Annotated in this window: 57 protein-coding genes and 1 pseudogene (1 of these 58 running past the window's edge); 33 read left to right on the forward strand and 25 right to left on the reverse strand. The window is 42.7% G+C overall.

Going from position 1 to position 57671, the window contains the following annotated elements; all coding sequences use genetic code 11:
• The first annotated feature begins 542 nt into the window (after nt 1–542).
• Nucleotides 543–1469 carry a transporter substrate-binding domain-containing protein gene (locus MSG37_RS17665; RefSeq protein WP_248471995.1) on the forward strand — a complete coding sequence of 309 codons (927 nt, stop codon included), beginning with the start codon at nt 543–545 and terminating at the stop codon, nt 1467–1469.
• Nucleotide 1470: 1 nt separating this feature from the next.
• The gene (locus tag MSG37_RS17670; protein ID WP_248471996.1) at nt 1471–3822 is read left to right on the forward strand and encodes a GGDEF domain-containing phosphodiesterase; all 2352 of its coding nucleotides are present in this window, start codon (nt 1471–1473) and stop codon (nt 3820–3822) included.
• 75 nt (nt 3823–3897) lie between these two features.
• Here MSG37_RS17670 and MSG37_RS17675 read toward each other — a convergent pair whose 3' ends face one another.
• Nucleotides 3898–5313: an aminotransferase class V-fold PLP-dependent enzyme gene (locus MSG37_RS17675; RefSeq protein WP_248471997.1), complete on the reverse strand. Its 1416-nt coding sequence runs from the start codon at nt 5311–5313 to the stop codon at nt 3898–3900.
• Between the two features lie 493 nt (nt 5314–5806).
• Between MSG37_RS17675 and MSG37_RS17680 the strand changes: the two genes are divergently transcribed.
• Entirely contained in the window at nt 5807–6301 is a 495-nt protein-coding gene (locus MSG37_RS17680; protein WP_248471998.1) for a peptidylprolyl isomerase, read from the forward strand.
• A 74-nt stretch (nt 6302–6375) separates the two neighbouring features.
• Here the strand turns inward: MSG37_RS17680 and MSG37_RS17685 are convergent, their stop codons facing one another.
• A complete protein-coding gene (locus MSG37_RS17685; RefSeq protein ID WP_248471999.1) occupies nt 6376–7053 on the reverse strand; it encodes a YoaK family protein in 678 nt (225 codons plus the stop codon).
• 421 nt (nt 7054–7474) lie between these two features.
• On the opposite strand from MSG37_RS17685, the gene MSG37_RS17690 reads away from it, so the two are divergent.
• From MSG37_RS17690 to MSG37_RS17700, 3 genes are all read left to right on the forward strand, one after another.
• Nucleotides 7475–7765: a DUF134 domain-containing protein gene (locus MSG37_RS17690; protein ID WP_248472000.1), complete on the forward strand. Its 291-nt coding sequence runs from the start codon at nt 7475–7477 to the stop codon at nt 7763–7765.
• Between the two features lie 2 nt (nt 7766–7767).
• On the forward strand, nt 7768–8301 hold the full coding sequence (locus MSG37_RS17695) for a NifB/NifX family molybdenum-iron cluster-binding protein (protein WP_248472001.1): 534 nt from the start codon (nt 7768–7770) through the stop codon (nt 8299–8301).
• A 122-nt stretch (nt 8302–8423) separates the two neighbouring features.
• Nucleotides 8424–8744: a hypothetical protein gene (locus MSG37_RS17700; RefSeq protein ID WP_248472002.1), complete on the forward strand. Its 321-nt coding sequence runs from the start codon at nt 8424–8426 to the stop codon at nt 8742–8744.
• An 85-nt stretch (nt 8745–8829) separates the two neighbouring features.
• Here MSG37_RS17700 and MSG37_RS17705 read toward each other — a convergent pair whose 3' ends face one another.
• The 4 genes from MSG37_RS17705 to MSG37_RS17720 all read right to left on the reverse strand — a co-directional run bounded on the left by MSG37_RS17705 (nt 8830) and on the right by MSG37_RS17720 (nt 13293).
• Nucleotides 8830–9039, reverse strand: coding sequence for a molybdopterin-binding protein (locus MSG37_RS17705; RefSeq protein ID WP_012278778.1), 210 nt, complete (start codon nt 9037–9039; stop codon nt 8830–8832).
• A 328-nt stretch (nt 9040–9367) separates the two neighbouring features.
• Nucleotides 9368–10501 carry a 23S rRNA (uracil(747)-C(5))-methyltransferase RlmC gene (gene rlmC / locus MSG37_RS17710; RefSeq protein ID WP_348984464.1) on the reverse strand — a complete coding sequence of 378 codons (1134 nt, stop codon included), beginning with the start codon at nt 10499–10501 and terminating at the stop codon, nt 9368–9370.
• Between the two features lie 227 nt (nt 10502–10728).
• A complete protein-coding gene (locus MSG37_RS17715; protein ID WP_248472003.1) occupies nt 10729–11898 on the reverse strand; it encodes an MFS transporter in 1170 nt (389 codons plus the stop codon).
• 357 nt (nt 11899–12255) lie between these two features.
• Nucleotides 12256–13293, reverse strand: coding sequence for a class I SAM-dependent methyltransferase (locus MSG37_RS17720; RefSeq protein ID WP_248472004.1), 1038 nt, complete (start codon nt 13291–13293; stop codon nt 12256–12258).
• 165 nt (nt 13294–13458) lie between these two features.
• Here MSG37_RS17720 and MSG37_RS17725 point away from each other — a divergent pair, with 165 nt between their 5' ends.
• Nucleotides 13459–14034, forward strand: a complete 576-nt coding sequence (locus MSG37_RS17725) for an alpha/beta fold hydrolase (RefSeq protein WP_248472005.1) — start codon at nt 13459–13461, stop codon at nt 14032–14034.
• A gap of 112 nt (nt 14035–14146) precedes the next feature.
• Here the strand turns inward: MSG37_RS17725 and MSG37_RS17730 are convergent, their stop codons facing one another.
• The 3 genes from MSG37_RS17730 to MSG37_RS17740 form a co-directional block, all read right to left on the reverse strand.
• A complete protein-coding gene (locus tag MSG37_RS17730) occupies nt 14147–14731 on the reverse strand; it encodes a GAF domain-containing protein (RefSeq protein WP_248472006.1) in 585 nt (194 codons plus the stop codon).
• A 172-nt stretch (nt 14732–14903) separates the two neighbouring features.
• Complete coding sequence (locus MSG37_RS17735; protein WP_248472007.1) at nt 14904–16268, reverse strand: HAMP domain-containing sensor histidine kinase; 1365 nt, start codon at nt 16266–16268, stop codon at nt 14904–14906.
• Complete coding sequence (locus MSG37_RS17740) at nt 16262–16951, reverse strand: response regulator transcription factor (protein ID WP_248472008.1); 690 nt, start codon at nt 16949–16951, stop codon at nt 16262–16264. Before MSG37_RS17740 ends, MSG37_RS17735 begins: the two co-directional genes overlap by 7 nt.
• A gap of 127 nt (nt 16952–17078) precedes the next feature.
• On the opposite strand from MSG37_RS17740, the gene MSG37_RS17745 reads away from it, so the two are divergent.
• From MSG37_RS17745 to MSG37_RS17760, 4 genes are all read left to right on the forward strand, one after another.
• Nucleotides 17079–18134: a glycosyltransferase family 2 protein gene (locus MSG37_RS17745; RefSeq protein ID WP_248472009.1), complete on the forward strand. Its 1056-nt coding sequence runs from the start codon at nt 17079–17081 to the stop codon at nt 18132–18134.
• Nucleotides 18134–19531, forward strand: coding sequence for a glycosyltransferase family 39 protein (locus MSG37_RS17750; RefSeq protein ID WP_248472010.1), 1398 nt, complete (start codon nt 18134–18136; stop codon nt 19529–19531). Before MSG37_RS17745 ends, MSG37_RS17750 begins: the two co-directional genes overlap by 1 nt.
• Entirely contained in the window at nt 19516–20064 is a 549-nt protein-coding gene (locus tag MSG37_RS17755) for a GtrA family protein (protein WP_248472011.1), read from the forward strand. Before MSG37_RS17750 ends, MSG37_RS17755 begins: the two co-directional genes overlap by 16 nt.
• 213 nt (nt 20065–20277) lie before the next feature.
• Nucleotides 20278–21798 carry a VCBS repeat-containing protein gene (locus MSG37_RS17760; RefSeq protein ID WP_248472012.1) on the forward strand — a complete coding sequence of 507 codons (1521 nt, stop codon included), beginning with the start codon at nt 20278–20280 and terminating at the stop codon, nt 21796–21798.
• Nucleotides 21799–21929: 131 nt separating this feature from the next.
• Here MSG37_RS17760 and MSG37_RS17765 read toward each other — a convergent pair whose 3' ends face one another.
• Nucleotides 21930–22235 (reverse strand): hypothetical protein, encoded by a 306-nt coding sequence (locus tag MSG37_RS17765; protein WP_248472013.1) that lies wholly within the window; start codon nt 22233–22235, stop codon nt 21930–21932.
• Between the two features lie 339 nt (nt 22236–22574).
• On the opposite strand from MSG37_RS17765, the gene MSG37_RS17770 reads away from it, so the two are divergent.
• Nucleotides 22575–23249 carry an OmpA family protein gene (locus MSG37_RS17770; RefSeq protein WP_248472014.1) on the forward strand — a complete coding sequence of 225 codons (675 nt, stop codon included), beginning with the start codon at nt 22575–22577 and terminating at the stop codon, nt 23247–23249.
• Between the two features lie 274 nt (nt 23250–23523).
• A complete protein-coding gene (locus tag MSG37_RS17775) occupies nt 23524–24315 on the forward strand; it encodes a molybdate ABC transporter substrate-binding protein (protein WP_248472015.1) in 792 nt (263 codons plus the stop codon).
• Nucleotides 24316–24379: 64 nt separating this feature from the next.
• Here the strand turns inward: MSG37_RS17775 and mgtE are convergent, their stop codons facing one another.
• The 12 genes from mgtE to MSG37_RS17835 all read right to left on the reverse strand — a co-directional run bounded on the left by mgtE (nt 24380) and on the right by MSG37_RS17835 (nt 33919).
• On the reverse strand, nt 24380–25744 hold the full coding sequence (gene mgtE / locus MSG37_RS17780) for a magnesium transporter (RefSeq protein WP_248472016.1): 1365 nt from the start codon (nt 25742–25744) through the stop codon (nt 24380–24382).
• A gap of 91 nt (nt 25745–25835) precedes the next feature.
• The gene (locus MSG37_RS17785) at nt 25836–26111 is read right to left on the reverse strand and encodes an HPr family phosphocarrier protein (RefSeq protein WP_248472017.1); all 276 of its coding nucleotides are present in this window, start codon (nt 26109–26111) and stop codon (nt 25836–25838) included.
• A complete protein-coding gene (rapZ, locus tag MSG37_RS17790; RefSeq protein ID WP_248472018.1) occupies nt 26098–26952 on the reverse strand; it encodes an RNase adapter RapZ in 855 nt (284 codons plus the stop codon). Before rapZ ends, MSG37_RS17785 begins: the two co-directional genes overlap by 14 nt.
• 192 nt (nt 26953–27144) lie before the next feature.
• Nucleotides 27145–27588, reverse strand: a complete 444-nt coding sequence (ptsN, locus tag MSG37_RS17795; RefSeq protein ID WP_248472019.1) for a PTS IIA-like nitrogen regulatory protein PtsN — start codon at nt 27586–27588, stop codon at nt 27145–27147.
• A 2-nt stretch (nt 27589–27590) separates the two neighbouring features.
• Nucleotides 27591–27878 (reverse strand): ribosome hibernation promoting factor, encoded by a 288-nt coding sequence (gene hpf, locus MSG37_RS17800; RefSeq protein WP_248472020.1) that lies wholly within the window; start codon nt 27876–27878, stop codon nt 27591–27593.
• 30 nt (nt 27879–27908) lie between these two features.
• Nucleotides 27909–29366, reverse strand: coding sequence for an RNA polymerase factor sigma-54 (locus tag MSG37_RS17805; RefSeq protein ID WP_248472021.1), 1458 nt, complete (start codon nt 29364–29366; stop codon nt 27909–27911).
• A 136-nt stretch (nt 29367–29502) separates the two neighbouring features.
• Nucleotides 29503–30234, reverse strand: a complete 732-nt coding sequence (gene lptB, locus MSG37_RS17810; RefSeq protein WP_248472022.1) for an LPS export ABC transporter ATP-binding protein — start codon at nt 30232–30234, stop codon at nt 29503–29505.
• A complete protein-coding gene (gene lptA / locus MSG37_RS17815) occupies nt 30234–30767 on the reverse strand; it encodes a lipopolysaccharide transport periplasmic protein LptA (RefSeq protein ID WP_248472023.1) in 534 nt (177 codons plus the stop codon). The genes lptB and lptA overlap by 1 nt, the downstream gene beginning before the upstream one ends.
• Before the next feature lie 65 nt (nt 30768–30832).
• Nucleotides 30833–31390, reverse strand: coding sequence for an LPS export ABC transporter periplasmic protein LptC (lptC, locus tag MSG37_RS17820; RefSeq protein WP_248472024.1), 558 nt, complete (start codon nt 31388–31390; stop codon nt 30833–30835).
• Entirely contained in the window at nt 31387–31938 is a 552-nt protein-coding gene (gene kdsC / locus MSG37_RS17825) for a 3-deoxy-manno-octulosonate-8-phosphatase KdsC (RefSeq protein ID WP_248472025.1), read from the reverse strand. The genes lptC and kdsC overlap by 4 nt, the downstream gene beginning before the upstream one ends.
• 1 nt (nt 31939) lies before the next feature.
• Nucleotides 31940–32917: a KpsF/GutQ family sugar-phosphate isomerase gene (locus MSG37_RS17830; RefSeq protein WP_248472026.1), complete on the reverse strand. Its 978-nt coding sequence runs from the start codon at nt 32915–32917 to the stop codon at nt 31940–31942.
• 42 nt (nt 32918–32959) lie between these two features.
• Nucleotides 32960–33919, reverse strand: coding sequence for a calcium/sodium antiporter (locus MSG37_RS17835; RefSeq protein WP_248472027.1), 960 nt, complete (start codon nt 33917–33919; stop codon nt 32960–32962).
• Between the two features lie 178 nt (nt 33920–34097).
• On the opposite strand from MSG37_RS17835, the gene MSG37_RS17840 reads away from it, so the two are divergent.
• The 11 genes from MSG37_RS17840 to MSG37_RS17890 all read left to right on the forward strand — a co-directional run bounded on the left by MSG37_RS17840 (nt 34098) and on the right by MSG37_RS17890 (nt 43148).
• Complete coding sequence (locus tag MSG37_RS17840; protein WP_248472028.1) at nt 34098–34910, forward strand: ATP-binding cassette domain-containing protein; 813 nt, start codon at nt 34098–34100, stop codon at nt 34908–34910.
• A complete protein-coding gene (mlaE, locus tag MSG37_RS17845) occupies nt 34897–35682 on the forward strand; it encodes a lipid asymmetry maintenance ABC transporter permease subunit MlaE (protein WP_248472029.1) in 786 nt (261 codons plus the stop codon). Before MSG37_RS17840 ends, mlaE begins: the two co-directional genes overlap by 14 nt.
• A 73-nt stretch (nt 35683–35755) precedes the next feature.
• Entirely contained in the window at nt 35756–36226 is a 471-nt protein-coding gene (mlaD, locus tag MSG37_RS17850; RefSeq protein WP_248472030.1) for an outer membrane lipid asymmetry maintenance protein MlaD, read from the forward strand.
• A gap of 32 nt (nt 36227–36258) precedes the next feature.
• Nucleotides 36259–36909, forward strand: coding sequence for an ABC transporter substrate-binding protein (locus MSG37_RS17855; RefSeq protein WP_248472031.1), 651 nt, complete (start codon nt 36259–36261; stop codon nt 36907–36909).
• 5 nt (nt 36910–36914) lie between these two features.
• The gene (locus tag MSG37_RS17860) at nt 36915–37208 is read left to right on the forward strand and encodes an STAS domain-containing protein (RefSeq protein ID WP_248472032.1); all 294 of its coding nucleotides are present in this window, start codon (nt 36915–36917) and stop codon (nt 37206–37208) included.
• Nucleotides 37209–37221: 13 nt separating this feature from the next.
• Nucleotides 37222–37473 (forward strand): BolA family protein, encoded by a 252-nt coding sequence (locus tag MSG37_RS17865; protein WP_248472033.1) that lies wholly within the window; start codon nt 37222–37224, stop codon nt 37471–37473.
• A gap of 21 nt (nt 37474–37494) precedes the next feature.
• A complete protein-coding gene (gene murA, locus MSG37_RS17870; protein ID WP_248472034.1) occupies nt 37495–38757 on the forward strand; it encodes a UDP-N-acetylglucosamine 1-carboxyvinyltransferase in 1263 nt (420 codons plus the stop codon).
• A 228-nt stretch (nt 38758–38985) separates the two neighbouring features.
• Nucleotides 38986–40308: a HAMP domain-containing sensor histidine kinase gene (locus tag MSG37_RS17875; protein WP_248472035.1), complete on the forward strand. Its 1323-nt coding sequence runs from the start codon at nt 38986–38988 to the stop codon at nt 40306–40308.
• A complete protein-coding gene (locus MSG37_RS17880; RefSeq protein ID WP_248472036.1) occupies nt 40308–40946 on the forward strand; it encodes a response regulator in 639 nt (212 codons plus the stop codon). Before MSG37_RS17875 ends, MSG37_RS17880 begins: the two co-directional genes overlap by 1 nt.
• 190 nt (nt 40947–41136) lie before the next feature.
• Nucleotides 41137–42804, forward strand: coding sequence for a cadherin-like domain-containing protein (locus tag MSG37_RS17885; protein ID WP_248472037.1), 1668 nt, complete (start codon nt 41137–41139; stop codon nt 42802–42804).
• Nucleotides 42805–42983: 179 nt separating this feature from the next.
• On the forward strand, nt 42984–43148 hold the full coding sequence (locus tag MSG37_RS17890) for a hypothetical protein (protein ID WP_248472038.1): 165 nt from the start codon (nt 42984–42986) through the stop codon (nt 43146–43148).
• Nucleotides 43149–43267: 119 nt separating this feature from the next.
• Here the strand turns inward: MSG37_RS17890 and degS are convergent, their stop codons facing one another.
• The 3 genes from degS to MSG37_RS17905 form a co-directional block, all read right to left on the reverse strand.
• Entirely contained in the window at nt 43268–44350 is a 1083-nt protein-coding gene (gene degS, locus MSG37_RS17895) for an outer membrane-stress sensor serine endopeptidase DegS (protein ID WP_248472039.1), read from the reverse strand.
• Nucleotides 44351–44563: 213 nt separating this feature from the next.
• Nucleotides 44564–45916, reverse strand: a complete 1353-nt coding sequence (locus tag MSG37_RS17900) for a DegQ family serine endoprotease (protein WP_248472040.1) — start codon at nt 45914–45916, stop codon at nt 44564–44566.
• Nucleotides 45917–46080: 164 nt separating this feature from the next.
• Nucleotides 46081–46461, reverse strand: a complete 381-nt coding sequence (locus MSG37_RS17905) for a DUF1043 family protein (protein WP_248472041.1) — start codon at nt 46459–46461, stop codon at nt 46081–46083.
• A gap of 396 nt (nt 46462–46857) precedes the next feature.
• On the opposite strand from MSG37_RS17905, the gene zapE reads away from it, so the two are divergent.
• From zapE to MSG37_RS17950, 9 genes and pseudogenes are all read left to right on the forward strand, one after another.
• Nucleotides 46858–47967 (forward strand): cell division protein ZapE, encoded by a 1110-nt coding sequence (zapE, locus tag MSG37_RS17910; protein WP_248472042.1) that lies wholly within the window; start codon nt 46858–46860, stop codon nt 47965–47967.
• Nucleotides 47968–48330: 363 nt separating this feature from the next.
• Nucleotides 48331–48762: a 50S ribosomal protein L13 gene (rplM, locus tag MSG37_RS17915; RefSeq protein WP_220779019.1), complete on the forward strand. Its 432-nt coding sequence runs from the start codon at nt 48331–48333 to the stop codon at nt 48760–48762.
• Nucleotides 48763–48776: 14 nt separating this feature from the next.
• Nucleotides 48777–49169: a 30S ribosomal protein S9 gene (gene rpsI, locus MSG37_RS17920; protein WP_012156791.1), complete on the forward strand. Its 393-nt coding sequence runs from the start codon at nt 48777–48779 to the stop codon at nt 49167–49169.
• 995 nt (nt 49170–50164) lie between these two features.
• A pseudogene (locus MSG37_RS17925) lies at nt 50165–50353 on the forward strand (DUF2065 domain-containing protein).
• A 66-nt stretch (nt 50354–50419) separates the two neighbouring features.
• Nucleotides 50420–51715 carry an adenylosuccinate synthase gene (locus MSG37_RS17930; protein WP_248472043.1) on the forward strand — a complete coding sequence of 432 codons (1296 nt, stop codon included), beginning with the start codon at nt 50420–50422 and terminating at the stop codon, nt 51713–51715.
• A gap of 175 nt (nt 51716–51890) precedes the next feature.
• The gene (locus tag MSG37_RS17935; RefSeq protein WP_248472044.1) at nt 51891–52514 is read left to right on the forward strand and encodes a flagellar protein MotX; all 624 of its coding nucleotides are present in this window, start codon (nt 51891–51893) and stop codon (nt 52512–52514) included.
• 40 nt (nt 52515–52554) lie between these two features.
• Nucleotides 52555–55050 (forward strand): ribonuclease R, encoded by a 2496-nt coding sequence (rnr, locus tag MSG37_RS17940; RefSeq protein WP_248472045.1) that lies wholly within the window; start codon nt 52555–52557, stop codon nt 55048–55050.
• Nucleotides 55051–55791 (forward strand): 23S rRNA (guanosine(2251)-2'-O)-methyltransferase RlmB, encoded by a 741-nt coding sequence (gene rlmB / locus MSG37_RS17945; protein ID WP_248472046.1) that lies wholly within the window; start codon nt 55051–55053, stop codon nt 55789–55791.
• Between the two features lie 217 nt (nt 55792–56008).
• Nucleotides 56009–57671 carry the 5' portion of a prolyl oligopeptidase family serine peptidase gene (locus MSG37_RS17950; protein ID WP_248472047.1) on the forward strand. 425 nt of this gene lie beyond the right edge of the window, so only the first 1663 of its 2088 coding nucleotides appear in the window; its start codon is at nt 56009–56011; the stop codon falls past the right edge of the window.

Below are 57671 nucleotides of genomic sequence, written 5' to 3' on the forward strand. Positions count from 1 at the left end.
TTGTTAACGCACGGTAGGAAAGCTCCCTTTTAGGGAGTTATATCAAAGCCACCTTCTTCAGAAGGTGGATCTTTTACATGTTTAACTTTCAAGTGCTAATTCCGTCTTTCGTGGAGTCAATTTCCGGTTAACGACTGCTTATACCAATCACTATAAGCAGTTGCTCTACCTAGGCCGATCAAATTTTGATACTAATTGGTATTATTATCTGATTAGTGATGGTGATTAAAGAAAGGGTTATTACTACAGATCCAACATCGCAAAATATGCTCTTATTTTTAGTGATGCGTTTGTTGACATTAGCCATTTTATTGACTGTTTCTGGCATCTTTTTTGTAAAGATTTAGTTGGTTTTTGGTTTGTATATTACTGTTTTCTATATGCTTATTTGTTCTTAATCATGATCCATGTTGAAATCTTATCATGATTATTCAAAGTGCTGCCTAGGTCGCGGATTTTGCAATGGCTGTGGTTATACTTCTCGACCTAAAATCCTACCTAGAACGATGTTTAAATCGTCGGGCTCTATCAAGAGGCTTCCTGTGAAATTAAAGCGAATATTCCTGCTTGCGATATTTTTGATCTGTAGTTCATCATCTATTCAGGTGATGGCAAGAGATCTTGCAGAGATTAAAGCCGAAGGCGTACTGCGTCATTTAGGCGTGCCTTATGCGAATTTCGTGTCTCAATATGTTGAGGGAAATAAAGTTAACCACAGCGGGCTTGATATCGAATTGATGCAGAATTTCGCCGAGCATCTTGGCGTTAAGTATGAGTTTGTTCCGGCGCAGTGGACAAGCGTATTCGGCATGCTGACAGGAAGAAATGGTCAGTTTGTTGATAATAAAGTTGTTTATTCGAAGCCTGAACCTATCGTTGGCGATATTATTGCTAACGGTTTGACTATTTTAGATTGGCGAAGTGAGTTGGTTGATTTTTCTGACGATTACTTTCCTTCAGCCGTCTGGCTGGTTGCTCGCACTCAATCAAGTCTTACTCCAATAAAGCCAAGTGACTCATTGCTTGATGATATAAAAATGGTCAGAGGGTTATTAAAAGATCGCGATATTCTGGCAATGAAACAATCTTGCTTAGATCCGGATCTTTATGATCTTGAAGGTGCGCAAGCCAATGTTATTTTACCTACTAAGCAGCTACAGCTGAATGAGATGGTGCCATTTTTACTCAATATTGAAGCGGAAGCGACTTTACTCGATGTCGCCGACTCGCTGATTGCTATAGAGAAATGGCCGAATAAAATCAAAGTCATTGGTCCGATTTCTGAGGATCAGAGAATGGCGGTTGGCTTTAGAAAAAACTCACCGGAGTTACGTGCAGCTTTCAATCAATACCTAAAGCAGATCCGTGCTGATGGTAGTTATAACCAATTAGTCAGAAAGTACTACCCTACCGTTTTCCATTATTACCAAGACTACTTTGAAACGGCGGCAGTTGGTATTCAGAATTAATATGAAACACTTAAAATGGTTTAACAGTAAAACAGCAATCATCATTGCTGGGGTGTTACTTAGCGCCTATTTAATTTTGATCTTAACCGTGACCAATTTAGGCCAAAGCAGTTTAAGAGAGTCACAAAACAGTGCGCTTAATCTCAGGGTAACCAATTACACCGAAAACTTGAGCTTCTTTTTTGCTGCAAGTGAGAAAAATGTCGCTAATCTAAGCCAGCAGCGAGATGTAAATACTTATTTTTCAAATTTAGCGGCGGGGATGTCGCTGCGATATGGCTTAAGTTCGAGCTTGTTTAGCCTAACTCAGACTATTGATCAGTTTAGCTTATCGAACAAAATGGATAATCAGCTAATTTATTCTCGAGTGCTGATTGTTGGGCTTGGAGAAAGCATAATTGTTGACTCCCAGCCTGAACTTAACTTTGATATTCGTCAGTTGCCGATAAAGCAGATGGAAACCCTTGGCCAAAAAATACATTTGGCTAGCGGCGCTAATGGCATTGAAGTTCAGTTATTACAAACCATTTATCACCAAAATAAACCGGTTGCAGTATTGGTTGCTAGTTTAAATACAGCAGTGATCATCAATATGTTATCGACTCAGGAGCATATTGATAGCGGTAGCTATTTGACATTGGAATCAGCCGTTGGCGATATTTTGGTGTGGAACTCATTACCTGAAAGCTTACTAAGTATTGAGCAGGGCAGTGTTAACTTTTCTAAGGCGAGTCAAAAAACGATCTACTTTAAAACAGATGTTTTGGGCACTCCATTTACTTTAAAAAGCTGGTTTGAACCTGTAAGCGAAGAAGATATTTTTACTTCAACTTGGTTTATCGCGGCAATTTCGTTACTGGCTTTGCCTGTGTTCTTAGGTCTGATTTATTTACTGCGAGTCAACAATAAGAACCTGATTTTACAAACCCAAGTTGCCCTATCTTCTGAGCAGCAACAAAAGTTAGCTAAGCAAAATAGCTTATTGCATGAAGAGATCTCAAAACGTAAGGCGTCAGAGAGTAAGTTGGCTTATCAGGCGACCCACGATGAGTTAACCAACTTAGCAAATCGTACCCATGGTATGACGCAACTACAGGCGGCGATAAGAAATGCCCATGCTAAAAATACCCAAATTCTATTATTGTTTATCGATTTAGATAACTTCAAACAAATCAACGACACCATTGGTCATCACGCGGGTGATGAACTGTTACAACTAACAAGTGCTCGACTCATTAAATCTGTGCGCAGTACAGATATTGTAGCCCGTCTTGGTGGTGATGAGTTTTTGGTTATTGTGCCTGATATTCAACATCAAGATGCAGCAACGCTCGTCGCTAGCAGTGTCTTGTCGCTATTTGAGCAGCCATTCCATATTGAGCAACAAGAGTTTTTTGTCTCGACCAGTATCGGCATGTCTATGTATCCAAAGGATGGTAATAACGCGGCGACATTGCTGAAAAGAGCTGATACTGCTTTATATCGAGTAAAGGATATGGGGCGTAATGGTTTTGGCTTTTACGACTCAAGCATGAACTTAGATGTGGAGCGCAATTTAATGCTAAATATGCGCTTACATCAGGCGATTCAGCAGGGGGATATAGAGGTTTATTACCAGCCTATTCTAGATTTAAAAAGCCGCAAGATCGTTGCCGCCGAGGCGTTAATGCGCTGGTTTGACCCTGAACTAGGGTTTGTATCACCTGAAGATTTTATTCCGTTAGCAGAGAAGAACGGCTTGATTCATAAGCTAGGTGTAATGGTATTGCTCGAGGCCTGTACGCAAGCCGCCAGTTGGCAACAGATTAGCCCAATAACGGTAGCGGTTAATTTCTCCAGCGTGCAGTTTAGGTATTGTGAGCAGCTACAGGAAACCATTGTCGACATATTGCTTAAAACGGGTTTGCCTGCATCTCAACTAGATATGGAAGTGACTGAAAGTTTATTGATCGATCAAGGTCATAGCTTGATGAAAATGCTGTCTTATTTGAAACAGCTTGGCGTGGGACTGTCTATTGATGATTTTGGTACTGGTTATTCAGCGTTGAGTTATCTGCAAAAATTCCCATTTTCTAAGCTTAAAATTGATCGGGCTTTTATCAATAAGATGAGCACTAGTTCATCAGATGAATCTTTAGTGTCGGCGATATTAGCAATGGCGAAGTCATTGAAGCTAAAGGTTGTTGCTGAGGGGATTGAGAATGAGCAGCAAGCCAGCTTTTTACGCGAGCACAATTGTGAATTTGGTCAGGGGTATTTATTTAGCCGACCAGTCCCTGCAGCCGAGTTCACTAAGTTGTTATTAGAGGAGCAAGGTGATCAAGAGTCTTTAGCGCTTAAGCAACCAGCCTAAATGCCGAGATTGAATGACTTACTTTGAGATAAATGAAAAGGCCGCCCTTTATAGGGCGGCCTAGTAAGATGGATATTATCTCATGTCACGATAAAGCTGCTTCATGGCTTTAACTAAGCCTTTTACATCTTCATCATCGTGGAATAGATGAGTTGAGATCCGTAATGAATAGGTTTTAACGCTATCGTTAGGATCAAGATAGAAAGACGTAGTACGCACAATGTAGCCATACTCTTCATCTAGACGATCGCGAAACTCAGTTAATAAGGCGCTATCAGTTAAATCGTCAAATGGGTTGAAGGTGGTTAAACCGCTGGATAGCTTACGAACATTAGGGGCGAAGATCATCGCATTAGGGAATTTCTTCGCAAGCTCTTCTTTACACAAAGCACTTAAATCAAGAATCCGCTTTTCGATTGCATCTCGACCAATCTCGTCCCACATTTCACAGGCTTTAGCGAGTGCACGTTTAGCAGGGTAGTTATCTTGGCCAACAGATTGCAATTTAGTTTGTACTTCAACCGATGAAGATGAGGTATTGATAAACCATAGTGGTGTTTCACGGTCGCTCCAGAACTCAAATAAGCGACTAGCGTTATCACGTACATATAAAAAGCCAGTTGCACCAGGGCCACACTGCCATTTATGACCCGCGCCAGAGTAGAAGTCACAATCAATATCATGAAAGTCTAGATTGAACATGCCTGGCGTATGCGCGCCATCAACTAAAGTGACGATGCCATTTGGAATCGCGACTTTCTTACAGATCTGTTTAGCTGGTAGTGTTGTACCTGTAGTGAATGTGACATGAGAGAACACCATTAAGCGTACGCGGTTGCCATATAGGCTTACGGCATCGGCAAATACTTGTACAAAATCGTCAACACTGACATCGTTACCTGGAGTGTATACAGGTAATGCTAATTCAATGACTTCGGCGCCATAGCGCTCAGCTACATGCTTTAGCGGCGTAGTTACACCATGGTGTTCATGGTTGGTTGTTAGAATGATATCGCCATATTCAAACTGTAAGCCGTTAATGATGGTACATAGACCATCAGTAGTATTACGACATAGCACAAGCTCATGTGGGGCGGCACCAAAACTTGGCGCAATTTGCTTGGCGTAATCTAGTGTAGGAATATTGCTATTCCATGGATTAATCGAAATTTGTTCATTGGCATGGTTATAGTCTTTTAATACACGTTTAGGCATAGTGCCTGCAGTGCCAATGTTCATATAGGTATTGCGTTTGTTTAGGATGAACTCTTTACGCACCTTGTTCCAAAAACGCTGGTCTGTATGGTGACCATGGAATGTTTCACTAAAATCATCTGTAGAGGCATGGGCGCTAGCAGGTAAAAGACTGGCACCAGCAGCTGTGATAGCTAGGCCTGTAGTGGTTTTTAAAAATCGACGACGCTCGTTATTTTGTAATTGTTCGTTTTGTAATTGATTGCTGTCTAATAAGTTATTTTGTTGATTAGTCATGATTGATTCTCAAGGAAAAGTTACTTTTTTGCTTTATCTTTATAAATCTCATTAAGCCTTGTTATTCTATTGGTTAACCTGCTATTTAAACGTGATTTATACCGCATAAGTTTATGGCGTGTAGTGACATAAAAACTTTAAAATCAATAGTTAAGTCATTTAATTGACGTTTATTGTTATCAGTAAGTTTTATTGTGTTTGGCGTGGTGTAATACCGAGTTTGAGTTGCGTATATCGGGTTATTTTTCAATGTTTGCTTAATTTCGTCGATATTTGCAACAGCAAATAGATCGTTGGGATTGAGCGCTAGTGTTAGTAGATAGCTCGCTGTAAATTCGAAGTTATTGCTGCTAATAGACTAAAATATTTGAGATCTGGCTTGAGCCCACACATCAATATGCGTCAGGTTTTTCGATCTGTTTAAGTAATTTTTACAGTCAGCAAGGCGTAAAAATGCTACCTTCGCGGCAAATTTTGAGTAAGGGGACACCCAATGATTATATTTACGACTAATCTTGGCGATATTGAGATAACGCTGGATTTTGACAAAGCACCTGTTAGTGCTAAAAACTTTTTAAAATACTGCCAAGATGGTTTTTTTGAAGGCACTATTTTTCATAGAATTATCAAAGGTTTTATGATCCAGGGCGGCGGCTTTACTGTGGATATGGATGAGAAGCCGACTCGTGCAGCCATCGTTAATGAAGCTAATCGTGGATTAAAGAATATTCGTGGCAGTATCGCAATGGCACGTACTGATGCACCGCATTCGGCGACAGGTCAGTTTTTTATCAATTTAGCCGATAACAGCTTCTTAGATCATACTGCTACTACCAACGCAGGTTGGGGTTACGCGGTATTTGGTCAAGTGACTAATGGTATGGATGTTGTGACCAAAATTGGCCGCGCTAAAACTACCTCTAAAGGCGATCATGATGATGTGCCGAGAGAGGCGATTATCATTGAGAAAGTGACGATTAATCTATAATGCGGTAGTCAAAATAGATAAGTGATTTAATCACTTATCTATTTGTTGAGTCAGTTATCTATATATCAAATCACTTATTTTAGGTTCTCTTTTTGGCGTGTGTGGATTTTGTAGAAGCGATAGCTTATGGCGAGCGCGATACAAATAGCCGCAGGTGCTAATAGCGCGAAAAACGCCAGTTTGGCAAAGAGAACGGCGCCTAAGGCACCGCCAGAGATAAAGCCGGCAATGATAAGCATAAATAAAATCGCTTTGCGCTTATCAAACTTCTCCCCTTTTAGTGTGCCACCTAGCATTATGCCTAAGTCGGTAAAAATCCCTGTTACATGAGTTGTACGAACAATTGCGCCACTATAAGTCGTCGCCAGCGCATTTTGTAAGCCACAAGCCGCAGAGGCCATGTAATGGCCGTAATAAGTACCGTCTTGCAGTAAGTATATTGCCAGTAGTAAAAAGCCTGCTTCAATTAACAATAACGTGTCGTAATGGCGGCCAAGCTTAACGCTACTCCCCGACAAAAATGCCCCTGAAAGGGTCGCGCCAAACATAAAGCTAATTAAAATGCCAAGCAGATGAAACAGTACCGTTGGAGAGGAGCTGAGTAACTGAGTCCCTACAAGGGTGGCAGTCCCTGATAGGTGAGAGACAGATTGATGCTCAAATCCGAGTAGTCCAATCGCATTAACACTACCAGCAGTGAAAGCCAGAATGAAAGCGCCGTATTCCACCCATTTGGGAAGTTTAGAGATCACTGTATAGCCTTAGTTTTTAGTGTTCGTTAGAAAACAAGCCGATTTAGATTTTTGTAAAATGGCTTAGTCACTGAACTTTTAGAAAGATGAGGTATGTTGCGCTTAATAAGCGCTACATATTGTGCCAACTCTCAACATACTAAACTCTAGTGTTGATCGCAAAAGCGCTGTGAGTGAAGCCATTTTATGGCATATCTAACAAGTCTTAATTAATCCTTATTGCTACAGATAAAGTTGTGCGTTCAATTGCTATTTCCACGTTTGCTGATTTAACTTTTGGTAATATTTTTTAGTGTGACTTAAGCCACTGTTTAACTAGCTTGCTAATAATATAGTTTGTGGCGTACGCCAATAACTTGCTAGCAGCCTAATCGTTGCAAGTGCTTGTTGATACACCATTAAGTAACTAAGGGCTATTAACATGTCTAGACCTAAAAAGTGTCGCCATTTATCCAGCTGTGTGCCGTGCAGCTTATTCAAACCTAATGGCATTCCATCGCATCAGTTAGAAAAGATCCAGTTAGATGCGGATGAATTTGAAGCGTTAAATTTAGGTGATGTCAAAAAAATGAGTCAGTTGGATGCGGCGGCATCAATGGGGATTTCAAGGCAAACTTTTGGTTACTTATTAGCGAGCGCCCGTAAAAAAGTGGCCACTGCGGTGACCCAAGGCCAGGCACTTTTGCTACCTCAGAATATGAATAAGGAATGATCATGATTATTGCTATCCCTATGAGCCGTGACCGTTTGGCGACTCACTTTACCAAGGCTCCTGAAATTGCGTTTTATGATGAGCATCAACAGTTAATCAGTCGAGTCGCTAATCCTGCTTTGAGCGGTGGCTGCAGCGCTAAAAAAGCGATGTTAAACCTGATTACCGATCATAAGGCCGATATCGTAATCGTGCAGTTTATTGGTGAGCGCATGCTTGGCAAGTTACTCGATGCTGGTGTCAGTGTTAGTCAAGCTGATAACTCACTGAGTATTGCTGAGTTAATGACAAATGCGAAAGATTTAAGCTGTCGTTTAGTGGAAGCGAGCCAAGGGCGCAGATCGATTAACCATGAGAAAAAGGGCGGCTGTTGTGGTGGTTCGAGTGGCGGCTGTGGTTGCAGCGGCTCCAAAACCCCGTCTAGCATTTTAGAGCCAAGATTACTGCATGTGCCTCAACATGTATCAGTTGCCACTGATGCGAGTGGCAAAGCGATTTCTCCTGTTATGTATGCGGGCTTTAGGAGCGTTAAATAGCGATTAACACCGACATTGGCTTACGATCTATAGGTTACTGACTTTACATTTTTCACTAAATATTTCATGTTAGTGCTAAGTAGGTGAACGATTAATGTTCAATTTCGTCAGTGGAGGACGTTATGGCAGTGCTAGTGATTGGTGCGGGATTTATTTTTCTTGGCCTGATCTTGATGGATTTGCCAGATCTTAACCGAGCGTTAAAACAACATGATATAGAGTGTTGGCGAACGTTAACAAAGCAAGAGCGATTTATATTATCGTCTGAGCGCATGAATTTGTTTGCGTGGACATTAAGCCGCGGTTTTGAAAACGCTGAACATATTGATGTTCAATACGCTGGATTATTGGCGTATAGGCGTGCCACTAAGGTGAAATATATAATTTTATTTGGTATTTCATTAATTATTGTTGGCTCGGTTATGGCGATTGTTAGTCAATAGACTCCACTGCTAGGCAGATTGAAATTTTGATACAAAAAAGCCGCAAGCACATAAGTGTTTGCGGCTTTTCTTTTTAAGCAATCGCTTAGTCTACAGCAACCATTACGTTGCTTGCTTTGATGATCGCGTAAGCTTGACCACCAACAACTAGACCTAGTTGCTCGCAAGATTTCTTAGTTACAACAGAAGTGATTTCAACACCTGGTGCTAGTTCGATAACAACTTCGTTGTTTACTGAACCTTCGTCGATTGACTTGATAGTACCGTTTAGTGTGTTGCGTGCGCTGATTTTCATAAGTATGTCCTTAATGGTTAAGTCATTATTATAATTGGCTTATTTATATAATGATATCCACGAAAGGACAATATGTCGCATTATCTTGGTTGTGATCACATTTGCTGGTTTCAAAGCGATGTTTTTGTGATTTTAATCATCTTTTGCTGGTTAGTTGTTCATATGTTGCTAATTTAATGGAGGTTAATAATGGTGGGTTTTATAACGTTGTGACGGGAAATCAAGCAAGTGGATAGCAATTGGAGGGTAGAAAGGCACTTAAACAGAAAGATGAAAATGTGCAGGCTTAGCTCAGTGTAAGCCCGCGACAATGATTATATTTGGCTGATTATTGCTTAATTAGCATCACTAGCACTTCAAAATGATCGGTATGTGGGAACATATCAAATAGTTGTACTTTTTGGATGCGGTAACCATTAATGTTAGCCAGATCTTTAGCCAGAGTGTGCGGATTACAACTGGAGTAAAGGATGGCATTGGGTGCGAAAGCACAGAGCGATTCGCATAAAGACTGGCCTATGCCTCGTCTTGGTGGGTTAACGATTACAATATCTGGTTTATCGGCAGCATCACGGCCATTGGCAAAGTCTGTTGAGTCTAAAGCAGTAAAATCAACCTTAGCTAATCCCATCTCTGTTGCAGATATCTTGGCACATGCAATGGCTTCAGCAGAGATCTCAATGCCGGTTAGCGCGATCTCTTTTGATGCGCAATGCAAACCGAAGCCACCGACACCACAAAACAGATCCCACAGTGAATTGGGTTTGAGTTCACCGACCCATTCTCTTGCGGTTTGATAAAGTTTAGCGGCGATCTCAGGATGCGTCTGAAAGAAGCTTTTTGGGCGTATAAATAAAGGTACGTCATTGAATTGCTCAGCTAGGCGAGTTTCTTCAGTCAGAAATATCTCTTCTTCACCCTCTAAAATCGCCATATGAGTTGGCTGGAGGTTTACTGAAACCACTTTAATTTGCGGAAATTCAGTTAATAGCTTCGGTAGTTCGCGCTCAATCCGCTCAATGGACTTGTGAGATTTAAGCACAAAGCGTAATAGGTATTCACCTTTAATTTGGCTGCGAGTCAGCAGGATAAATTTAAGCTCGCCTTTCATTTTTTCTACATTATAAGGCGGTATACCGGCTTGACGAACAAACAGTTCGAGCCTGTGCAGCAGTTGTTGCATATCCTCTGGATACAGGCTGCAATCACATAAACTGACAGGCGTCCCATTTGGGCTAACAATACCGAGAATAGGTTGATGAGCTGCGCCAAGAACAACCATTTTAGCTTTGTTGCGAAAACCACTGTCTGGGCCAAATACCGGCTTGTGCCATTGCTCAACATTAAACTCACTCAGTAGCTGACTTAATACTTGCGACTTAGCCTCAACTTGCTCAGGCATAGCCTGCTGAATATGGACACAAGAAAGACATTGCTGTTGATCAAAGTAGGCACATTTCACGGATTGGGTTCTCTAAAGCGTTAGCTGAACAATATTGGACAACGATTTTAGCTACTGTATATGTTAGATATGGGCTCATTAGCGGCTTAGGCTAAATATTAGGGCATATTTTAGTGGTTTTTTTCGAAAAAATCGCCCCTAGTGGAGCTGAAGCTAGGGTTATTTTATTGGAGAAACTAAAAGCGCAGCTATTGCTGCGCTTTTAAGAATGCTAAGTTTAGCACGACTTAACCAATTGCTGGCGTATGACCACTGCGGGTGTTTTGTACGCTTTTGATCAGCATATAAATTGATGTGGTTAGCAACACCACAGCTAAGTATGTGATTAAAGAGTGCGCAGATGTACTGCTGTGCTCTGCAATCACAGGCCCAAACACAGAGCCAACACTGTAGCTCAAAAGCATAAGTTCAGTAGCTGCAACAATTTTTTCAATAGCCATGGTTTCACAGGCTAGTGAGATTGCAATCGGGTAAAGTGCAAAGCAGCTAGCACCCAATAAAAAGTAGCTTACTGTAATAAAGGCAATAGAGCTGCCATCTGCGATGCCAACAATACCAATGGTACCTAGTAAGCAAAATAACGCCATTAATAAACTTTTGCCTACTCTAGTCGACAAGTAGCTCACAAATGGCTGCACTAACATGCCACCTAAAATAATCACAGCCATTAAAAATGCAGTGCGTTCAGTACTATCAAATTGACCATTGATATAGCTAGGCATTAAGCCGTAGATTGGGCCAAGTAACATGCCTGATACTAAACAACCGATCACCGCAGGTAAGCTGATCTTTCTGACTTCACGCAAACTGATTTTCTTATGCTCTAGGCTTTCAGGCTGACCTCTTTTAACTAAAAGAGGTGGCAAGATCGCTAGCATTAGCAGACCAATAACCCACAGGAATGGGGTAACACCATCAACTCCTAACGGTCCGATAGCAAGTTGACCAAGAGCACTGCCACCATATAGCGATGTCATATAAAGGCCCAAGCGTTTTGCTCTTTGCTTGGCGCTGTCGGCCATTAATAGCCAAGACTCAACAACGACAAATACACCAGCAACAGCAAAACCTGCAACAAAGCGTGCGGCTAACCAAACTTTAGCTGTAGGCATAACTAACATGGCTACTATGGTTAAAGTCAGTAAGGTTAAAAATAACATTAACGAAAAACGGTGACCAACTTTAGCCACAATCGTTTGAATACAAGTCGTACCAACTAGAATGCCCAAATAGAAGATGCTAGCCAACCAGGCCACGAGTGAGCTATCCATGCCAAATGAAGCGAGTGACAATGGAATTAGACTCATTAAGAAGCCAGATGCGATAGCAAAAAACGATAAACCAGCAACAGGTACGAACGTACTGTTTTTGTGTGGTTTGCAGGCAGAAATGTCCACCTTTATCTCCTATAGATTGATACTTTTGAAAGTTTGAGGGTTGGTCTGATTTTGCGGATTTTATGCTTTTAAAATGGAAAGTAAAGCTTAATTTATGTACTAGTGAATAAAAAATATTTTTTCAGGTTTTTATTGCTCTATCTGCATGATTTTTAAGCTGTAAATATTTTTGTTTCACTTTTTATTTTAGACGGGTTTGCTATGTTTAGTGAGAGGGTTTCTTTTGATGAAGGGGAGATGCATTTAAAATCAATGTTTTGTGTTGTTTGGTGATTATTAGTGTTTGAGTGTTGATATGGTTGGCAATGGTTAAAATGTTGTGTTTACTTTGATTGAAACCATTGCCTTTGGCATTTATTAACTGAGTTTTAACGCGACAATTTTTAATGGGTGGTTACCATCAAATGAAGGGAAATCATTATGGCAATCTAACCAAGTATGTTGGGTTACTTGGCGGCCTTGTTTTTCAACGCAACGTACAAGACTTGCAAACCACTCGTCACGGTCAACTTTGGCTACGTTATTACAACAAACTATCGTGCCGCCGGCCTTTGTCGTTAACAATGCAGGTTTAAACAAGCTTTGATAGTCGTTAATTAAGTCGACAATGCCAAATGCGCTTTTAGCGTATCTAGGTGGGTCGAGAAACACTAGGTCAAATTGCGTGGCTGGTAGCTTTGGGTAAGCAGGTAGCTTTTGATTACGTCGGCCGCCCACTTTTAAACCTGCTAGCTGTCTAAGTGCTGGAAAGGCATCGCTTTGAATAAACTCACATACATTTTCAGCTTGGTTCAGGGCAGCATTTTTACGTCCTGCAGCCAAAGCAAATGAAGAGAAGTCTACGTTAACCACACGTGTCGCGCCGCCAACAGCCGCTGCAGTGCCAATACCACAGGTGTAAGAGAATAGGTTTAGTACGCTTTTGCCTTCGCTATTAGCTGCGACATATTCGCGGCCAATGCGCATATCTAAAAACAGTAATGGGTCTTGACCTTCATGGCGCAGCTTACTGGTGAACTTGATGCCATTTTCCTGCATCTGCTGTTCACTTGTGGCAAATTCTTGTAACTCATCAGATAAACGATTTAGTACGCGCGAGTTTTTATCTGAACGGTCGTTATAGACAACCGGTAACTCAGCAAGCTGGTTAAGCTGTGCAGATATATCTGCTAGCTCTGTTTCAGTGAGTGATTGATGAAAGCTTTGAATAAGCCAAGCGCTACCGTAGCGATCAATATTGAGCCCATTGCACCCTTCAACCGTACCGTGAAATAGACGGAAACAATCTGTTTGTTGCGTTGCAGCTTGTTGTAAAAAATCTGCTCGCTTAGTGATAGCTTGGGCCAATACCTGAGAAAGAGGTAAAGCGGTTGGGTCCGATGAGGTAATCGACATAAATATTGGGCTCATTTGAAATGGTGTCGGGGTGACAGGGCTAATGATAGCAAAAATGCGTTAATAAATACCCTCAATCTTATTGGGTGCGAGTTGTTAACTTAGCGCTTATTATTAGCTTTGTTGGTTATTAGAGTCTGGTTAGCTAGTTCAAAGGAGCGAAACATGAAAGTGGTATTGGTTCATGGCATTTTTAATACTGGCCATGTTATGCATTTACTACAAAAGCGCCTACAAGCTGCAGGACATGAATGCTTTAGTCCTACAATTGGTCCCTTTGATGGTCGCCGTGGGATTGAATTTGCCGCAGCTAATTTAAGTGAGCAGATTAATGCGTTCTTTGGCCAAGATACCCAAATTGCATTGATAGGCTTTAGTATGGGCGGCATAGTCGGCCGTTATTATTTGCAGTATTTAGATGGCGCAAGCCGAGTGAGTCAGTTTTTTAGTCTTGCGGCACCTCATCATGGTAGCTATTTGGCTTACTTGCCATATCCATCAAAGGGGATTAAACAATTAAGGCCGAGAAGCGAACTGTTACAGCAACTAGCTGGCTCAGAGTCGTGCTTAGATGAGGTTAAACTTTATTCCTACCGTACTCCAATCGATTTAACCATAGTACCTAGTACTAGCTCTATATGGCGTGTGGCAGAAAATCAAAGTTTTATCATTGTATTGCATCTTTCAGTGATTTTTAGTCGACGTATTGCAAAGGAGATTTGCGATAAGCTAGTAAACTGATGCGATAAATCATCATGGGAGGAGTGTCTTGAAGCGCTTTCTTATTGGGTTATTTGCTAGTCTCGTTTTTGGCGCTGTTTATAGCAGTTTTTACAAAAGCTTCTTATAAAAGCTAGGCTGAAGGCTTTTGTGATAGGCAGGAACTATTACTACGTAACCTTTCTAATTCGCGTGTCTGTTCGGCGAGTTTTTGTGACAAGATCTGGTTTTCATTGGCAAGTTTAGCTTGCTGATACACCTTATTTAAATCCGTCTCGATAATAGCTTGAAAGCGTCTTAACAATTGTTTTGTAGGATTATCAAATTGTTGAGGCTGATTATCTAGCATGCAAATAGTGCCAAAAATGTCGCCATTGGGCCAATGCAGGGGCATACCAAAATAGGCGATCATACCTAGCTTTATATCTGGATTGTTACACCAGTCTGGATCTTCAAGTGCGTTATTGACGATAAGCTCTTTGCGACCATTAATGACGGCTTCGCAATAAAGGCCAATACCAATGCTTTCGCGCTCTTTTGCTGTATAAGGGTTATGTGCTGTTTGGCTGCGAGTAAATACTTCGAGTTCATAGCTGTGCAGGCGCATAATTAAGGTGGCAGGAATAGCTGATATTTCAGAAATAAGATTAACGATCTCTTGCCAGCTTTGGCCTATATCGTCATGGATACGGATCTCTTTGGTATTTAGTAGGGCCATACATGCCTTCTATTATCTTAAATTCTGCCGATTGCTAGTGCAGAAATATTCCTTGATATGTCTTTAAAATTTAATAGAGTTTTATGATTAACGCGAATTTTTCAAACAAAATTAATTGATAGATTAGCAAAATATTGGCAGTTGGCATTTACATCAGCCTCAAACTTAAGTGCTAGCTTTTTAACTCTAGCTGAGGAAAAGTGAGCTTGGCTTGGCAGCCCTGAGGCTGAGTCTCGATAAGATTAAATTGCCATTGGTAGCGCTGGCATAAACTGTCAACAATAAGCAAACCCAAGCCATGACTATTGTGCTGAGCATTATGTTGTTGGTTATTCGACGCGTTTAAGCCATGCCCGTTATCGTTGATTGAAATATGCTGGCTATCGATAACGACCATAATCTGCCCTGAATCACTGGCATTAATGGCGTTGCTAATAATATTACTTAATAGCATGCGCAATACTGCTGGAGTTGGTTTGATCACCGGTGAATCTTTAAAATCGACAATAAGCTCGATCTTCTTTGACTGAGCCAGTAAAGATAGCGGCTGCACTATCTGCTCTATTTCAGCCAATTCAAGGGTTCTAGCTTCATGACTTACGGTGCCTTTTTCTTGCTTGACGATGCTGAGCAGGGCATCGACTGTATGCTGCATCTCATGTGCCGCCCTTTGTATTCTATCGCGCTGCCTAGCCTGAAACTCAGGGGCGTCATTTTGCTCCTGTAGCTTAGCCGCGCCACTAATAACGGTTATTGGTGTGCGTAACTCATGACTTGCGTAACGGGCGAAGGCTTGTTCTTGTTTAATCATCATTTCATTTTGTTGGCGATAATCGTTAAGGCTTTGACTAAGCTGGCTAAACTCTGCTGCCGATTGCTTTGGCACTGCAAATTGCGGGTGCTCGGCAGGTGACTTCAATTGTTTTACCAGTTGATCTACGGGCTCAACTAAGCGCTGACTCAATTTATGAATGGCAAAGCCAAATAATAAAAACAGTACACAAATAAAAGTTAACACGAACACGTTGATAGATTGCCACTCTTCATCACTTAGCTCGACATTATCTGCAGGCATAATCAGATATAAAGGTTGTATCTCGCCATCGAGTTTAAACTCGCTACGATATAAAAAGAGTTCTTTTTGCGGGTTTAAATCATCATCTTCAAATAGCTTAAAGCTAAATATTTCATGCATTAGCCCGGTTTTGTTGCGATCAACAACTTCACCAGAAAAGCCGGAAGGGAATTGGCTTAAGTCGCCGTAGGCTTCTGGTATGTAATCGTGGGAGTAAAATGCTTGCACATGTAAGCCTATCTGCAGCGGTTGTTTTGCTCCTTGTTGAAATAAACTAATCGCAAATGGCGCGCTCGCCTCAAGCTCATGCTGATTGACCTCATCTTCAATCCATTGCATTAGACTAAGCATAAAGATATAGATGGTGAGCCCTATCATTACCGCGATAGCACTAAAGTAGAACAGCAGTTTTTGCGGTAGACTGACAGCCGATGAGGCGCGATTAAATAAGCCGTTTAACACGCCTTGTCTCCGAGTTGTAATCGAAAACCGATTTTCGGCACAGTGGCAAGCATAGGTTGCTTGAAAGGTTTATCTAACTGATTGCGCAACTGGTACATATGGCTGCGCAAAATGTCACTGCTGGGTGGCGATTGGCCCCAGATCTCCTCAATGATCTGCTCACGCTTAACGATATTGGGAGCATTTTTCATTAACAGCAGCAAAATTTGATAGGTGATGGGGGTTAAGGCTAATAACATATTTTGACGCAAAGCTTGATGCTTAGCGATATTGATTTCAATATCACCAAATTTAAGTGAACCTTGAGCAACCTCACCACGATGGCGTTTAACTAAGGCTTGTATACGCGCATCAACCACATCTAAATCGAATGGCTTACCGAGATAGTCGTCAGCGCCACAGTCAAACCCGGTTAATAGGTCGGTTTTATTATCTAATGCAGTCAGCATTAAAATTGGCGTGCTACAACCAAGTGAGCGTAGTGCTTTACAAAGGCTAAGCCCATCCATTTTGGGTAGCATAAGGTCAAGAATAATGGCGTCAAAGTCGAAAGCTTGTGCGAGCGATAATCCAAGCTCACCGTTATCGGCAAAATCCAGTTCCATGCCTTTGGCTTCAAAGTAATCACCAAGGATGCCTGCAACATCGCTGTTATCTTCAATTATCAGTAGTTTAATCGTCATTACTAAGGGCCGTAACTGTATTTATAAGGTCGATTTTAGCATTTTTATGTCGAAAAAATGTCAATGACATTTTCTTCACTTGAGCCTAGGCATGCTAACGCAAAATTAGTCGCTGTAGGACAAACTTATGCCTTATTCTTCGCCCAGTCAAAGCCCAAATAACACTGAAATTTGTTTATCAGTCGTTGTGCCTTTATTTAATGAATCTCTGATGATTAAGCCGCTAATTGAGCGCTTAACTAAAGTGCTGTCGACACTTGATGAACGCAGCGAGATTGTTTTTGTTGATGACGGTAGTAGTGATGATTCTTGGCGCCAGGTCAGTGAACTGCCGCTGGTTGATAATGAATACCAATGTATTAAGTTGAGCCGTAATTTTGGTAAAGAAGCGGCCATGTCAGCAGGTATTGAGCATGCTAGAGGACTTGTCGTTATTATGCTTGATGCCGATCTGCAAGATCCTCCAGAGTTAATTCCTGAGATGCTCAGTCAGTGGCGAGCGGGCTACGACATTGTCAATATGAAACGTAAAAAGCGTCTTGGTGAAACTTGGTTTAAACGTTTTTCTGCCGCATGTTTTTATCGACTAATGAACTGGGTTTCTGACTCGCCAGTCCCAGAAAATGTCGGCGATTTCCGCTTGATGAGCCGTCAGGTGATCGACAGCATTAAGCAGCTTCCGGAGCGTAACCGCTTTATGAAAGGTCTATTTAGTTGGCCAGGGTTTTCCCAAAAAACCTTGGAGTTTGATCGCGACCCGCGTTTTGTTGGCGAAACCAAGTGGAACTACGGCAAGTTATTTGGTTTGGCGATGGACGGCATTACTTCCTTTAGCTTTAAACCACTTCGTTTGGCGACATGGTGTGGCGTAATTACAGCCCTTGCGGCGTTTGCTTATGGTGGTTGGATTATTGCTAACACGCTTATTTTTGGTGGCAGTGTCGCCGGTTATCCATCGTTAATGGTGGTGCAGTTGGCGCTGGCCGGAATTCAACTGCTGGCCTTAGGTTTGATTGGTGAGTATTTAGGTCGAGTATTTGTTGAGGTTAAGCAGCGTCCGCTGTATTTGATTGAAGAGGTGGCATATAAGCAATCCCTTACTCAAGTGAAAGCTCGAAATAACATGTCGATGGAGTTTAATGAAGCTAAGCCTACCAACGTGAGCTACTTGGAGGTTAAGTAATGTTAAAGGCTGCTGATACACGCACAGGGCTAGTTGTGTTGTTGATTGTGGTGGTAACACGAATGCTGTTATTGCCTTGGTATCCACTAATGGACACCACAGAAGCAAGATACGGTGAGATGGCGCGGCTAATGGTAGAAACCGGCAATTGGGTTACACCGCTGTTTGATTACAATGTACCTTTTTGGGGGAAACCACCGCTACATACTTGGATGAGTGCTAGCTCTATTAGCTTATTGGGCGTTAATGAGTTTGCAGTGCGGTTGCCCCATTGGCTTGCTGCTGTACTTTGCCTGTTGTTGGTTGGCCACTTTGTTAAAAGGCTGCAGTTACCTGTTCTGCCTCCATTAATTATGTTGGCGTCAACTGTGGTGTTTACCATTAGTGCTGGCGCAGTGATGACAGATATGGCGTTAACCTTAGGATTAACATTGGCAATGGTTGGCTTTTACTTATGTTGGCAAGGTGACAAAGTTTGGGGCTATGCAGGTTTTGCTGGCTTAGCCATAGGTTTGCTAGCAAAAGGGCCTGTGACCTTGGTGTTATTTGGCTTAGGCACTGGTTTGTGGTTACTTTTACGTTATGGGCCGCTTAAAGTGTGGCGCGAACTATGGCATAGAGTGCCGCTAGTGACAGGCTGCTTATTGATGCTGGCAATTGCGCTGCCTTGGTATGTGATTGCTGAGCAGACGACTCCGGGCTTTTTAAATTATTTTATTGTTGGTGAGCACTGGTCTCGCTTTGTCGATAGCGGTTGGGAAGGTGATTTGTACGGCAGTGCACACGATGAAGTTCGAGGCACTATTTGGCTCTACTTTGTCATTGCAGCCATGCCTTGGTCACTATTTTTACCACGAGCGTTTTATAAAATAGTTACCGAGCAAAAGCAGCCGAACAAGCATGATTTAAACACGAGTAATGCAGGCCTACCTAGTTACCTTATTTGTTGGATGATAGCCCCCATGCTGCTATTTACCTTTGCGGGCAATATTTTACCTGCTTATGTTCTGCCAGGGATCCCTGGACTTGCATTGCTATTGGCTTATGCATGGCGAAAGAGCTTTTTACCAGGGCTGAATATTATCGCTTTATCTATTCCGGCGTTATTAGTTGCCACCGTGGCGGTGTTGCACTTTGATGTGGGCAAAGACAAAAGTGAGCGCTGGTTGTTATCGCAGCGAAGTGACGCTCTGCCTACCTATTATTGGCAAAGCCAGCCGTTTTCGGGGCGTTTTTATAGTGCAGGTACAGCAAATAAAATTCAAAGTTTAGATGAAGTTAGTGACGATGATTTCTACCTCGTTATTAGTAATAAACTGAATCAATCACAGTTTACTGCTTGCCAAGCTGTAGCGAGCAATAAGAGACGAGACCTGATTAAATGTCATCGCAATTAAGCTTATTAACCGCCAGTTTTAAAGCAAAATTGCCTAATGGATATAGAGGCAAGAACCATAAGCAGCTTAGCCAAGTTATATGGCTTAAGTATCATGAAAGTATGCGTTTTTTATTGGTCGGTGCTGGGGTTTTTGTTGTTGATTTTAGTTTGTTCTTATTGCTTTCAAACGTATTTGAACTTGCGTTAATGCCTGCAAGAGTGACGGCCTTTATTATCTCAGTCGGCCTGTCTTGGGGGGCCAATCGCTGCTGGACATTTAAAGGGCGCTGTAAAGTACCGAGTAAAGAGCATGCTAAAGCAAGTTGTGAGGTTGGGAGTCATCAACAAAAGTTAAAACAATTGGGTAAGCATTTATGTGTTGCGAGCTTTGCGGCGCTAGCGAACTTGTCTGTATTTTATTGGGTAAATATCGTGTTGATTCAGCTTGTTGATGATGTGAGCATTAGTCGCTTTATTGGCTTTGCAATAGGCGTATTAGCGGGCTTAGTGGTTAACTGGCTAGGGGCTAATTACTGGACTTTTAGTAAGTAGACTTATATTTGTAGCTAAGCTCATGTTCGAAAAAAGTATGGCCTAGCGGCGTTAAAATAGACCTCTTGTGTTACAAACTATTAACTAACGGTTTTACTCTGGCGGGAAAACCGTTAGTTTCAATAACCATACATGATATGGATTAACGGTATTGATGATACCGCGGCGAATAATGACGCTGCGGCGAAAATAGCCGACACAAGGAGCAAACTTATGCGTTTAGCGTATAAAGGATTAATTGGTGTAGCTGTAAGTGTTGTAGTTTTACCATTGCTGGCTAATGCAAATAGCGCTGCAAAGTTAACTTTTAGCGAGTCAAAAATAAACGCGCCTTTTGAGCTGACCCATCCGATTATTGCTGCAGACTTACTGCCGCAATCGGGCAAGGAACTGGTCGCTTTCGGGATTGATAATATGAGTCAGCGCCGGATGGCCATTTACCAACTTGTTGATGGCCAATATAAATTGGTACATCAATATGAGCTGCCATTGGCGCTGCATAGCTTTGATATCACCGAGTCTACAACCCGTGGGCTGCAACAACTGTATTTCTTATCGCAAGATGAGTTGCTATTAATGTCGCCAGAGCAAAATCACTCGAGCCTGAACCTTGAGGTCGTAGCTGAGATAAATTCGTTATCATTTAAAGACCGCCCAGACTTTATTAGTCGTGGTGAGTTTATTAAAGATCTCAATGCGGACAATCAAGATGACATCCTGATCCATGATTTTAATCAAGTGCATCTATTTTTGGCGGGTGAGCAAGGATTTAACCGCCAAACTTTACCTATCAAGCCGCAATCTCGGTTATTTGAAGATGGGGCTACTTACACCCAATCTACGCTATATGTCAGTGACTTTAACCTCGATGGATTGGCGGACATTATTAAAATTGGTGAGGGCGAATTAGAAGTATATAAGCAGACGGACTCAAGCCGTTTTGATCCCATCGCCCAGTATGTTTCAGTGAGTCAGCCTATTAGCGGCATTGACTGGTGGAATAAACGAGACGCTTACGGTGAGCAATTAGATCAAAGTGAGTTGGTTTATCGCAAAGTAGAAGAGCTTAAAGATCTGAATGACGATGGCGTTAGCGATATGGTGATCCGTTATACCAAAAGTACTGGGGTATTTGATCGTGTTAATGATTACGAGATCTACTTAGGTAAGGCGAAAGACGGCAGAATCACTTTTCCTAAAAAGCCCAACAGCGTAGTTAGGGCTGAGGGCACGTTAACGGGCTTGGAGTTTGTTGATATCGACAGTGACAATAAAGATGAAGTGCTGGTTGCTGGCTTTGATATTGGTGTGAGCCAAGTGGTTGGAGCCTTGTTATCAGGCAGCATAGATCAAGATGTGCATCTATTTAAAATGGATGAAAATAGTCACTTTAATGATGAATCTAACGTAACCAAAGAAGTGGAACTTAACTTTAGCTTGAGCTCGGGGCAGTCTGGCAGCCCTGTGGTTAAACTTGCCGATCTTAATGGCGACGGGTTAAAAGACCTATTGCTGTCAGAAGATGAGTCAACCTTAAGGATCTACTTAGGAAAGCCCGGTAAAGGTTTATTTAGTCGTAATGCCCAAGAGCATGAGTTAGCACTGCCTGTTGAGGGCGGCATGTTAATGGTGGATGATTTGAACGATGATGGTAGAGAGGATCTGCTGATCAAATATGGTCGTCAAGACGATAAGTCTTTAGCCAATCAATTTAGAGTATTTTTTGCAGGATAGCTTGGGGTGCAGAGGCGAAATTCACATTAAGCGTAATATTATTTTATAGAGTTAGCGCGTTAATTTTTTTATTTCGTTTGGGCGAAAATCGGTGTTTCCCGCCTCTGCTTAACAGGGTACAGCCTGTTAAATTAGTGGCTGCGTAGTAGTTGTTTAATACGCAGGCCTAGAGACTTAGTTTGTTGCACTATGGGAAAGAGTTTTGGATTCGACTTTTGCTCATTTTGGTGAACAATCTGATATACCTTTTTGGTCGTTAGGCCATAGTCTTTAGCGACATCAGATAGTAAACGACCTTTGATTTTAACTTCGTTGATAACATTAAGGTTCATAGCATCCATCGGTATTTTCTCTTTCAATTCTAATGTGAACACATCAGTAGTTTGTACGTCTTTGAGCGTGGTGACGGAATTCCCTTGCCAAGGTGTAGTGCTCACCTTGTCGTTACTCTTTGGCCTCTTTTATTGGTTATTCTTATTACCGCTGAGTACTCAAATATGAGTATGCTTAAGCTGTGCCAAACTGGCCAAGTTTTTTAATTCATTACAATTCATACGGTTAAATATCCATGCTTGATAAAAGGGCATTGCTTTTAAAATTGATTGCACTGAATTGGAGCGTGAGCGCACACATTTAGTGCAATTTGTGCTGCTTAAAATTAAGCCACTTGGGCTTTGAAGCATTGTTTAATCAGATCTGCTTTATATACTGCTAAAAAAATACAACTTATAAGTCGTCGCTTTTGTTATTCGCAAAAGCAGTTAGGAGTGGTAAACATGAGCGCAAAACGTAGTTCGATTCTTGCAGGTGGCTTAGCTGCTGTCATGCTGATTTCTGGTTGCCAAACAACCAACCCATACACCAATGAATCTCAAAATGGTAAAGCGACTAATGGTGCACTAATTGGTGCTATCGCGGGTGCTGCAATTGGTGTGGCATCATCAAGTAAGAGTGACCGTGGTAAAGGTGCATTGATTGGTGCAGCTTCTGGTGCGGCGCTTGGTGGTGGTATCGGTTATTACATGGACGTGCAGGAAGCTGAACTGCGTAAGCAGTTACAAGCGTCTGGCGTTAGCGTGACACGTAGTGGTGACAATATCATTTTGAATATGCCAAATGATGTGACTTTCGGTGTAGACCAAACAGATTTGAGTCAACGTGCGCAGCAAGTACTTAATAGTGTTGTGCTGGTGGCCTTAGAATATGACGAAACCAAACTTAACGTTATGGGGCACACCGATAGTTCGGGGGCTGAGTCTTATAATTTAAGACTGTCGCAGGTACGTGCAAGTGAAGTGGCAAATTACTTAACTCAACATAAAGTGCCTGCGATGCGAGTTGCGTCTCATGGCATGGGTGAGTCAAAGCCAATTGCATCAAACCAGACTAAGCAAGGTCGCGCAGAGAACCGCCGAGTTGAAATTATTCTTAGCCCAATGCCAACAGCATAAGTCTGCATTTACACGCTAAACTCTCGCTGAGTGCCCAAATCTTTATACTAATTGGTATAAGCCATCTTCGGATGGCTTTTTTGATCTAGAAATTCGAGTTTTAGACTTTTTGTCCATGATAAGTAGAAATCTAGTGATTAAGGTCGCGTGGTTAAACACAAAGCTGTTTAGTCATGGCTTGGGCATTGTGATTTGCTAGCGGATGTTTTCTCATTAGCAATAACAATATGTGATGACACATAAATAAGTCTAATTAGAACATGAGCAAAAAATAATGAAGAAATGGTTGTTAGTTTCACTGTTAGCCCTACCTATCGCAGCCCAAGCTACCCCGATTGAATTAAGAGCTGCTGGCAGCCTTAAAAATGCAATGAAAGATATCGTCAGTGCTTACCAGCAAGAGACTAAGCAGCAAGTTGATGCCGATTTTGGTCCATCGGGTTTATTAAGAAAACGCATTGAAAATGGCGAACAAGTTGGCGTGTTTGCCTCTGCTAATATGAAGCATCCGCAAACATTAAAAGCTGCAGGTAAAGGCGATAATGTGGTGATGTTTGCGCGCAACCAAATGTGTGCACTCGCTCAAGCCGATGTGAAAATTGATAGCATGGGTTTACTCGATGTAATGCTTAACCCTAGCATTAGGGTTGGCACGTCAACGCCGAAGGCTGACCCTTCTGGCGATTATGCTTGGAAGATTTTTGCCAAAGCGGATGCGGTAAAAGCTGGCGCCAAAGCGACATTAGAGCAAAAAGCGTTACAACTTACTGGTGGTGAAAAGAGTGCTAAAGCCCCGAAAGGACGTAATACCTATGGTTGGGTAATGGAAAACAAGCGCGCAGATGTGTTTTTAACTTACTGTACTAATGCGGTTTTGGCACAAAAAGAGGTGCAAGATCTACAAATTGTACAAATGCCAGAGCCACTAGCTGTAGGTGCTAATTATGGCTTAATCGTTTTAGATAATGCCCATGATGATGCGTGGAAATTAGCGATGTTTATCTTATCTGCTTCAGGCCAAGAGATTTTAGCGGACTATGGTTTTGATGCACCGTTAAAGCAGTAATATTTTCCGTCATGTTAAGCAAAAAGGCCGCGTTAGCGGCCTTTTTTTGTCTTTGGGCAAAGGCTTAATTTAGTAAGAAAACAGTCGCTAAACCTAAGAAAGCAAATAGACCGATTACATCAGTAACAGTTGTTAGTACCATACCGCCAGCTAAAGCAGGATCGATATTCATCCGCTTCAACATTAGCGGAATAGTTGCACCAGCAAGGCCAGCTACTGTCATATTGATAAGCATAGCGCCTGCAATCAATCCACCTAAGGCGATATCCCCTTTCCATAACCAAACTGCTGCAAATACAAGAACAGACCACAGCAAGCCGTTAAGGAAGCCAATGGCTAGCTCTTTACCAATTAGCCAGCGAGAGTTACTTTGGCCAATTTGACCAAGGGCAATACCACGGATCACCAGTGCTAACGTTTGGTTACCTGCAACCCCGCCCATACTTGGCACAATGGTCATTAAAATTGCGATGGTAGCAAACTGCTCAATGGTCCCTTCAAACATATTACTGACAGACGCGGCTAGCAATGCGGCAAATAGGTTTACAGTTAGCCACAGCGAGCGGCGAAAGGTACTTTTCAGTACTGGGCCGAAGGTATCGGTGTCGTCATCCATACCCGCCATACCCATCATTGAGTGTTCGGCATCTTCACGAATAACATCGACTACATCATCAATGGTGATACGACCCAGCAGTTTGTCATTTTCATCGATAACAGGGGCTGACACCCAGTCATGGCGTTCAAATAGCTGTGCCACTTCGCTGTCGGACATGCCAACAGGGATGGCTTCAAGATCTGACACCATAATTTCACGTACTGATGCATTTGGATCGCAGGTCAGTAGATCGGCAATACGCACACCGCCTAATACGCGGTCGTGTTTGTCTACCACGTACAGCATATCGGTGGCTTCGGGCAGTTCACCGCGAATGCGCAGGTAGCGCAAGATCACATCGATATTAACGTCAGGCCTTAAGGTGACGGTATCGGTATTCATTAAACTACCGGCGGTGTCATCAGGATACGACAGAGCTTGCTCTACTCGAACTCGGTCTTGCTTGCTCATCGACTGTAAAACTTGCTTAAAAATACTGTCTGGCAGGCTACGTAAAATATAAGCCAAGTCATCAGTGTCCATGCTTTGTGCGGCTTTTGCGACGCGCTCAGGACTCATTTGTGAAATCAGGCTATCTTTGAGTTCTTCACCCAGTTCATCGAGGATCTCACCTGTATGTTCTTGGTCAATCAGTTGCCACAGCACTTGACGAGTGCGAGGTGGAGAAGATTCGAGAATAAAGGCAATGTCTGATGCGGCCATATCCTGCAACATGTTGCGAACATGGACAAACATACCGTTGCCTAATGCTTGAGTCAGCTGATTGAGACGTTGGTCTGTTGTTTCATTGTCTAAGACTTCAATCGGCATAGCTCCCTCACAGGGTAGATTTAAAGGCGCTTATAGTAGCTTAAGTGCTAGATGTGTGTTGATACTTACTATAGATAAATCAGTTGATTAGTTAACAGTCTTCATCAAATTTAGCATTGATTAATTGGCAAACGGCATCGAGTGCTGTTTGCGCATCTGGACCAGTTGCAATGAGTTGTACACGTTTGCCCATTCCGGTTTCTAGCATTAATAAGCCTAGTACACTTGTTGCCGAAGCCTGTTTTTCACCTTGGATAATGGTGATTTTAGCGTCGAACTCAGAGGCTAATACTACAAGTTTTGTGGCAGCGCGAGCGTGTAGACCAAGCTTATTGCAAATGGTTACCTCACGCTCAATGGTCGGCATTTTTTAGCTCTCGGTGACGGGCTTGTACCTTATGTTTACCATTTTTAAAGTGAGCCGCTAGGCGCTCGGTGATATAGACAGAGCGATGTTGGCCGCCAGTACAACCAATCGCTATGGTGAGGTAACTGCGGTTATTACGCTCAAGATCCGGTAACCAAGTTGTGAGTAGATCTTCGATCTGCTTAATAAATTGATTCACCCTTGGGCGCTCATTTAAAAAGTCTTGTACTGGTTTGTCTAGGCCTGTCATTGGGCGTAGATCTGGCTCCCAGTGCGGATTTGGTAAGAAACGCACATCAAACATGAAGTCGGCTTCAGTTGGCATGCCGTGCTTAAAGCCAAATGATTCGAAATTAATCATCAGTTCTTTGTCAACATTGCCAAGCAAGATCTCGCGCACCTGATCGTTTAGATCATAAATATTCAGGCTGGAAGTATCTATGTAGTGATCAACGATATTAGCGAGAGGCTCAAGCAAGCGCGCCTCTGTTTCAATGGCTTCTTTTAACGAAACATTGTCATGAGATAATGGGTGTAGGCGTCGAGTTTCATTGTAGCGCTTAAGCAGCACTTCATCGCTCGAGTTTAAAAAGAAGCTAAGTAACTCAACCCCGTCCGGCAGAAAGGTAAGGTGCTTAACTAGCTCTGCTTTATTTTCCGGTAGGTTGCGTATATCAACACTGATAGCCACAAGTTTAGTATTACCTGATAATTCTTTCAGTAATGTGCCCATCATAGGCAGCGGAAGGTTATCGACACAATAGTAGCCGAGATCTTCTAGCATTCTGAGTAACACTGATTTACCTGAACCGGATCGACCAGAGACTAAAACAAGCTTCATTGTATGATTACCTGATTGAAATATGAGGTTTATGACTATGCGTTTGTATTGGTATAGATTAACTTTTTTAAGCTCTAAAGCAAGAGCTTAAGTGGATGCTGAAGCAGAAATCATCTAGCTGTAATAATTACTTAGGCCTTTAAATCATCAGTGTTTGAACACAGAAAACAATTTAAAGGCCTGAAATCGTAATTACTGGGTAATGACTTGGTATAGCTCTGACTCGTTACTGGTTTTTCTCAACTGTTTAAGTACAGCTTTATCGTTGAGTTTTTCCGCCATTGAAGACAGTGTAGCTAAATGCTGTTCACACTGATCTGATGGCACCAATAAGGCAAATAGAATATCGACGGGTTGTTTGTCGATGGCGTCAAATGCGATTGGGTCTTCACACTTCACCAGCACCGCAACCGGACGCTCTATATTGGTCAGCCTTCCATGCGGAATGGCTATACCGTTACCTATACCCGTGCTACCCATTTTTTCTCTCGCCAAGAGACTTTCAAAGATCTCTTGTGAAGAAAGGGTAGGGTACTGGACAGCGGCAATATCACTGATTAACTCCAATACCTTTTTCTTACTGCCCGGAGTGGCGCAGGTAGTGCACTCCGGCTGCAGGATGGTACTTAGTTCCATCGTTAGTGTTTAATTAGCTTCTCTTTGTGTTTAATTACCTGACGGTCGAGCTTATCGATCAGGGAGTCTATTGCGGCATACATATCCGCATGTTCCGAAACGGCAAAGACTTCGCCTTTTTTCAGGTGGATCTTTGCTTCGGCTGTTTGCTGCATTTTTTGTACATTCAAAATAACGTGCACATTATTGATCTGATCGAAATGCCGTTCAAGCTTTGTGAATTTTTCTTCCACATAGCCACGTAATGAAGCGGTAATTTCGATGTGATGTCCTGTCAGATTGATTTGCATATATCGATCCTCCAAATGCCTAATTTTGAGTTATAAACTCTTACGTTGGTTTGAGGGAGGGATCAGCATCGCTTCTCGATATTTAGCGATCGTACGTCTAGCAACTTTAATCCCTTGTTCTGCCAAAAGCTGCGCCATCTTGCTGTCGCTTAATGGTTTCTTTTGGTTTTCAGCAGCAACAAGCTTTTTGATAAAGGCTCTAATTGCAGTTGATGAACATTCTCCGCCATCGTCGGTACCGACGTGACTAGAGAAGAAGTATTTAAGTTCGAATATGCCCCTTGGGGTATGCATATACTTTTGCGTGGTAACACGTGAAATGGTTGATTCATGCATTTCAACCGCTTCTGCAATGTCATTAAGTACCATAGGCTTCATTGCCTCTTCACCGTATTCAAAAAATCCTTGCTGGAATTTAACAATACAGTTGGTCACTTTTAATAGGGTGTCATTGCGGCTTTCTAAACTCTTAATAAACCATTTAGCTTCTTGTAAGTGGCCACGAATAAATTGACCATCGGCTTGGTTTGTTGTGCTGCGAGCCATCGATGCATAATGCTGATTTACATTAATTTTAGGCATGTAATCTGGGTTTAATTCAACGACCCAGCGGCCCTTTTTCTTGCTAACAGAGACGTCTGGGATCACGTATTCGTCTTTGCTGCGAGCAATCGCTAATCCTGGTCTTGGATTAAGGGTTTGTATCAAAGTGATGGCTTCACGAAGCTCATCTTCCTTGAGCTTAGTTTTACGCATTAATTGCCTAAAATCACGGCCAGCAATTAAATCTAAATAGTCTTTTATTAATAATCGCGCGTTGTCGATATGCGGGGTTTCTGGTGCATATTGCGCTAATTGGATCAGTAAGCATTCACTTAGATTGCGTGCGGCAACGCCAATTGGATCAAAGTGTTGGATACGTTTTAGTACAGCTTCAACTTCGTCTAACTCAGTTTCAGGATCGCCCATTGCTTCTAAAATATCATCGCAGCTTTGGGTCAAATAACCACGCTCATCAATAGCGTCGATAATCGCTGTCGCAATCGCAAGATCGTTATCTGAAAATGGGGTTAGATTTTTTTGCCACTCAAGATGTTCGTATAAGCCTTCGCTGGTTTCACCTTGAAAAGGCATATCATCTTCGCGGCTAACACCAGAGCTTGAATTAGAAGAAACGGTGTAGACTTCATCCCAGGTCGTATCCATTGGTAGGTCGTCTGGCATAGAGTCTTGAGTTAATGCGTCGGAGGTTTCTACTGTGGCGCTATCTTGATTTTGGTTGACGTCATTTGAGGACGGGTCGTCAGTTTGATCCATATCGCCATCTGATTGCTCTTCGTCTAGTTCCAGTAATGGATTAGATTCTAATGCTTGTTGGATCTCTTGTTGCAGCTCTAAAGAAGACAATTGTAACAGGCGGATAGCCTGTTGCAATTGTGGAGTCATAGTGAGCTGCTGACCCATTTTGAGCTGGAGTGACGCTTTCATCGTACCGCTATTCCCTACACTGTAGTTAAACGTTAAAGCTGGCTGATCTAGCTAATAAAACTAAAAAACTTAATACTTTGATTTTATTCTAAATAGTAATAGGTATTAAGTTTTAAGGTTTGAAACTGTGAATTAACTATAGCCTGAATTGTTCACCTAAGTACACTGCTCGAACTTGCTGGTTGTCTAAGATCTCAGCGGGTGTGCCTTCGGCGATGAGATTTCCGTGACTAACGATATAAGCATGCTCACATACATCAAGTGTTTCACGTACGTTGTGGTCAGTGATGAGTACACCTAGCCCACGACCTTTTAGTTGTTCGATAATCTTTTTAATATCGATAACTGAGATAGGGTCAACACCAGCAAAGGGTTCATCTAATAGAATGAACTTAGGATTTGCCGCTAATGCTCTAGCGATTTCTACGCGGCGTCGTTCACCACCCGACAGCGCCATACCTTGGCTATCGCGAATGTGAGTGATGTGGAACTCTTCTAGTAGATGCTCAAGCTGTTCTTCACGTTGCTCATCATTGATATCACTACGAGTTTGCAATACAGCCATAATGTTGTCGCGAACAGATAGCTTTCTGAAGATACTCGCTTCTTGTGGTAGGTAGCCGATACCTTTGCGGGCGCGTAAATGCATTGGATCTAAGGTGAGGTCGTCGTCATCGATAAAGATTTTACCTTTATCGCTTTGTACTAGGCCTACCACCATGTAGAAAGTTGTGGTTTTACCTGCACCGTTAGGGCCAAGCAAACCAACGATCTGACCGGTTTTCACGGTTAAGCTAACATCTTGCACTACTGCACGGTTTTTGTAGCTTTTAGCAAGGTTGCTCGCTTTTAAGGTAATTTGGCTCATTACTGTTCCTGTTTTACTGGCGTTTCAGATTTATCTTCCTGATAGGTTTCAGGCTGAATAATGGTGATAACTCTGTCATCGCCTTGGCCGGTACTTTCAGCAATAAGCTGTTGCTTGCTAATATTGTATTTGATGCGGTTACCGGTAACTTGACTACCATCTTGCTCAAGTGTTGCATCCCCAACCAAGGTTAGTGTACGCGTAGCGAGCTCGTAGCGGATCTCTTTCGCGCTTGCGGTTGCCGGGCGACCATCGTCCATTGTTTGGGTATATGTTGCTGGCTTGCCTGTTGCTACAAGGGTTTTCCCGCTTTTATCTGCTTTAGAAAATACCCGTAACTCGTCAGCATTCATCTTAATTGAACCTTGAGTCACCTCAACTGGGCCAAAGAAAATAACTTGGTTATTTTTGATATCAGCTTCTTGGCTCGCTGCTGCGATTTTTACTTCTTGCTCTAAGTCATCGACTTTAGCTACGGTGTTAAAACTAAGCAGGCAAAAAAGGCCGGCCAAAAGAGTGTGATTGTATTTCATAGTGTCCTTCTACTCAGCTAAAACACTTTGTTAGCTGCGGTATATATATGTGCAATATTAGTGTATTACTTGGCCTCGTAGATCCCTTCTACTTGGCTGATTAGTTTTACACTTTGGGCATTCAGGTCGGCATAAAGCCCCATACCTTGAATGACAAATTCGTTGCCAGTGACGTGGATCATTTCATCAGATGTCATGATCATCGTATCGAGATCCAACTCGAGATAATTTGTACTTAATGTTTGGATCGGCTCTTCTGGGCTAATTGAATCGATAATAACATCGTTTTCTAAAGTTACCTTCCCCGTGATCTTATTATGGCTGCCTTTCGTGCTTTTTAGCTGCCACTGCGCTTGACCATCATCAGGGTAAATAAGGTAAACAGGATCAGTAAAGTAAGTCATGCTGGCACTGTCAAAGTGTTCCATGTGCTTAGCGGTTACTTCGCTGTTGATCAAGCCTTGCTCGTTATACTCAATGCTACGTAAGTCGTCGATGATATAGTCTGGGCGTTGGCTTACGTCGATATCTAGCGCTTCTTCGCTCTTTTTCGATTGCACTTGCCAATATAAAAATAGCGCGGTGCCAAAAAATAGGATTATCGCTAGGGTAACGCGGTTCATATACTCATCCCGTGGGCTGACTCAAACTTATTTTGGCTTAAAAGCAACAAGTCTGTTAGTTCGCGCAGTGCTCCGTGACCACCTTTAATGTGAGTGGTCATTTTAGCGTGTTGTTTTACATATGGGTGACCGTCGGCGACACATACAGATAAGCCAACCTGCTGCATAACGGGTAAGTCGACCATGTCATCACCAATGTAGGCCACTTCTTCTGGACTCACATTGTAAAGCGATAGCAATTCTTTATAAGGCGCTAGCTTATCATCAACACCTTGATAAATATGGGTCACACCCAGTGCGGTAAACCTATCTTCAACAATTTGCGACTTACGCCCAGTAATGATGGCAACGTGAATATCACTCGATAGCACTGAACGCACGCCGTAGCCGTCACGAGTATGGAAGGTTTTAAGCTCTTCGCCACTATTGCTCATGTAAACAAGGCCGTCGGAGAACACGCCATCAACATCACAGATAAGCAGTTTTATTTTACTTGCAGCTAGCCAAACATCATCGCTTATTGGGCCGTAAAATCCTTGGTGAGACATATTAAATTACTCCTGCTTTAACCATATCGAGCATATTTAATGCGCCTACAGGCTGTTGTTGTTCATTAATCACAATTAAGCCATTAATACTTTTAGTATCCATGACTTTTAAGGCTTCTGCTGCCAATATATTGTCTGTAATAGTAACGCAGCCTTTAGTCATCACATCAGCGATTGAAGTGGTTCTTAAGTTTACATCTGCATCGATTACGCGGCGTAAATCACCATCAGTAAAAATACCCACTAAGGTATCGCTATCATCAACAACAGCTGTCATGCCTAAGCCTTTTTTAGAGATTTCATATAGCGCATCGGTAATGCAGATATTGTCTCTAACACTAGGTAGGCCATCACCTTTATGCATCACATCACTGACTTTTAATAATAGCTTTCGACCTAAGCTGCCACCAGGGTGAGACAGAGCAAAGTCATCTTGAGTAAAGCCACGAGCTTGCAGCAGTGCCACGGCGAGGGCATCACCCATCACCAGTGTTGCAGTGGTGCTTGATGTTGGCGCAAGTCCAAGGGGGCAAGCCTCTTCTGGCACTTCAATACACAAGTGTAGTTGTGCAAGTTTTGCCATGCTTGAGTCTGGTTTACCCGTTACAGAAATCAGCGGTAAGCCCATGCGTTTTATTACGGGCAATAAGGTCAAAATCTCGCTGGCTTCGCCGGAGTTTGAAATTGCCAGTACGATATCGTTTTCACTTAGAACACCTAAATCACCGTGGCTGGCTTCACCTGGATGAACAAAAAAAGCCGGTGTGCCGGTGCTAGCCAAAGTAGCTGAAATTTTGTTGCCTATATGACCAGATTTGCCCATGCCCATCACAATCACTTTACCCGTGCATTGCAAGATTAATTGGCATGCTTGAGCAAATGCTGAAGAGTCGACGTACTGGTACAAGTTATCGAGTGCTCGTTTCTCTATATCGATAACTTTAGTGCCCCATTGGCGTAGTTGATTTTCATCTACCATTTCTTGGTCTCTCTTTAAACTGCTTGGCCTCTTGTCCTGAGATTAAGATAGGAACAGGAGTGCTTGGTATGCAATAAATGTAATAAGTAATACTACGCCATGCCAAGGCTTTAGCTGCTTAGCACGTCCTGATAGCAAAATAAGAACCGCTAATGCGCTGCTCGTGGCAAGCACCATATAAAAATCACGTGTACTCGCCGCAGCATCAACTGCGCCAGGCGCGATGATACCAGGTATAGCAAGTACCGCTAAAATATTGAATAAGTTTGAACCAACAATGTTACCGATAGCAAGGTCATCTTCCTTTTTTAAGACTCCTGCCACACAAGCTGCAAGTTCAGGCAAACTAGTGCCCACCGCAATAATGGTTAGTCCAATGACTAAATCGGATAAATGGTAGGCTTTAGCGATTCCAACAGCACCTTGTACCATCCAGTCTGCTGAAAGTGGCAATAATACCATGCCCACAACCAGCCAAAAAATCGCTTTAGCAGTTGGTACGTCTGCTGGGATCTCTTCTGCGGCTTCTTCGGCTAATGCATCACGGTTTTTACTATGAAGGCCGTGCCAAATGAGATACCCCATCAGCGCAATGAATAGCACTAATAGGCTAATACCTTCAACGCGAGTTAAAAAGCCATCGTAAAGAAAATAGCCGACAATTAGTGTTGCCACCAACATCATTGGAATTTCACGTTTAAGCGTTTGTGAACTTACCGAGATTGCACCAAGTAGCGCAGTAATACCAAGAATTAGGGTGATATTTGCGATGTTAGAACCGAGAACGTTACCAATTGCAGTGTCAGTCATGCCCTCTAGCGAAGCTGTTGCCGCAACAAACATTTCTGGTGCTGAACTACCCATGGCAACAATCGTTAGTCCGATTAGCATTGGCGGTAAACCAAGGTTGCGAGCAAAAGCGGCTGCGCCGTAAACAAACTTATCGGCACTCCAAACTAGGGCACCTAAACCGGCGACTAACAAAAAAATATTAAATAACATCGATTCTTAGTATTTGTGGGTATAACGGCGTATTTTCGCTGTAATTGAAGAAAAATGAAAGTATTGCTGTGAGATAGTCTTGATTTGGTTGTACCTATAAGGTCAATTACGTACAATTTCTCCCTTTCCGGTACGGAAAATGGATGTTTCCACAATATATTAAATGCAGGGTACTTGCATGACACATACCTCGAAAACATTGGTTGAAATCCAAAATATGGCCTTTAGCCGCGGTGAGCATGTCATTTATGAAGATGTTAGCCTGTCGATCCCTCAAGGAAAGGTTACCGCAATCATGGGGCCTAGCGGGATAGGCAAAACTACGCTGTTAAAATTGATTGGTGGTCAGCTAACGCCAGATAGTGGCGTGGTGTTATTCGACGGTATTGATGTACACAAGTGCAATCGTAATGAGCTTTTTGCACTACGAAAGCGTATGAGTATGCTGTTTCAAAGTGGCGCACTTTTTACCGATATGAATGTATTCGATAATGTGGCCTTTGCACTTCGAGAACATTCTGGTCTGCCTGAAGCGATTATCAGAAAAATCGTATTAATGAAGCTTGAAGCTGTGGGGTTGAGAGGTGCTGCCCAGTTAATGCCTACGGAGCTTTCTGGCGGTATGCAGCGCCGAGCGGCACTGGCGAGAGCAATTGCATTAGAGCCGGAAATGATCCTTTATGATGAGCCGTTTACTGGGCAAGATCCTATTTCTATGGGAGTGCTAGTTAAGCTTATTCGAGAGCTTTCTGACGCATTAAACCTCACATCAGTTGTCGTGTCTCATGATGTAACAGAGGTACTTGGAATTGCGGACTATGTTTATGTGCTAGCAGATAAACGTATTATTGCTCATGGTACCCCTGAAGAGCTGCGATTAGCGGATAATCCGCAGTTAAAACAGTTTATTGGTGGTGAGCCTGATGGCCCAGTGCCTTTCCATTATCCGGCTGCAGATTATAAGAAGGAACTTCTCAGTGAGCTTGATTGATCAGGTTGCTCGTCTTGGGCGCAGTGCTATTGATTTAGTAATTGGCTTAGGCAAAGCCGGTTTAATGCTGTGGGGAGCGATAGCGCATCGACCTCGTTTTCGTAAAGGTACGCCGTTACTGATAAAGCAATTGTATGTTATTGGCGTACAGTCGATGGTGATTATCATCGTCTCGGGCTTGTTTATTGGTATGGTATTGGCATTGCAGGGCTATAATATTCTTGTTGGCTTTGGTACCGAAGAAAGTCTTGGCCCGATGGTGGCATTGAGCTTATTACGAGAATTAGGCCCAGTGGTAACTGCGCTGCTCTTTGCTGGACGTGCAGGTTCTGCACTGACTGCAGAGCTAGGATTGATGAAAAGTACCGAGCAGTTATCTAGTCTTGAGATGATGGCCGTTGATCCACTTAGGCAGATTATTGCACCAAGATTTTGGGCTGGGGTGATAAGCCTGCCTTTGCTCGCACTGATGTTTACCGCAGTAGGCATCTATGGTGGCCACCTTGTTGGTGTTGAGTGGAAAGGAATTGATAGCGGTAGTTTTTGGTCGATTTTACAAGCCTCTGTTGAATGGCGCCAAGATATTGTTAACTGCATGATTAAAAGCTTTTTGTTTGCAATCGTTGTCACTTGGATTGCGCTATACCGCGGTTATCATGTGACGCCAAACCCTGAAGGGATCAGTCGAGCGACAACGCAAACCGTAGTGCAATCTAGCCTAGCCGTGTTGGCGTTAGACTTCTTACTGACGGCGATGATGTTTGGCCAGTAATTTATGGGGATGCAGGGAAAGACCTCGTCGTTAATTATTGTTTAGATTTATTGAATAGAGTGGTAAATGAGTTATGTTGACAAGGAAGATTGAGATTTTAGTTGGTCTATTTTTATTGTCTGGGCTAGCAGCGTTTTTAGTTTTGGTGTTTAACGTTGCTAATGTTGAAGTAAAAACAGGCGATAGCAGTTACACGTTACACGCTAAATTTAGTAATATTGGCGGCTTAAAAGTGCGCTCACCTGTTAAAGTGGGTGGCGTGGTCGTTGGGCGTGTTAGTGCTATCAACCTAGATCCTGAAAAGCTTGTGCCAGTTGTCAGTATTGCAATGGATAAGCGTTACCACTATTTTCCAGAAACAAGCACATTATCGATCCTTACATCAGGTTTACTTGGTGAGCAGTTTTTAGGGTTAACCCCAGGGTTTATGGACGACGACATCGAGTTATTAGTTGATGGGGACAGTATTGAAGATACCCATTCAGCATTAGTTTTAGAGGAGCTGATCGGGCAGTTCTTATATAGCATGGGTTCAAAGGATTAACCTTTTCAGGATGAGCAGTAGGGGATTTAGGTATGTTTAAAGGTTTATATCGTCACATTGTATTAGCTGTTGTAGCGCTATTTAGTATTGGCGCTCAGGCTGCAGAAGCTGAAATCGATCAAAGCAACCCGTATACTCTGGTTGAGCAAGTTGCCAATAAGACTTTTGCTCGCTTTCATAAGGATGAAAAGCTGATTGCTGAAAATCCTGATCATCTAAAAGTGATTGTGACTGAAGAATTGATGCCGTATATCGATTACAAATACGCATCGTACAAGGTATTAGGGCAATATTTGCGTGATACCAGCAAAGATCAGCGTGGACGCTTTGTTGAAGCCTTTAGAGGCTATTTAATTTCCACTTATGCGCAAGCATTTACTGAATATACAGATCAAACTGTTGAATACGGCAAGGCGCAGGACTTTTCAGGTGAAAAGTTTGCTAACGTGTATGTACAAGTTGTCGAGCAAGGTAGACCTGCGATTAAATTGCAATTCAAAGCGCGCCGTTTGAAAGATGGTAACTGGAAGGCATTTGACCTAGTAGCTGAAGGTGTAAGCTTATTGTCTTCAAAGCAATCTGAAATTACTAATCTGGTCCGTCAACAAGGGATTGAATCTGTAATTGATATGCTTAATGAACGTACCGCAAAACATATCGATTTGCCGTCGGCTGAGAAGTAAAGCTCGTGGCCGAATTTAAACAACAAGGGAATACTTGTATTGTTTCTGGTCAATTAGATCAACAAGCGGTACGCAGTCTATGGAATGGGCGCGACAGTATTTTAGCGACAGAAACCTCTGCTTTGCAGCTTTCTGAGATTGAATATTGTGACAGTGCTGGCGTGGCATTTTTACTCGAGTTAGTCGGTATATATGCCGCCAAGGGCGTGAGCCTTAAGTTAGTCTCACCTTCAGAGCAGCTTAAGAAATTTATAATATTGTATGATTTAAACGACTTCTTTATTGAAGAAGCTAAGTAAGGTGAATAGTTCCATGGAATGCAAAGAAATTGAAACCATCCTTTTAGAATCGCTTTCTTTAGAGGAAGTTAAAGTGACCCAAGAAGGGACACATTACAAAATTATTGCAGTAGGAGAGTGCTTTGACGGTATGGGACGAGTCAAGCAACAACAGACTATTTACGGCCCATTAATGGCTCACATTACCAGTGGTGAGCTACACGCAATTACGATTAATGCATTCACGCCAACACAATGGAAGCGTGAAAAAGTCTTTAATATGTAAGTGCGGATTTAGAGAGTTAAAGTGGATAAATTAAAAATTGAAGCAAGTGGTGCACTTGCTGGAAACGTAGTTATTTCAGGTGCTAAAAATGCCGCTTTGCCTATTCTGATGGCAGGTGTGTTGGCTGAAACTGATTTTAACGTTTCTAATGTACCAAACTTAAGAGATGTGAATACTAGTTGCGAACTGCTGCGTTGTCTGGGCGCAGAAGTTACTCGTTCAGGTACTGATCAAGTCTGTATTTCTACAACTAATCTAAATGAATTTTGTGCACCGTATGAGTTAGTTAAAACCATGCGTGCATCGATCCTTATTTTAGGTCCTTTGTTGGCGCGTTATGGTAAGGCTGATGTGTCTTTACCTGGCGGCTGTGCTATCGGCGCTCGTCCTGTTAACTTGCATTTGCAAGGGCTTGAGCAGATGGGCGCAAAGATCGAAGTTAAAGAAGGTTACATCAAAGCACGGGTTGATGGTCGCTTAAAAGGCGCACATATCTTTATGGATATGATTAGCGTTGGCGCAACTGAAAACTTGCTAATGGCGGCTGCACTTGCTGATGGCGAAACCATTATCGAGAACGCTGCACGTGAACCTGAGGTTGTCGATCTTGCTAATTGCTTAATTGCAATGGGGGCAAAAATTGAAGGTGCGGGTACAGATACCGTGCGCATTCAAGGTGTTGAATCACTCCAAGGTTGTCACTACCAAGTGATGCCAGACCGTATTGAGACCGGTAGCTTCTTAGTTGCAGCAGCTGTGACTCGCGGTAAGATCCGCTGTACTAAAGCTGATCCAAAATCGCTTGAGGCGGTATTGGCGAAACTTGAAGATGCGGGTGCAAACATTACCACTGGTGATGATTGGATTGAGCTTGATATGCAGGGCAAGCGCCCTAAAGCTGTCAATATCAAAACTGTTGCATACCCAGGTTTTCCAACCGATATGCAAGCACAGTTCTGCGTGTTAAATGCGCTAGCTGAGGGAACTGCTACGATCACTGAAACGATTTTCGAAAATCGTTTTATGCATGTACCAGAGCTAAGCCGTATGGGCGCGACCATGGAGCTTGAAGGCAATACTTGTATTATTCACGGTATTGAAAAGCTTAATGGTGCGCAGGTAATGGCAACAGATTTACGTGCATCAGCAAGCTTAGTGATTGCAGGTTTAGTTGCCGAAGGCACAACAACGGTTGATCGCATCTACCACTTAGATCGCGGCTATGAACATATCGAAGATAAGTTTAAAGGCTTAGGCGGACAAGTCGTACGTGTGAAGTCTTAATTTTTACTCAGATAAAAATTAGCAATAAAAAGCCATTTAAGTGAAAACTTAAATGGCTTTTTTGTGTCTTTGAATTATGAACTAGCGCAAACTCTGCGCTAACGGAATTAGAACTAGATCAAGTTGCTAACAATGGCTAAATGTTAACGTTAGCCCATGCCTGTATTCGTCACATTTAATATTTATCTTTTTTACGGCCTAGTGTTTTTTTCTGTAGGCTGCGCAGTCTTGTTTCGAAACTTTCGTTTTAGTCAGCTAAAAATAGCCCCCACCTTATGGGCACTTGCGGTGTTTGGTTTTTCCCATGCATTTCATGAGTGGTCTGAACTTTATGTACTTATATTTACTGGGCATATTGCTGAAGAATATAAGCTATTAACCTTGTGGCTATGTTTGGCTAAGCTATTTTTGTCTTATCTTGCGCTAATGATATTTGCATGGCAGATCTTAAGTATCAGCAATAAGCGCCTTGCCGTTATTGGTCATAGTCTTATCGTTTTGATTATCTTGCTTTATGGCTATTTGGTGATCCCAGATCTTCACCATTTATCTGTTAACCGCAGTGGTTTTGTCGAAGCTAGCCAATATACACGAGTTCTGATTGGCTTTGGCAGTGCGCTTTTGGCGGGGATTGGCATGATGGTTTATGGCTTTAATCTTAGGCAAGAGCAGCATAGTTATGGCAATTACTTTGCCTTATGTGGTGTGGGTTTGGTGATTTATGGCGGGCTTTCGGGTCTTGTGCCGACAGATTATCACTATAGCGTGCCTATTTCCCGAACGTTAGCTGGAGCCTTAATTTTAGTGGCTTTATTTAAGGCGCTTAAAATTTTTGATTTGGAAAAAGAGCAAGCAACAGCTGCTAAGCTCAAGCGGGCAATTGAAGCAGATAAATACAAAGCCATAGGTCAGCTGGCCATGGGGGTGGCGCATGAAATTAATAACCCTTTAGCCTCATCAACCCTTGCTCTTGATTTATTAGAACGTAAACACCCGACTTTATGCAGCTCTCAAAGTCATTATTTAGCTCGTGTACGTTTAGGTGTTGAGCGTGCATCCTCAATTAGTCAGGAGCTATTGAATTATGCTAGGCCTACTAGCGGCAAACGCAGCTTTGTTGCGCTTAGAGAGGTGCTTAATTCAGCAGTAAAACTATTATCCCATCGAACTAAACAGCATCATATAACAATCTGTTGCAGCGATAGCATAGTGCTATGTGCAGAACGGATTAAGTTAGAGGAGCTCTTTATCAATCTGCTATGTAATGCCATTGATGCTTGTGAGCCGCAAGACAGTATCAAGGTGACGGCGCAACAAGATGAAACTCAGGTTCAAATTACAGTAGAAGATAGTGGTAGTGGCATGACAACAACACAATTAGCTCGAGCTACTGAGCTATTTTACTCAACAAAAGCGGTTGGTCAGGGCACAGGGCTTGGTTTAGCGATTTGTGAGCAAATCGTCGCCTTACATAATGGCAAAATGCAGATTGCTAGTAAGGAAGGGATGGGGACTCAGATCACGCTTACATTTTATCGAGGACATGATTAATGACACGGGTATTGTTGGCTGAAGATGATATTGAACTTAGCGAGAGTATAGTGGAAATACTAGAGCTTGAAGGCTTTGATGTTACCGCTGTAAATAGTGCGGAAGAAGCGATAGAAGTCAGCTTGCATGAGCATTTCGATATTGCATTACTTGATCTGTTAATGTCAGGTATGACTGGCGTAGAGGCGATATCTAATCTTAGGCACAACCAGCCTTTTCTCGCTGTGATTATCATTACCGCTTACGCCACTGTAGATACTGCCGTCGATGCGATGAAAAAAGGCGCTGATAGCGTAATGACTAAGCCTTTTAAAGCAGATGAGTTAATAGTGACTGTGAAGCGCAGTTTAGCCGAAAAGCAGCTGTTAGAAAGCAGAGGGGATTTAGATGCTGACTTAGTGTATAGCGCGCTAGCAAACCCTTATAGACGTAAAGCGTTACGGGTATTGGCTGGGCATAAAGCACTTAAGTTTATGGATCTGTGCCGCTTAGTTGAAATAGATGATCATACTAAGTTTAATTTTCATATTAGACAGTTAAAGAAAGCAGGGCTTGTTATGCAAAATGCGAACAAGCTCTACATTTTGACAAATAGTGGTCGATTTGTGTTAACAAACCATAATTTATCAAGCGACTAAAAGTTTAAATAAAATAGCGTGTTAAGTCATTTCTGATAACTAAAGTTCACAGTTTACTCTTGGCTGTGAATTCTGGTTATCTATCCCTTTATTAGTAAGTTTCTGATACTTGCTTCATGCCCAAAGAGGCATATCAATCGCCGATCCCTGCAATGTTGGCGATATGAAAAGCAATGTTGAGGATGAACTTATGAACGCAAAAATTCCATGTAAAAAGCTTATGTTGGCTAGCATGATAACCATGTTAGTTGCCTGTGGAAGTGATAATGATGAGCCAGTTCCACCTATTGAAAACACTCCGCCAGTCGCTGTCGCAGATTTCGCCAATGTCTTAGTTGATGAAGTTGTGGTCATTGATGTATTGGCTAATGACTCAGATGCCGATGGGGATGAGTTAACCATAGTGTCAGTCGATTCTGATATAGCAGTGGTTAAAGATGGCAAGGTGAGTTTTACCGCAGCAAGCACAGCGGGAGAGGTAAAGTTTAATTACACAATCAGCGACGGCACTGCGCAAGCATCGGCTCAAGTTACCGTCACCGTTGACGCTGCACCAACTCCTGAACCTTTGACATATGTTGGCTCTGCTACGTGTGCAAGTTGTCACTCAGACAAACATAAATCATTCGCTAAAACAGGCCATAACTTTAAAATTCAAAAGATAGCCAATGGCGAGCAGCCAAGCTTCCCTTACACTCCAGAAGAAACGATTACTGGTGCAATTGATCTGTTGCAGTTTGCTGGGCCAGATGGTGACGGTACGACCAATAATGCCTTGGGGGCACCGACTAGCTATGACCAAGTGAGTTATGTTGTGGGTGGTTATAACTGGAAGTTACGTTGGTTAGATGCTGATGGATATATCGTCACAGGTAAAAATGTGCAGTATAACATTCGTAATGCTGATGGTAGCTTTAACATTCCTGAAAACCACCTAAATGACCCTGATGTTATGGGGGACTACAAAGCGGGTGATATGAATTACCAGTATAAATGTGGTAACTGCCATACAACTGGTTGGAAGCGCACCACCACGGAAGATGGAGATCTGCGTAATCTGCAGCGTCAAGATGATCTGCCTGGAATGGGGGGGACTTTTGCCGAGCAAGGGATCCAGTGTGAAGCTTGCCATGGTGCCGGCAGTCAACATATAAAAACCATGTCTGCGGATGATATTGTGCGCGTTGCTAGTGCACGTACAACTGCTGACTTCTTAAATGAAGATATGGGATTTGGTTTAGCTGTGACTTGTGCCGAATGTCATACCCGTGACGGTGAGAAAGACTACCCAAGCTATGTGAGCGCTTATAATGAAGCCTTCCCTAATGGCAGCCAGTTAGGCGGCCGAATAGTTTCAAGCGGAGGGCTTTCAAAGCATCATCAAACCGGTGATGAACTCTTAGGTGTCGTGCCTGAGGATCATGCTGACTACAAGGCTGGCGATGAGATTGGTCCTAAAAAGAACATGAGTTGCTCAACCTGCCACGATCCACATAAATCTACAGTTAATAAAGGTAGTGCAGATGGATTACATTCTGGGGCAGTAAAAGAGTGTAGCGCTTGCCATGATATGGAGTTTGCAGAAAACACTTGGGCGGCAGGGCCTCATAAAGCGGCTGAGTGTACGACTTGTCATATGCCAAAGCTTGCTAAGAGTGCGGTAACAAAAGAGGTTAATGGAGTCGTATTTGGCGATGTGAAATCCCATTTATTCAACATTGACTTAAGTGCTGACGCAAAACAGTTTACTGATGATGGTAAGTTCCAGATGCCGTGGTCTACTGCAGAGTTTTCTTGTGGCAGTTGCCATGCAGATTACAGCGATAGAGCTGTAGCGCTGCCTAAAATCCATAAATAAAAATAAGCTCATCACTACATAGTCCCTCCTGACAAGCCACGCTAATCTATTTAGCGTGGCTTTTTTTGTACCCTAAGGTTGAGCTGCTAACGGTAAACCTGAACAAAGCTTAATCTGAAATAGAAGAGTAATTGGTCGCCTTTTGCTAGTGTTTGAGGAAATCAGAAATGGAGAGCGTTATGGCATTATGGAAAAGAGTCGCTATCTTAGCTGCATTAATTTGCGCTGCAATTGGGTGTTATGCAGTGGGAATGGCGAAAGGTGCTACCAGCCTGGTTATTTTAGGTGTGCTTTTTGAATTAGGGTTTTGGGTGGGCTTGTTTAAGCAAAATAGCAATACCTAGGAAAGAGGGAGTTGCTAAGAAAAATCCTTGGAGAACTAGGAGCTAGGCAAGGGAATCGATAATAAAAAAGGCAAAACAGCGAAATCTGTTTTGCTTTTTTGTTTCTACTTTCCTAGCACCTAATTATAGTGTACCGGCTTTTCACCTATGATAACTGGTACTTGGTAAGACTTGCCTTCACGGATCACTGTCATTGTGATTTTGGTACCTGGTGTGGTTTCTGCAATTCTATCCATTAGCATTTCAACGCCCGGGATTGCCTCACCTTCAAATTCAGTAATGACATCGCGAGGTCTCAGTTTAGCTTGAGCTGCTGGGCCATTCGGATCGATTTCAGTAATTACCACACCCGTTAAGTCTGGAATATTTAAAATCTGCGCCATTACAGGTCCAACTGCTTCACCGCCAATGCCTAAGGCACCACGAATAACACGACCATTTTTAATTAGCTTACCCATAATGCTATGAGCTAACTTAATTGGAATCGCAAAGTTAATACCGTGACCGCCACCTTCGCCGCCAATTTGAAACGCTGCGGTATTGATACCAATCAGTTGGCCGGTAGTATCAATCAGTGCACCGCCAGAGTTACCCGCATTAATCGCAGCATCTGTTTGCAAAAAGTCTAAATAACCAGAGCTTAAGCCGTTACGACCAGTCGCACTAATAATGCCTTGGGTAATCGTTTGTCCAAGGTTATACGGGTTACCAATCGCGAGAACGACATCACCAACTCGAGCTGGGATATTTAAGTTCAATGGCACAACAGGTAGATTGTCACCTTCAACTTTTAGCACTGCTAAGTCTGTTTCAGGATCTGAACCGACAACCTCGGAGGTGAACTTACGACCATCTTGTAGCGCGACAACAATTTCATCTGCACGCTTAATTACGTGGTAGTTAGTTAGGATATAACCTTCTTTACTCATTATCACGCCAGAACCTAGCCCTTGCAGAGAGCCGGGGTTTAACGGTTTAGATTGATCAATACTCAAGCTATAAATATTAACTACAGCTGGTGCAGCGCGGCGTACGGCTTTAGAAAAAGACAGTTCACTACTGCTGGTCGATACTCGACTTGTTATACCGTTTGTTAGGCTCTGCCCTGTGATAAGCGGCAAGATAAAGATAATAACTGCAGCCATGATAAGGCCAAACAAAATGGCTTTACCGACATAGATAATAGCGTCTTTAATGATCATGGTCTGAGAGTAAATGCTGAAAAGATGAAATATATTAACATGTTTGGATTAACTTGTACTCAGTACAGCAAATAAAGCGGGCTTTGGGTTAATAAAGTCGCTAGTTAATGCATCAGATTAGTAGCTCTAAAGTCGGCAGCCTCTGAATAAATAGCCGAGCAAATTGGCTCGGCTATTTATAGTAGGCACTTAACAATTAGCGCCTTGTCGTGTTTATCTCAAAATCAAATACAAGCTTGTGTTGTCACGTTTAATTTTAAGCGCGACAGAGCCTTTTTGATCTTCGAGTGCTGATTTTAGCGCTTTTAGACTATTGACCTTAGTGCGGTTTACACCAACTATGACATCGCCTTTTATTAGGCCACTCATTGCCGCAGGAGAACCCTGTGCCACCTCAGTTATTTCAACTCCAGAGTCGTTTGTCTCAAGTTTTGCGCCTTGTAGCATTGGGTGTACTGCACCCGCTGCAGCTTCGGCGGCTTGAGTTGATTCACCTAATATTGCGGTAACAGTCTCTTTATCACCATCACGAATTAGGCCAAATTCGACTTCAGAACCGGCTCCCATGGTGGCAACTTTTGCACGTAACTCTTGGAAGCTTTTAATGCTGCGGCCATTAACGCTTACGATAATATCGCCAACTTTAATTCCTGCTTTTTCAGCTGCACTATCGGGCATGACTTCGTTAATAAAGCCACCATGTTGGGTTTCGATACCAAAGCCTTTTGCAAGTTCGCTATTAAGATCTTGCCCCATTACCCCAAGTACACCGCGACGTACTTCGCCATGCTCAATAATTTGCTGTACTAGATTGTTAGCCATGTTGGCTGGGATTGCGAAACCAATACCGACGTTACCGCCGCCAGGAGCAACGATAGCGGTATTAATACCGATTAACTCGCCATTAAGGTTTACCAATGCACCGCCTGAATTACCGCTGTTAATTGCGGCGTCGGTTTGAATAAAGTTCTCTAGCATCTCAATACCCAGACCACTGCGGCCCATAGCACTAACAATGCCAGAAGTGACGGTTTGTCCAAGGCCAAACGGATTACCAATGGCTACAGCAAAGTCACCAACTTGCAGTTCATCAGAGTCTGCTCGTTTAAGCGCTGTAAGGTTTTTAGCTTTAATTTGTAGTAAGGCTATGTCAGATTCCGCATCTGCACCAATTAGTTTTGCCTCAATTTCACGGCCGTCGTGCAAACCAATAAGAATTTCGTCGGCACCTTCAATTACATGATTATTGGTGACTATATAACCTTCTTTGGCGTCGATGATTACGCCTGAACCTAGCCCTTTAAATGGGCGCTCTTGGACTTGTTCTCGAGGGGCGTTAGGACCAAAGAAGTATCTAAATGCATCGGGTACTTTTTGCTTGGATACATGAGTGCCAGATACAGCAACAGCGACAACGGCTGGCGTTGTTTTTTGTAGCATAGGTGCTAGGCTAGGTAGCTCTTGCCCGCCTACGGCTAAAGGAATGGCTGCTTGTGATACTGCAGGTGCCAAAGTCAAAGTGGCACTTAATAAGGCTGCTGAAAGTATGGATAATTTTGTCTTCATTTATATTGCTCCAATTTCTCAAAACTAAATTGAACGGCGCTTATAATGAGTGCTGCGCTAGGCACTCATATGTTTACAAGCGCTCTCATTCATTATTGATTCGGACTCAAGTGAGTATCAAAAAGTTCATCAATTATTAACAAAGGTTAATTTATCCCTAGGGGTTACGCAGCCTCAGGTGCTTGCTCTTTTACGTCATCTTCTGTCACAGGCGTTTTTGTTAACGCTGCTTTGTCTGCAGGTTCTAGTGACTTAGTTGTTAGCTCTGGCAGTTTTTTATCAGTAATTGGCGAGGTAAAAAGAGGCGCCGCGTTATTCCACTGCTGATTAACCTTGTTAAGTTGCGCTGATAACTCTGCAAGCTGCTTGTAGTGATCATCAAAATGATCTGACACTTCTTGCTTATATTGACTCAACTCTAGTTGAGTTTGCTCTAATTGTTGGTTGTTGCTCTTATGGTGATTGTTTTTTGCCAACAAAGTATGGCTTACATAGCCAAATACGCCACCAATCACGAATGCGGCAAGGGTTAATGCCCACTCCATATAGACTCCTAATAATACTTATATGTTGATTGACCCAAATATACATCGCAGATTTATGCCGCGGTACTGTTTAATTCAAAATACCTCGTCAAAGCACTTATATTGGTGGGATTTACATGATTCGGATGGGTAGTGAGGATCTATAGCTGGCTATTGCTATGGTGCTTAGCAGTAAATAGAGTCATCCAAAAACTAAGCTTGTTCGTATAGCAGGGCTTATCAGTTAGAGGTAGTGAGCTACTGCAGGGTTAATTATTGCTTGTAGGGGCTGCAGCTCGTAGCGAGGGTGCATTGCTGCTTTCTGGCATGATAGTATTTGCAAGCTTAAAAATAAGATATCAGGCGGCTATTGATATAGCTGATTTGGATGAACCCTACAAATAGAGAAGTATTTACGTGTCGCAATTAACTCCATGGCAGCATTATCAGCAAGACTTAACTCGAGATGATTTTTCACATGATGCGGCGCAAGAGCACGCCGTAAAACAGTTGCAACGAGTCTATGATGAGTTACTTGTTTTAAATTCTCAGACTGCCAAGAGTGGTGGGCTTTTTTCATTTTTTAGTAAAAAGCATAAACCTACGGTACAAGGTTTATATTTGTGGGGGGGCGTAGGGCGAGGCAAGACTTACCTTATGGACACTTTTTATGATGCGTTACCGGGTGATAAAAAGTTGCGGGCGCACTTTCACCGATTTATGCATCAGCTGCATATCGACTTAGCCGAATTACAAGGTCAGCAGGATCCATTGGTGAGTATTGCTAAAAAAATGGCATCTCAATATCAAGTGATTTGCTTTGATGAGTTCTTTGTATCGGACATTACTGATGCCATGCTGCTTGGCACTTTGTTTGAGTCATTATTTGCGGAAGGCGTAGCATTAGTGGCGACTTCTAACATTATCCCTGACGAGCTATATCGTAACGGTTTACAACGAGCGCGCTTTTTACCTGCAATCGCAGCGATTAATAAACACTGCGACGTAGTCAATGTCGACTCGGGAATAGATTACCGCCTACGAACCCTTGAGCAGGCCGAGATTTACCATTCACCGCTTGATGAGCTGGCTGAGCAAAATCTTAAAGAGTATTTTGCGAAGTTAGCACCAGAGTCTGAAATTTCAACCAAAGGGTTAGAGGTTGACGGCAGAGTGATAGATATTCGCCAGCAGGCTCAAGGTGTGTTGCTGATTGATTTTAGAGCCTTATGCGATGGTCCACGCAGTCAGCGAGATTACATGGAGGTCGCTCGGTTGTATCACACTGTGTTATTGAGCAATGTTGAGCAAATGGGTGAACAGTTAACTGGTGATGATATTGCAAGGCGATTTCTAGCTATGGTTGATGAATTTTATGAGCGAAATGTGAAGCTGATAATCTCATCTGCAGTCAGCCTAGAAGATATATACACTGAAGGCTTATTAAGCTTTGAATTTAGACGCTGCCGCTCAAGATTAACTGAGATGCAATCTCATGATTATTTGGCTTTAGAGCATATCCCGTAGATTTCTGTTTAAAAATAATAGAAAACTGCAGCAGGATCGCTTATTGTTCGCGGCCAAAATTTTATGCAGCATAGGCAAAGCTCTTTATTAGTAGGATCTTTGGCCTGTTTGCTTGGTATTTTTTGAAATGAGCGCGCATAAACTGGCGGAATAAATTAAAACTGATAAGAATTAAACTAAAATATTAGGTGATTTTTAACTCAGCTTTGTCTATAATCCGCAACCTGCCCTCGTTATCCACCAATTAGGTGGAAGTTGTAAAGCTTATTCTTTGCTCGAAGGGGCGGGGAATGGCACTTTTTGTGTTTTTGCCAATAGTGGCTTAAGCATGTGAGACAGAATTTTAACATTGGGTTTTTGTAAATGAAGACTACTTTTACTGCTACACCAGAAACAGTCACTCGTGATTGGTTCGTCGTTGACGCCGAAGGTAAAACTTTGGGTCGTATCTCTACTGAAATCGCTGCTCGCCTACGTGGTAAGCACAAGCCAGAGTATACGCCTCATGTAGATACTGGTGACTACATCATCGTTATTAACGCTGATAAAGTTGCTGTGACTGGTAACAAAGCTAAAGGCAAAGTTTACTACTCACATTCAGGTTTCATCGGTGGCATTAAGCAGATCAGTTTTGAGAAGCTACAAGCTCATAAGCCTGAAATGATCATCGAAAAGGCTGTTAAGGGTATGCTACCAAAAGGTCCATTGGGCCGTGCCATGTTCCGTAAGCTTAAAGTTTACGCTGGTACAGAGCATAACCACGCTGCACAACAACCTCAAGTACTTGATATCTAAACGGGATTATAGCAATGGCTGCAACTCAATACTACGGCACTGGCCGTCGCAAAACATCTACTGCTCGCGTATTCGCTAAAGTAGGTACTGGTAACATCATCGTTAACAAGCTACCGCTAGACGAATACTTCGGTCGTGAAACTTCTCGTATGGTTGTTCGTCAGCCACTAGAGCTAGTTGAAATGACTGAGAAGTTAGACATCATGGTAACTGTAAAGGGTGGTGGTAACACTGGCCAAGCAGGTGCAATCCGTCACGGTATTACCCGTGCGTTGATGGAACTTGACGAGTCTCTACGTCCTTCTCTACGTGCTGCTGGTTTCGTTACCCGTGATGCTCGTAAAGTTGAGCGTAAGAAAGTTGGTCTACGTAAAGCACGTCGTAAGCCACAATTCTCTAAGCGTTAATATTTCGCTTTCAGAGTTCAAAAAACCCAGCTATATGCTGGGTTTTTTCTTGCCTAAAGTTCAGCATAATTTAGACTCCTGACACTTATGCTTGCTGTCGGAAACAGAATTTATGCAAGCTCGCACTCCTCATATATCTATTTACTGTTAGCCCATAGCTCATCTTACTTATTCCCGTTGACAGGCAGGCCTTGTAATAGTTTCGTAAGTTATTAAGTTTGAACTCATAACCTAGTGGCAGAGCATATAAACTATGGTATTGCTTAGTTTAAAAGGCCTGAATTAACTTAGTTCTGCAATTTATCTACACAAGGCGGGCCTAAGCTTTGGGTAAGACCTGTTAAAGTTAGCAAATTCAGATTGCTTACTTAGCTGCGCGGTAGCTTTGTTGCCGATGAGTAGTGTTTATATAGAGCCATGTTAATAGAGCCTACTAACTTAAGAAGACCAGAAATTATGACTCGTCTAGCGTAACTAGCTGACCTGTTGTGTACTGCAGTTTCATAAATAGGAGTGTATTGCTTAGCTTGTTGAGTTCTAGCTGTTGCTAAGCAGGCAGGAGGAGGGCATTACTTCGGTGTATTAGCAGATGGCTCAGTTTGATTTTATTAAAGACATGTTCGTTGCCTACTATACAAAATAGTTAGTTTTGTTTTTTAATCAGAAGCGCTAGTGTTGTTTTTGAATTCAAATTTACTGTTAAATGTTTAAGCCAAATCGTAAAGCTAAATCGTAAATTTGGGGCTTGAGCATGGTTTGCTATTTGGTTACTAATCTTGGTTTTACTGCTTAGTTTTACACCTTAGTTTTACTGCTTGGTTTTGATATTTGATGCCTGATTTGAGTTTATTTATTTTGGCAAGCGTTTCAATTTGAGTCGCTAAAGGTGAGTATTGCGCTAAAAATGACAAAATTTGATTGAGCATTTTTACGTCGTGCTATGCGCAAATCTAGGTTTTATTCGCTATATTGTTCACCCTAAGGAACACAATGTTATGTCTTTTGAGTTAATCATGCTGACGTTAGGATTGGTGTTAATTATTGAAGGAATTGGACCACTTTTGTTTCCAAATCGTTGGCGAGCTTATCTGTAGGAAATTTCCAATCAAAATCAGCAGGTTCTGCGGTATATAGGCGCTTGTTTGGTACTTGTCGGCGGGATATTGTTGATTATTTTTTCATAAATTACTTGCCTACCGCCCCCATAGATCTGCTAAAATCCCGTTTTAACCACTACCGTGCAGCAAATAATGGGCAAAAACGTTGTAGTTCTCGGCACCCAATGGGGTGACGAAGGAAAGGGTAAGATAGTCGATCTTCTTACCGAACAGGCTAAATATGTCGTTCGTTACCAAGGTGGCCACAATGCTGGTCATACTTTAGTAATCGATGGCGACAAAACCGTTCTTCATCTTATTCCGTCAGGGATCTTACGCGATAATGTTAAGTGCATTATTGGTAACGGCGTGGTGCTAGCACCAGACGCACTGATGGCAGAAATTAACATGCTTAAAGAGCGTGGCGTACCTGTAGAGGAACGTTTATTAATTTCTGAAGCATGTCCTCTAATTCTACCATTCCATTGTGCTCTTGATATTGCTCGCGAAAAAGCGCGTGGTAATAATGCAATTGGTACAACGGGTCGTGGTATTGGTCCAGCATACGAAGACAAAGTTTCTCGTCGTGGTTTACGTGTAGGCGATCTGTTTGATGCAGAATTGTTTGCTACTAAACTGAAAGAAGTCATGGCTTACCATAACTTCATGCTGACTGAATACTACAAGTGTGATGCAGTTGATTACGAAGAGACATTGAAAGATGCTCTAGCAATCGCTGACTACTTAAAGAGTATGTGCACAGACGTTTCTGAACTTCTTGATCAGGCACGTAAAGCTGGCGAACCAATTCTATTTGAAGGTGCTCAAGGCACGTTACTAGATATTGACCATGGTACTTATCCGTTCGTAACCTCTTCTAATACTACTGCCGGTGGTGTTGCAACAGGTTCAGGATTTGGTCCACGTCACCTAGATTACGTATTGGGTATCATGAAGGCTTACACCACACGTGTTGGTGCAGGTCCATTCCCAACGGAATTGAAAAACGAAATCGGTGATTACTTAGGAACTAAGGGTCACGAGTTCGGTGCGACTACTGGTCGTAAGCGTCGTCCAGGTTGGTTAGACATTGTTGCGATGAAGCGCGCAGTGCAAATCAACAGCGTTAGCGGTTTCTGTTTAACTAAGCTAGACGTTTTAGACGGCCTAGAAGAAGTTAAAATTTGTGTTGGTTACCAGTACCCAGATGGAACTGTTGCAACTACAACACCACTAGCAGCTGAAGGCTATGAGCAGGTTACTCCTGTTCTTGAAACTATGCCTGGTTGGAGCGAGTCTACTTTCGGTGCAACTTCTGTTGATCAATTGCCACAAGCGGCATTGAACTACATTAAGCGCTTAGAAGAGTTACTAGAAACTCCAATTGATATTATCTCAACGGGTCCGGATAGAAACGAGACCATGATTCTAGTGAATCCGTTTAGTTAATATATAAGAGGCCGCAATTAGCGGCCTTTTTATTGGCTTGCTTATCTAAGAGCACAGTGCTCAAGAAATGCGTTATACTGCCGATGACTTAAAATAGAGTATATTCAAGTTACCTTTATGATTGGTGGCTTGTTACCCAAATATAAGCTTAACCTATTTGTCATTGAGAACCCTTATGCTGCGTTATGTATTGATTACTATTCTTTCGATATTATCTCTACCAAGTTTTGCTATGCCTAAAGCTGTTGATGTCTATACTCAGGAGCAGTTGGTTGAATTAATTCGCAGTAAACGTTATTTAACTCAAGTGCAAGGCGACGATTGTCAAATTGTCGAGGATATTGAAGCAAGGGCTGAGGTACTACAACAGCCTTTGTATCAGTATCTTTGGGCAGAAATGCTCAATTATGGGATCTGCGTTAAGGCTAACCCGCCGCGCGGTATCGCCATGCTAAAAACCTCTGCAGAGCAGGGGAGTGCTGAAGCCATGGTTAGAATGGCTGAGTATTATCACGATGGTAAATTTGTCATCGAAGATAAACAACGCGCAGTGCAATATACATTGCCTGCTGCAGCGACGGGTGATTTACCTGCGCGCATGATGTTGGTTCGGTTATTTGGTGAGGGCTATGGTAGTCCTCGAGATTACGAAGTGGGTTTTCATTGGCTATACAACGAAGTGTTTAGCGATGAAGCAACGCAAGCCGAAGCAATTAACTTGTTAAAGGTGTTAGAGGCAAAGATGCCGCCCAGCGCAGTTGCTAGGGCAAAGAAAGAGCACCTAAGAACGCCACAATAAACATAACCTAAAGGGGTTATGCCAATAATTTGGAAAATGAATGATACAAGATCCGCATATTAAGCGTGAGCAAGAAAAGTACGAAAACCCAATTCCTAGTCGTGAGTATATTTTAGATTACTTGCGCTCACAAAAGTCCCCGTTAACCCGTGAACACATTGCTAAAGCCTTAAAAATTGAAGGCGAAGAGCAACTAGAAGCTATCCGTCGTCGCCTGCGTGCAATGGAACGAGATGGTGAACTCGTCTTTACCCGCGGCCAGTCTTATGGGTTGCCTGAGAGAATGGATTTACTGACCGGTACCGTTATTGGTCACCGCGATGGTTTTGGCTTTCTAAAATTAGAAGAGGGTGGTGACGACCTTTACATCAATAACCGTGACATGCTGATGTATTTTCACGGTGACAAAGTGCTAGCGCAAAAAGCTGGTGTAGACCGTAAAGGCCGCCGTGAAGCACGTATTGTACGCTTGATTGAAGAGCGCAGTGCTGCTTTAGTGGGTCGCTTTCACTTAGATGCAGGCATGGGCTTTGTTATTGCTGATGACCGCCGCATCACCCAAGAAATATTAGTTCCTGAAGAAGATCGTAAAGGCGCTCGCCAAGGCGACATCGTGGTACTTGAACTGACACGCCGTCCAGGCCGCTACGTAAAAGCTGCGGGTAAAGTGACAGAAGTGCTTGGCAAAGAGATGGCACCAGGTATGGAGATTGAAATTGCACTGCGCAATTACGATTTGCCACATACATGGTCAGGCTTAATTGAGAAAAAGCTACGAAAAATCCCCGATGAAGTTACCGAGGCTGACAAAGAAGGTCGCGTTGATTTACGTAACTTACCATTAGTGACCATTGATGGTGAAGATGCGCGTGACTTTGACGATGCAGTTTACGCTGAAAAGAAAAAATCTGGCGGCTGGCGCTTATGGGTGGCGATTGCCGATGTGAGCCATTACGTTCGCACTGAATCTGCACTCGATAAAGAAGCGCGTGCACGAGGTAACTCGGTGTACTTCCCATCGCAAGTGATCCCTATGCTGCCAGAGAAGATCTCTAACGGTCTGTGCTCGTTAATGCCTAAGGTTGATCGCCTGTGTATGGTTGCTGAGATGACTATCTCTGCAGCAGGTAAGTTATCGGGTTATAAGTTTTATCCTGCAGTGATGCATTCACATGCGCGTCTGACTTATACCCAAGTCGCTGACATGCTCGAAGGTGGCGAAGTGAGCGAAGAGCTTAAGCCTATTTTCCCGCATCTAGAGACGCTGCAGTCGCTATACCTAACGCTTGAACAAACCCGTGCAGAGCGTGGTGCAATTGCCTTCGAAACTGCTGAAACTCAGTTTGTTTTCAATGAGCAGCGCAAAATTGATAAGATTGTTCCGCGCCATCGTAACCAAGCACATAAAATCATTGAAGAATGTATGATTTTAGCTAACGTTGCGTCAGCCAAGTTTGTTAAAAAGCACAAAGGTGAAGTGTTATACCGAGTGCATGAGGCACCATCGGAGCAAAAGCTGACTAACTTTAAGGATTTCCTTAAAGAGCGTGGCTTAACGCTAGAAGGTGGATTAGATCCTGAGCCGAAAGATTACCAAGCGGTAATGGAGCAAATTGCGGACCGACCTGATGCTGAACTTATTCAGGTGATGTTACTGCGCTCTATGCGTCAAGCAACTTACACACCGGATAACGAAGGCCACTTTGGTTTGGCATTGGAAGAGTATTCACACTTTACTTCGCCAATTCGTCGTTACCCTGATTTGATTTTGCACCGTGTTATTCGCTACTTGCTTGCTAAGCAAGAAAACGCAGCAATAACTGATAAATGGACCGCAGATGGCGGCTTCCATTATCAGATTGAAGAGCTAGATCTATTAGGTGAAGAGTGTTCAACCACTGAGCGCCGTGCAGATGAAGCCACCCGTGATGTGAGTGACTGGCTCAAATGTGAGTTTATGCAAGACCACGTGGGTGACACATTTGAAGCGGTCATCGCCTCGGTGACTCATTTTGGTATGTTCGTACGCTTAAACGACCTGTTTATCGACGGTCTGGTGCATATCTCAAGCCTAGGCAGTGACTACTATCAGTATGACAATATGCGTCAGCGTTTAGTGGGTGAAGCTTCAGGTCAGGTTTATCAAATTGGTGACACAGTGACGGTTAAAGTCGCTGGGGTTAATCTTGATGACCGTCAAATTGATTTGATGATGGAAGGTGACTCTGCAGGTGGACGCCGCCGCAGACCTACTAAGCCATTAACCGCTCGTGAGCGAGTTAATCGCGAAGGTGCCAAGCTTGGTAATCGACGTGATTCATCACGAGGTAAAAGCACCGAAGCAGAAGCTGAGTCTGAAGCCAAATCAGGCAAGCGTAAGCCGCGTAGTAATAGTCGCTCAGGTGCTAAGCCAAGTGGCGGAAAATTTAAGAGTGGCAGCAAGGCTGCTGCTAAAAAGACTAAGACAAAAGCTTCGGCAAAAAAATCTTCAGCAAGTAAAGCTAAGTCAGCCAAGCGTAAAGCGAGTAAGAAATAGATGAAAAAGCAAGATATGACCTTCGGATTACACGCTGTTGAAGCGGTACTTAAAAACAGCCCTGAGCGTGTGATTGAGATGTGGGTACTTCAAGGTCGTGATGACGCAAGGTTAACCCCGATCCTTGAGATCGCCGCCGAGTGGGGCGTATCGGTACAATATGCTTCTCGTAAAGCATTGGATGAAAAGTCAGACGGCGGTCAGCACCAAGGTGTGGTTGCTAAAGTTAAGCCAGCTAAAATCCTTAGCGATAATGATTTAGCTGCAATGCTTGAAAAGACTGAAGTACCATTCTTGCTTATTCTTGATGGCGTGACTGACCCGCATAACTTAGGCGCATGCCTACGTAATGCTGACGCAGCAGGTGTCCACGGGGTTATCGTACCAAAAGATAACTCTGTTGGTTTAACGCCAGTAGTAAGTAAAGTGGCTTGTGGTGCTGCAGAAGTAGTACCGCTATATCAAGTGACTAACCTTGCGCGCACCATGCGTAGCCTGCAAGAAAAGGGCGTGTGGATTATTGGCGCAGCCGGTGAAGCCGACTGTGAGCTTTACCAAGCTAGCCTAACGGGTCCATTAGCTATTGCTATGGGCGCTGAAGGTAAAGGTCTGCGTCGCTTGTCACGTGAAAGCTGCGATACCTTAGTATCGATCCCAATGGCTGGTAGCGTTTCAAGCTTAAACGTTTCTGTAGCAACAGGGATCTGCTTGTTTGAAGCTGTGCGCCAACGTCTAGCTTAATAGCAATTGGTGTAATAACGCGCTAGATTTTACGCCAAGCTATACATCATGCCGATAAGGTTTCCTTGTCGGCATTTTTGTATCTGCAGTTTGAACTGCTGGCTATAGTAAGAAACGCTTTGTTACACCATTAAAGCCGTTAGCAGCTATCTCTTATTCAACTTTTTAGCAAAATGCAGTAATTTAGGCTCACAAATTCTAATAACAGGATGTTTACATGCGTAATCAACTTTTATCTTTGTGCGTGCTTGGAGCTATCACAGCGGCGCCAGTTTGTGCCGAAGAAGATAAGTACCTTTGGCTAGAAGATGTCGAAGGGGCAAAGCCGATGGAATGGGTGAAGCAGCAAAATGCTATTTCAGCTAAAGAGATCAAAGCTTATGAAGGTTTCGATAGTTTAGTCAGTAATAGTTTAGCTATTCTTAATGATAAAAAGCGCATTCCCTACGCCAGTCGTATTGGTGATTACCTGTATAACTTCTGGAAAGATGAAAACCATGTTCGCGGGATTTATCGCCGCACAACGATGGAAGAGTATAAGAAGGCATCTCCTAAATGGGAAACCGTACTTGATATTGATAAATTAGGTAAAGACGAAGGTGTAAACTGGGTGTATAAGGGTTTTAACTGCCGTAACCCTGAAAATGACCGCTGCTTTGTATCACTTTCCCGTGGTGGCGCTGATGCCACTGAAACTCGTGAGTTTGATTTAGATTCACTGACCTTTGTTGAACAACAAAGCCAACCTTTTTTCTTACCTGAAGCAAAATCAAATTTAAGCTGGATTGATAAAGATAATGTGTTTGTTGGCACCGATTTTGGTGATAACAGCATGACAGACTCTGGCTACCCTAAAATTGTAAAGCATTGGCAACGTGGTACTCCGTTATCAAGTGCTAAAACGGTGTTTACTGGTGAGCAAAGCTCAGTTGCAGTATCTGGCTATGTGCTATTTGATGGTGATAACTCATTGGAAGTTGTTACCGAAGCACTAACCTTTTACACCGCAGACCATTATGTATACCGTGATGGCAAATTAATCCAATTGCCATTGCCAAAAGATGCAGAACTAAAGGGCTACTTTAACGGCCAACTCTATGTCGAGTTAAAAAGCGACTTAGAACAGAATGGTAAGCAGTTTAAGCAAGGTTCAATTATCTATACGCCTATTGAGCAATTGATAGCGCAAAAGCCAACCTTTACTACCTTGGTTGAACCATCTGCTACAGCATCAATTTCACAAGTCAGTTTTACCAAAAGTGCTATTTTCGTGACTTGGTTAGATAACGTTAAAGGCAAACTAGTTCGTTACACTCAAGCAAAAGATGGTCAATGGAAAAGCATGCAAGCACCATTTGATCCAAATGGCACCATAAGTGTGTTTGATATTGAACGCGATAGTGATGAGTTCTTCGTCAATTTCACTAGTTTTCTTGAACCATCTAGCCTGTATAGCTTTAACGCTGTGACCATGAAAGCTGAAAAAGTGAAGGGCATGAAGCAGCAATTTGCAGCGGATAAGTTTGAAACTAAGCAGTACTTTGCTACCTCAAAAGATGGCACTAAAGTGCCTTACTTTGTAGTGATGGCAAAAGATTTAAAGCTTGATAGCAGTAATCCTACTTTGCTATACGGCTATGGTGGTTTTGAAGTTTCGTTGCGTCCATTTTACTCGGCAACCATAGGTAAAAACTGGTTAGAGCAAGGTGGCGTATATGTACTAGCCAATATCCGCGGTGGTGGTGAATATGGTCCAGCTTGGCATCAAGCTGCATTGAAGCAAAATCGCCATAAAGCTTATGAAGATTTTGAAGCAATCGCTGAAGATTTAATTGCTAAGAAGATAACCTCAAGCGAGCATTTAGGGATACAAGGTGGCA

This window comes from Shewanella sp. 1CM18E (genome assembly GCF_023161665.1).
Lineage (GTDB): Bacteria > Pseudomonadota > Gammaproteobacteria > Enterobacterales > Shewanellaceae > Shewanella.

Bases quoted from the DNA above. Each gene is read 5' to 3' on its own strand.
- MSG37_RS17730 (WP_248472006.1), bottom strand. From the start codon at position 14,731: ATGGCCCTACTAAATACCAAAGAGATCCGTATCCATGACGATATAGGC.
- MSG37_RS17705 (WP_012278778.1), bottom strand. From the start codon at position 9,039: ATGAAAATCAGCGCACGCAACACACTAAACGGTACTATCAAGTCAATC.
- MSG37_RS17720 (WP_248472004.1), bottom strand. From the start codon at position 13,293: ATGTCGATTACCTCATCGGACCCAACCGCTTTACCTCTTTCTCAGGTA.
- MSG37_RS17805 (WP_248472021.1), bottom strand. From the start codon at position 29,366: ATGAAAGCGTCACTCCAGCTCAAAATGGGTCAGCAGCTCACTATGACT.
- MSG37_RS17865 (WP_248472033.1), top strand. From the start codon at position 37,222: ATGGAATGCAAAGAAATTGAAACCATCCTTTTAGAATCGCTTTCTTTA.
- mgtE (WP_248472016.1), bottom strand. From the start codon at position 25,744: ATGCCGATTGAAGTCTTAGACAATGAAACAACAGACCAACGTCTCAAT.
- kdsC (WP_248472025.1), bottom strand. From the start codon at position 31,938: ATGTCTCACCAAGGATTTTACGGCCCAATAAGCGATGATGTTTGGCTA.
- lptC (WP_248472024.1), bottom strand. From the start codon at position 31,390: ATGAACCGCGTTACCCTAGCGATAATCCTATTTTTTGGCACCGCGCTA.
- MSG37_RS17750 (WP_248472010.1), top strand. From the start codon at position 18,134: ATGTTAAAGGCTGCTGATACACGCACAGGGCTAGTTGTGTTGTTGATT.
- MSG37_RS17890 (WP_248472038.1), top strand. From the start codon at position 42,984: ATGGCATTATGGAAAAGAGTCGCTATCTTAGCTGCATTAATTTGCGCT.
- MSG37_RS17680 (WP_248471998.1), top strand. From the start codon at position 5,807: ATGATTATATTTACGACTAATCTTGGCGATATTGAGATAACGCTGGAT.
- MSG37_RS17930 (WP_248472043.1), top strand. From the start codon at position 50,420: ATGGGCAAAAACGTTGTAGTTCTCGGCACCCAATGGGGTGACGAAGGA.
- MSG37_RS17690 (WP_248472000.1), top strand. From the start codon at position 7,475: ATGTCTAGACCTAAAAAGTGTCGCCATTTATCCAGCTGTGTGCCGTGC.
- rnr (WP_248472045.1), top strand. From the start codon at position 52,555: ATGATACAAGATCCGCATATTAAGCGTGAGCAAGAAAAGTACGAAAAC.
- rpsI (WP_012156791.1), top strand. From the start codon at position 48,777: ATGGCTGCAACTCAATACTACGGCACTGGCCGTCGCAAAACATCTACT.
- degS (WP_248472039.1), bottom strand. From the start codon at position 44,350: ATGATCATTAAAGACGCTATTATCTATGTCGGTAAAGCCATTTTGTTT.
- rplM (WP_220779019.1), top strand. From the start codon at position 48,331: ATGAAGACTACTTTTACTGCTACACCAGAAACAGTCACTCGTGATTGG.
- MSG37_RS17905 (WP_248472041.1), bottom strand. From the start codon at position 46,461: ATGGAGTGGGCATTAACCCTTGCCGCATTCGTGATTGGTGGCGTATTT.
- MSG37_RS17755 (WP_248472011.1), top strand. From the start codon at position 19,516: ATGTCATCGCAATTAAGCTTATTAACCGCCAGTTTTAAAGCAAAATTG.
- MSG37_RS17770 (WP_248472014.1), top strand. From the start codon at position 22,575: ATGAGCGCAAAACGTAGTTCGATTCTTGCAGGTGGCTTAGCTGCTGTC.
- MSG37_RS17745 (WP_248472009.1), top strand. From the start codon at position 17,079: ATGCCTTATTCTTCGCCCAGTCAAAGCCCAAATAACACTGAAATTTGT.
- rapZ (WP_248472018.1), bottom strand. From the start codon at position 26,952: ATGAAGCTTGTTTTAGTCTCTGGTCGATCCGGTTCAGGTAAATCAGTG.
- MSG37_RS17760 (WP_248472012.1), top strand. From the start codon at position 20,278: ATGCGTTTAGCGTATAAAGGATTAATTGGTGTAGCTGTAAGTGTTGTA.
- mlaD (WP_248472030.1), top strand. From the start codon at position 35,756: ATGTTGACAAGGAAGATTGAGATTTTAGTTGGTCTATTTTTATTGTCT.
- MSG37_RS17835 (WP_248472027.1), bottom strand. From the start codon at position 33,919: ATGTTATTTAATATTTTTTTGTTAGTCGCCGGTTTAGGTGCCCTAGTT.
- MSG37_RS17880 (WP_248472036.1), top strand. From the start codon at position 40,308: ATGACACGGGTATTGTTGGCTGAAGATGATATTGAACTTAGCGAGAGT.
- lptA (WP_248472023.1), bottom strand. From the start codon at position 30,767: ATGAAATACAATCACACTCTTTTGGCCGGCCTTTTTTGCCTGCTTAGT.
- MSG37_RS17725 (WP_248472005.1), top strand. From the start codon at position 13,459: ATGAAAGTGGTATTGGTTCATGGCATTTTTAATACTGGCCATGTTATG.
- MSG37_RS17885 (WP_248472037.1), top strand. From the start codon at position 41,137: ATGAACGCAAAAATTCCATGTAAAAAGCTTATGTTGGCTAGCATGATA.
- MSG37_RS17740 (WP_248472008.1), bottom strand. From the start codon at position 16,951: ATGACGATTAAACTACTGATAATTGAAGATAACAGCGATGTTGCAGGC.
- MSG37_RS17775 (WP_248472015.1), top strand. From the start codon at position 23,524: ATGAAGAAATGGTTGTTAGTTTCACTGTTAGCCCTACCTATCGCAGCC.
- MSG37_RS17670 (WP_248471996.1), top strand. From the start codon at position 1,471: ATGAAACACTTAAAATGGTTTAACAGTAAAACAGCAATCATCATTGCT.
- MSG37_RS17785 (WP_248472017.1), bottom strand. From the start codon at position 26,111: ATGCCGACCATTGAGCGTGAGGTAACCATTTGCAATAAGCTTGGTCTA.
- MSG37_RS17695 (WP_248472001.1), top strand. From the start codon at position 7,768: ATGATTATTGCTATCCCTATGAGCCGTGACCGTTTGGCGACTCACTTT.
- MSG37_RS17935 (WP_248472044.1), top strand. From the start codon at position 51,891: ATGCTGCGTTATGTATTGATTACTATTCTTTCGATATTATCTCTACCA.
- MSG37_RS17700 (WP_248472002.1), top strand. From the start codon at position 8,424: ATGGCAGTGCTAGTGATTGGTGCGGGATTTATTTTTCTTGGCCTGATC.
- hpf (WP_248472020.1), bottom strand. From the start codon at position 27,878: ATGCAAATCAATCTGACAGGACATCACATCGAAATTACCGCTTCATTA.
- rlmB (WP_248472046.1), top strand. From the start codon at position 55,051: ATGAAAAAGCAAGATATGACCTTCGGATTACACGCTGTTGAAGCGGTA.
- lptB (WP_248472022.1), bottom strand. From the start codon at position 30,234: ATGAGCCAAATTACCTTAAAAGCGAGCAACCTTGCTAAAAGCTACAAA.
- MSG37_RS17855 (WP_248472031.1), top strand. From the start codon at position 36,259: ATGTTTAAAGGTTTATATCGTCACATTGTATTAGCTGTTGTAGCGCTA.
- MSG37_RS17830 (WP_248472026.1), bottom strand. From the start codon at position 32,917: ATGGTAGATGAAAATCAACTACGCCAATGGGGCACTAAAGTTATCGAT.
- ptsN (WP_248472019.1), bottom strand. From the start codon at position 27,588: ATGGAACTAAGTACCATCCTGCAGCCGGAGTGCACTACCTGCGCCACT.
- MSG37_RS17675 (WP_248471997.1), bottom strand. From the start codon at position 5,313: ATGACTAATCAACAAAATAACTTATTAGACAGCAATCAATTACAAAAC.
- MSG37_RS17900 (WP_248472040.1), bottom strand. From the start codon at position 45,916: ATGAAGACAAAATTATCCATACTTTCAGCAGCCTTATTAAGTGCCACT.
- MSG37_RS17840 (WP_248472028.1), top strand. From the start codon at position 34,098: ATGACACATACCTCGAAAACATTGGTTGAAATCCAAAATATGGCCTTT.